General features: G+C 45.2%; 44 protein-coding genes, 1 tRNA gene and 1 pseudogene (2 of these 46 cut by a window edge). 11 read left to right on the top strand and 35 right to left on the bottom strand.

Features of this window, described 5'->3' with window-relative positions; genetic code table 11:
- From J2Z65_RS22215 to J2Z65_RS22185, 7 genes are all read right to left on the bottom strand, one after another.
- A protein-coding gene (locus tag J2Z65_RS22215) for an IclR family transcriptional regulator (protein WP_167058422.1) crosses the window boundary here: on the bottom strand, positions 1–8 show its start. Its footprint begins 742 nt before the window's first position; 8 of the gene's 750 nt are visible here — the first part of the coding sequence; its start codon is at positions 6–8; its stop codon lies beyond the left edge, outside the window.
- A 24-nt stretch (positions 9–32) separates the two neighbouring features.
- A complete protein-coding gene (locus tag J2Z65_RS22210) occupies positions 33–740 on the bottom strand; it encodes a FadR/GntR family transcriptional regulator (protein WP_167058419.1) in 708 nt (235 codons plus the stop codon).
- A 14-nt stretch (positions 741–754) separates the two neighbouring features.
- Complete coding sequence (locus J2Z65_RS22205; protein WP_167058416.1) at positions 755–1,480, bottom strand: LutC/YkgG family protein; 726 nt, start codon at positions 1,478–1,480, stop codon at positions 755–757.
- The gene (locus J2Z65_RS22200; RefSeq protein WP_167058413.1) at positions 1,477–2,991 is read right to left on the bottom strand and encodes a LutB/LldF family L-lactate oxidation iron-sulfur protein; all 1,515 of its coding nucleotides are present in this window, start codon (positions 2,989–2,991) and stop codon (positions 1,477–1,479) included. The genes J2Z65_RS22205 and J2Z65_RS22200 overlap by 4 nt, the downstream gene beginning before the upstream one ends.
- Complete coding sequence (locus J2Z65_RS22195; RefSeq protein WP_167058410.1) at positions 2,988–3,716, bottom strand: (Fe-S)-binding protein; 729 nt, start codon at positions 3,714–3,716, stop codon at positions 2,988–2,990. The genes J2Z65_RS22200 and J2Z65_RS22195 overlap by 4 nt, the downstream gene beginning before the upstream one ends.
- Before the next feature lie 218 nt (positions 3,717–3,934).
- Positions 3,935–7,108 (bottom strand): S-layer homology domain-containing protein, encoded by a 3,174-nt coding sequence (locus J2Z65_RS22190; protein WP_167058407.1) that lies wholly within the window; start codon positions 7,106–7,108, stop codon positions 3,935–3,937.
- Positions 7,109–7,445: 337 nt separating this feature from the next.
- Positions 7,446–8,246, bottom strand: a complete 801-nt coding sequence (locus J2Z65_RS22185; protein WP_167058404.1) for a helix-turn-helix transcriptional regulator — start codon at positions 8,244–8,246, stop codon at positions 7,446–7,448.
- A 550-nt stretch (positions 8,247–8,796) separates the two neighbouring features.
- Between J2Z65_RS22185 and J2Z65_RS22180 the strand changes: the two are divergent.
- A pseudogene (locus J2Z65_RS22180) lies at positions 8,797–8,988 on the top strand (RsiV family protein); the annotation flags it as partial.
- Positions 8,989–10,532: 1,544 nt separating this feature from the next.
- Positions 10,533–11,171: a hypothetical protein gene (locus J2Z65_RS22175; protein WP_167058402.1), complete on the top strand. Its 639-nt coding sequence runs from the start codon at positions 10,533–10,535 to the stop codon at positions 11,169–11,171.
- Between the two features lie 294 nt (positions 11,172–11,465).
- On the opposite strand, the gene J2Z65_RS22170 is transcribed toward J2Z65_RS22175, so the two are convergent.
- The 12 genes from J2Z65_RS22170 to J2Z65_RS22115 form a co-directional block, all read right to left on the bottom strand.
- Entirely contained in the window at positions 11,466–15,815 is a 4,350-nt protein-coding gene (locus tag J2Z65_RS22170; RefSeq protein WP_167058399.1) for a DUF7402 domain-containing protein, read from the bottom strand.
- A 960-nt stretch (positions 15,816–16,775) separates the two neighbouring features.
- Positions 16,776–20,702, bottom strand: coding sequence for a discoidin domain-containing protein (locus J2Z65_RS22165; protein WP_167058396.1), 3,927 nt, complete (start codon positions 20,700–20,702; stop codon positions 16,776–16,778).
- 154 nt (positions 20,703–20,856) lie between these two features.
- The gene (locus tag J2Z65_RS22160; protein ID WP_167058393.1) at positions 20,857–23,043 is read right to left on the bottom strand and encodes an alpha-galactosidase; all 2,187 of its coding nucleotides are present in this window, start codon (positions 23,041–23,043) and stop codon (positions 20,857–20,859) included.
- Between the two features lie 43 nt (positions 23,044–23,086).
- Complete coding sequence (locus J2Z65_RS22155) at positions 23,087–23,611, bottom strand: DUF4982 domain-containing protein (protein ID WP_338111682.1); 525 nt, start codon at positions 23,609–23,611, stop codon at positions 23,087–23,089.
- Between the two features lie 146 nt (positions 23,612–23,757).
- Positions 23,758–26,127 (bottom strand): beta-galactosidase GalA, encoded by a 2,370-nt coding sequence (galA, locus tag J2Z65_RS22150; RefSeq protein WP_167058389.1) that lies wholly within the window; start codon positions 26,125–26,127, stop codon positions 23,758–23,760.
- A 20-nt stretch (positions 26,128–26,147) separates the two neighbouring features.
- Positions 26,148–26,531: a hypothetical protein gene (locus J2Z65_RS22145; RefSeq protein WP_193580922.1), complete on the bottom strand. Its 384-nt coding sequence runs from the start codon at positions 26,529–26,531 to the stop codon at positions 26,148–26,150.
- A 27-nt stretch (positions 26,532–26,558) separates the two neighbouring features.
- Positions 26,559–28,109 carry an ABC transporter substrate-binding protein gene (locus J2Z65_RS22140; protein ID WP_167058385.1) on the bottom strand — a complete coding sequence of 517 codons (1,551 nt, stop codon included), beginning with the start codon at positions 28,107–28,109 and terminating at the stop codon, positions 26,559–26,561.
- 70 nt (positions 28,110–28,179) lie between these two features.
- A complete protein-coding gene (locus J2Z65_RS22135) occupies positions 28,180–29,073 on the bottom strand; it encodes a carbohydrate ABC transporter permease (protein ID WP_167058382.1) in 894 nt (297 codons plus the stop codon).
- Positions 29,074–29,084: 11 nt separating this feature from the next.
- A complete protein-coding gene (locus J2Z65_RS22130) occupies positions 29,085–29,996 on the bottom strand; it encodes an ABC transporter permease (RefSeq protein WP_167058626.1) in 912 nt (303 codons plus the stop codon).
- Between the two features lie 227 nt (positions 29,997–30,223).
- The gene (locus tag J2Z65_RS22125) at positions 30,224–32,581 is read right to left on the bottom strand and encodes an AraC family transcriptional regulator (protein WP_167058379.1); all 2,358 of its coding nucleotides are present in this window, start codon (positions 32,579–32,581) and stop codon (positions 30,224–30,226) included.
- Between the two features lie 725 nt (positions 32,582–33,306).
- Positions 33,307–33,465 (bottom strand): GH36 C-terminal domain-containing protein, encoded by a 159-nt coding sequence (locus J2Z65_RS35385; RefSeq protein ID WP_240159699.1) that lies wholly within the window; start codon positions 33,463–33,465, stop codon positions 33,307–33,309.
- Positions 33,466–34,224: 759 nt separating this feature from the next.
- Positions 34,225–36,870: an adenosylcobalamin-dependent ribonucleoside-diphosphate reductase gene (locus J2Z65_RS22115; RefSeq protein ID WP_167058376.1), complete on the bottom strand. Its 2,646-nt coding sequence runs from the start codon at positions 36,868–36,870 to the stop codon at positions 34,225–34,227.
- A 345-nt stretch (positions 36,871–37,215) separates the two neighbouring features.
- Here J2Z65_RS22115 and dat point away from each other — a divergent pair, with 345 nt between their 5' ends.
- Positions 37,216–38,043 (top strand): D-amino-acid transaminase, encoded by an 828-nt coding sequence (gene dat, locus J2Z65_RS22110; RefSeq protein ID WP_167058373.1) that lies wholly within the window; start codon positions 37,216–37,218, stop codon positions 38,041–38,043.
- 294 nt (positions 38,044–38,337) lie between these two features.
- Here dat and J2Z65_RS22105 read toward each other — a convergent pair whose 3' ends face one another.
- Entirely contained in the window at positions 38,338–39,177 is an 840-nt protein-coding gene (locus tag J2Z65_RS22105; protein ID WP_167058370.1) for a lipoate--protein ligase family protein, read from the bottom strand.
- Between the two features lie 264 nt (positions 39,178–39,441).
- Between J2Z65_RS22105 and J2Z65_RS22100 the strand changes: the two genes are divergently transcribed.
- From J2Z65_RS22100 to J2Z65_RS22090, 3 genes are all read left to right on the top strand, one after another.
- Positions 39,442–41,232 carry a DEAD/DEAH box helicase gene (locus tag J2Z65_RS22100; RefSeq protein ID WP_167058367.1) on the top strand — a complete coding sequence of 597 codons (1,791 nt, stop codon included), beginning with the start codon at positions 39,442–39,444 and terminating at the stop codon, positions 41,230–41,232.
- Positions 41,229–42,218, top strand: coding sequence for a YqhG family protein (locus tag J2Z65_RS22095; protein ID WP_167058364.1), 990 nt, complete (start codon positions 41,229–41,231; stop codon positions 42,216–42,218). Before J2Z65_RS22100 ends, J2Z65_RS22095 begins: the two co-directional genes overlap by 4 nt.
- 117 nt (positions 42,219–42,335) lie before the next feature.
- Positions 42,336–43,301 carry a hypothetical protein gene (locus tag J2Z65_RS22090; protein WP_167058361.1) on the top strand — a complete coding sequence of 322 codons (966 nt, stop codon included), beginning with the start codon at positions 42,336–42,338 and terminating at the stop codon, positions 43,299–43,301.
- Between the two features lie 81 nt (positions 43,302–43,382).
- Here J2Z65_RS22090 and J2Z65_RS22085 read toward each other — a convergent pair whose 3' ends face one another.
- Both J2Z65_RS22085 and J2Z65_RS22080 read right to left on the bottom strand, forming a co-directional pair.
- Positions 43,383–43,574 carry a YqzE family protein gene (locus J2Z65_RS22085; protein WP_167058358.1) on the bottom strand — a complete coding sequence of 64 codons (192 nt, stop codon included), beginning with the start codon at positions 43,572–43,574 and terminating at the stop codon, positions 43,383–43,385.
- A 79-nt stretch (positions 43,575–43,653) separates the two neighbouring features.
- Entirely contained in the window at positions 43,654–43,935 is a 282-nt protein-coding gene (locus J2Z65_RS22080) for a hypothetical protein (protein ID WP_167058355.1), read from the bottom strand.
- Positions 43,936–44,102: 167 nt separating this feature from the next.
- Between J2Z65_RS22080 and J2Z65_RS22075 the strand changes: the two genes are divergently transcribed.
- The gene (locus J2Z65_RS22075) at positions 44,103–44,309 is read left to right on the top strand and encodes a hypothetical protein (protein WP_167058352.1); all 207 of its coding nucleotides are present in this window, start codon (positions 44,103–44,105) and stop codon (positions 44,307–44,309) included.
- Between the two features lie 64 nt (positions 44,310–44,373).
- Here the strand turns inward: J2Z65_RS22075 and J2Z65_RS22070 are convergent, their stop codons facing one another.
- The 3 genes from J2Z65_RS22070 to J2Z65_RS22060 form a co-directional block, all read right to left on the bottom strand.
- Positions 44,374–45,027, bottom strand: a complete 654-nt coding sequence (locus tag J2Z65_RS22070) for a Bax inhibitor-1/YccA family protein (RefSeq protein WP_167058349.1) — start codon at positions 45,025–45,027, stop codon at positions 44,374–44,376.
- Positions 45,028–45,124: 97 nt separating this feature from the next.
- The gene (locus J2Z65_RS22065; RefSeq protein ID WP_167058346.1) at positions 45,125–45,943 is read right to left on the bottom strand and encodes a DUF695 domain-containing protein; all 819 of its coding nucleotides are present in this window, start codon (positions 45,941–45,943) and stop codon (positions 45,125–45,127) included.
- Positions 45,944–46,089: 146 nt separating this feature from the next.
- A tRNA-Leu gene (locus tag J2Z65_RS22060) sits at positions 46,090–46,173 on the bottom strand.
- A 122-nt stretch (positions 46,174–46,295) separates the two neighbouring features.
- On the opposite strand from J2Z65_RS22060, the gene J2Z65_RS22055 reads away from it, so the two are divergent.
- Entirely contained in the window at positions 46,296–46,475 is a 180-nt protein-coding gene (locus J2Z65_RS22055) for a hypothetical protein (RefSeq protein ID WP_167058343.1), read from the top strand.
- A 40-nt stretch (positions 46,476–46,515) separates the two neighbouring features.
- On the opposite strand, the gene J2Z65_RS22050 is transcribed toward J2Z65_RS22055, so the two are convergent.
- Together J2Z65_RS22050 and J2Z65_RS22045 are read right to left on the bottom strand one after the other, a co-directional pair.
- Positions 46,516–47,313: an adenosylcobinamide amidohydrolase gene (locus J2Z65_RS22050; protein ID WP_167058340.1), complete on the bottom strand. Its 798-nt coding sequence runs from the start codon at positions 47,311–47,313 to the stop codon at positions 46,516–46,518.
- The gene (locus J2Z65_RS22045) at positions 47,300–47,563 is read right to left on the bottom strand and encodes a hypothetical protein (RefSeq protein ID WP_167058337.1); all 264 of its coding nucleotides are present in this window, start codon (positions 47,561–47,563) and stop codon (positions 47,300–47,302) included. The genes J2Z65_RS22050 and J2Z65_RS22045 overlap by 14 nt, the downstream gene beginning before the upstream one ends.
- A gap of 144 nt (positions 47,564–47,707) precedes the next feature.
- Here J2Z65_RS22045 and J2Z65_RS22040 point away from each other — a divergent pair, with 144 nt between their 5' ends.
- On the top strand, positions 47,708–48,025 hold the full coding sequence (locus tag J2Z65_RS22040; protein ID WP_167058334.1) for a hypothetical protein: 318 nt from the start codon (positions 47,708–47,710) through the stop codon (positions 48,023–48,025).
- A gap of 90 nt (positions 48,026–48,115) precedes the next feature.
- Here the strand turns inward: J2Z65_RS22040 and J2Z65_RS22035 are convergent, their stop codons facing one another.
- Together J2Z65_RS22035 and J2Z65_RS22030 are read right to left on the bottom strand one after the other, a co-directional pair.
- A complete protein-coding gene (locus J2Z65_RS22035; protein ID WP_079413697.1) occupies positions 48,116–48,442 on the bottom strand; it encodes a hypothetical protein in 327 nt (108 codons plus the stop codon).
- A gap of 80 nt (positions 48,443–48,522) precedes the next feature.
- Complete coding sequence (locus J2Z65_RS22030) at positions 48,523–49,092, bottom strand: xanthine phosphoribosyltransferase (RefSeq protein ID WP_167058331.1); 570 nt, start codon at positions 49,090–49,092, stop codon at positions 48,523–48,525.
- Positions 49,093–49,355: 263 nt separating this feature from the next.
- Between J2Z65_RS22030 and J2Z65_RS22025 the strand changes: the two genes are divergently transcribed.
- Complete coding sequence (locus J2Z65_RS22025; RefSeq protein ID WP_167058328.1) at positions 49,356–50,078, top strand: hypothetical protein; 723 nt, start codon at positions 49,356–49,358, stop codon at positions 50,076–50,078.
- A gap of 56 nt (positions 50,079–50,134) precedes the next feature.
- Here J2Z65_RS22025 and J2Z65_RS22020 read toward each other — a convergent pair whose 3' ends face one another.
- A complete protein-coding gene (locus tag J2Z65_RS22020; RefSeq protein WP_338111679.1) occupies positions 50,135–50,740 on the bottom strand; it encodes a DedA family protein in 606 nt (201 codons plus the stop codon).
- A gap of 142 nt (positions 50,741–50,882) precedes the next feature.
- Here J2Z65_RS22020 and J2Z65_RS22015 point away from each other — a divergent pair, with 142 nt between their 5' ends.
- A complete protein-coding gene (locus tag J2Z65_RS22015; RefSeq protein ID WP_167058325.1) occupies positions 50,883–51,923 on the top strand; it encodes a YkvI family membrane protein in 1,041 nt (346 codons plus the stop codon).
- Here J2Z65_RS22015 and J2Z65_RS22010 read toward each other — a convergent pair.
- From J2Z65_RS22010 to J2Z65_RS21990, 5 genes are all read right to left on the bottom strand, one after another.
- Complete coding sequence (locus J2Z65_RS22010; RefSeq protein WP_167058322.1) at positions 51,864–52,292, bottom strand: hypothetical protein; 429 nt, start codon at positions 52,290–52,292, stop codon at positions 51,864–51,866. The two genes, J2Z65_RS22015 and J2Z65_RS22010, sit on opposite strands and share 60 nt — an antisense overlap.
- A gap of 30 nt (positions 52,293–52,322) precedes the next feature.
- Positions 52,323–52,607: a hypothetical protein gene (locus J2Z65_RS22005; protein WP_167058319.1), complete on the bottom strand. Its 285-nt coding sequence runs from the start codon at positions 52,605–52,607 to the stop codon at positions 52,323–52,325.
- 73 nt (positions 52,608–52,680) lie between these two features.
- The gene (locus tag J2Z65_RS22000; RefSeq protein WP_167058316.1) at positions 52,681–55,914 is read right to left on the bottom strand and encodes an AAA family ATPase; all 3,234 of its coding nucleotides are present in this window, start codon (positions 55,912–55,914) and stop codon (positions 52,681–52,683) included.
- A complete protein-coding gene (locus J2Z65_RS21995) occupies positions 55,911–57,188 on the bottom strand; it encodes a metallophosphoesterase family protein (RefSeq protein WP_167058313.1) in 1,278 nt (425 codons plus the stop codon). Before J2Z65_RS21995 ends, J2Z65_RS22000 begins: the two co-directional genes overlap by 4 nt.
- A gap of 20 nt (positions 57,189–57,208) precedes the next feature.
- Positions 57,209–57,671 carry the final stretch of a glycosyltransferase family 4 protein gene (locus tag J2Z65_RS21990; RefSeq protein WP_167058310.1) on the bottom strand. Its footprint extends 707 nt past the window's final position, so the window shows 463 of its 1,170 coding nt (coding positions 708–1,170); its start codon lies beyond the right edge, outside the window; its stop codon occupies positions 57,209–57,211.

The following is a 57,671-nucleotide window of genomic DNA, read 5'->3' as shown; positions in this document are numbered from 1 at the left end:
CTTTCCATGACTATCCCTCACAGTACTAAGTGTCAAATATATTTGACCAAGATGCTTTCCACATGTTCCAAATGCGATCTCATCGCTTGCGATGCCTGCTCTTGATCCCCACTGCGAATAGCCTCGTAAATCCGTGTATGTTCTTTCAAAAGCTGAATGGCCACATCCTGATTGGCGTACAATTCAGCTCGGCGAATATCCCGTATCATCACTTCCATCGGCTTTATGATGGATTGACAGGTTCGTTCCATAATGGCATTATGAGTGGCTTGAACCAGCATCACGTGGAAGGATACATCCGTTCTCTCGCCTTCAATATCATTACCTACAGCGCTTACCATTTCGTTCAGAACGAGATGAAGCTGATGCAAATCCTTCTCTGTTCTATTCTTGGCGGCAATCGCGGCAATCGACACCTCTAAGGATTGCCTGACTTCCATCAATTCAAGTAGCGTCGTTCGATTCATCCGCAAGGAAGCCATCTCCGGCAATAATACTTCGGTTGGCACTTGGCTGATCACTCTGCAGCCGCCTCCCTGTCGGATTTCGATAAGTCCCATGGCTTTTAACGCGCTGAGTGCTTCCCGCGCCGTGGAACGTCCAACTCCAAATCGCTCGGACAGTTCTTTCGTAGACGGGAGTTTATCTCCTGTTTGGAGTTGCCCTTGCAGAATCATTTGCTTGATTTGATCAGCCATTTCGTCATAATGATTGCGTTTGAGCAGCTTATTGACTTCCATGCTTATAACCTCTTTTACCCGATGATTAGCACATGCACGATACCAGGGCCGTGAACACCTATGGTCAAATCGTTCTCAATATCCGCCGAACGGCTGGGACCTGAAATAAAGTGAATGCCAGCGGGAAGATCCTTCCTTGCCGATTGATCGAAATGAGTCAGAATCTCCCCTAGTCGGGTCTTCAGCCGTTCCACAGGAAGAATCACGATCAAAGATGTAGGAAGAAGACTAACCGATCTCCCCTTTTCCTTTGATGATAACACAGTTAGCGATCCGGTGTAAGCCGCTGCAGCATCCGCAAGAACGATACCAAGGTCGGCCGCGGCAGCCGCGGCTTTCCAGCTTTCCCGTCTGTCCGTGTTCCACGCGGATATCTGCGCTTCCGATAACGCATCGCTAAGATGAAGGGCATGCAGCTCAGATTGATCCTGATGGATAATCTTGTTAACGCCTAATGATTGCACGATATCGATTATCGCTAATTTCGCTTTCCCCATCGAAGAAAGCCTAACAACATAGCCTCCTGCCGCTTGAAAATTCGTCGTAAACTGCTCAATTCTTTCTTCCAACGGCCATTCGAATTTATGCCAAAAATCTGGTGCTCCCCGATAGGGATGCACGGGCTTCTCTACGACTCTTGCTCGCCCCAGCTTACTGGCAATGCCGTTCATAAACCGCTCTTGTTCCTTAACTGACTGAGAGTCCAATTGTGCCAGCCATGCTTGACTGCGCTCACTCATCCTTGATGTCCTCCTTGTTTTTTTCTCTTCGTCAACGCATCTTGCATACGACTGTGCAAAACCGGGTCTATTCCTTTAAATTCTTGACGTATTTGGTGTTCAAGCGTACCCCAGCTGTCTCGGAAAGAAGCCTTAGGCAGACTAGGCGCAACTCGATACGTATTCCATCCTTTTAATGGCCCTACGCGCAGTCGAATACCTTGATCGCGAACGACCATCTTTTGGCCGATACGTGCTAGTTTCAATACGGTATTAAATCGCTTCGCGCTTCCCAGGATGGTTGCAAAGCCTTTCATCCCGACTTGTTCAAGTTTGTCGCCATGCCCCTGCTCCACTTTGCGACGACGCAGTGAGACAAGCATATCGTGGAGCGGTATTTTCACAGGACAAGCTTCGTAACACGCGCCGCATAGGCTGGAAGCGTTGGCAATGTCGTCCCAATCCGCTGTGTTCTTCTGGAGCGCAGGGGTTAACACCGCCCCAATCGGTCCGCTGTAGGTGCCGCCATATGCGTGACCGCCAATATGACGATAAACAGGGCATGCATTCAGGCAGGCCCCGCAGCGGATGCAGTTGAGCAGCTCCTGAAATTCCGGATCGCCAAGCTGCAAAGAACGCCCGTTGTCGACGATAATAATATGCATCTCCTCCGGACCGTCTGCATCGGGTCCACGCCGTGGGCCTGTAATTCCGGACATATAGACGGTCAGCTTTTGGCCGGTAGCCGAACGCGGCAGCAGTGTCGCCATGACCTCCAAATCCATCCAACTTGGTATAATCCGCTCCATGCCCATGAGTGTAATTTGTGTCTTGGGCACGGTGGAAACCATACGCGCGTTGCCTTCATTTTCAAACAGAACAATAGACCCACTTTCCGCAATAGCAAAGTTGCAGCCCGTGATGCCAATATCCGCCTCCAGAAATTTTTCCCGCAGCTTTCTGCGGACAAATCCTGCCAATATCGTCGTATCTGGCGGTAGAGTCTCCCCTGCTTCCTTAGATAATAAATCAGCAATCTGAAACCGGTTTTTGTGAATCGCTGGAATGATAATATGGGAGGGCGTTTCGTCGGCCAATTGAATAATATATTCGCCTAAATCCGTTTCAATGGCTTCAACGCCAATGGAGGCAAGTGCCTGATTCAAGTGCAGTTCCTCTGTAACCATGGATTTGGACTTAACGACGGTTCGGGCCGCTTTCTCTTTGGCAATGGTCAAGGATAGCTTCACAGCGTCAACAGCCGTCTCGGCAAAATGAACATGGACACCGTTCTCCCGAGCATTTTCAGCAAACGTATGTAAGTAATAATCCAGATGGGCTATGGTATGCAGCCGAATTTGCCTGCCTCTTTCACGCCATTCCTCCCAGTTCCCGTGTTCTTCCGCAGCTTTGAGTTTACCGCTCCGCAGCCGTTCTGTCGTAAACATAACCGCCTTGCGAAGGAACTCGTCGTGCAGTGCTTGATCTGCTCGCTCCTTGACTGTCTTCCCTGCTGCTTCTTTTTGACTCATGCTTTTTTCACCCCTTCATATAACAGTTCAGCCAGATGCATAACTTTGACTGGTTCATTTCGAAAGCGCAGATTGCCGGCAATGTTCATCAGACAGGCCATGTCCAGGCCGACAAGCACCTCCGCTTCCGTTTCTTTCACATGATCCACTTTTTCATTCACCATGGCCCCGGAGATATCCGCCATTTTCACAGCAAAAGTCCCTCCAAATCCACAGCAATCCTCGGCAAAAGGCAACGGCACTAATTCTAACTCCCTTACCTGCTGCAGCAATGCCAGCGGTTCTTCCTTCACACCAAGAAGCCTGCTGCCGTGGCAGGAGGGATGATACGTAACTTTATGCGGAAACCTCGCTCCAAGATCAGTTATACCAAGTACACCTACGAGAAACTGCGTGAACTCATATGTTTTGTTCTGTAATTGCAAGGCTTTGTCCCGCATTTCTGGATCATCCTTGAAGAGATTCGCATAGTGATGAATCATATACGTACAAGATCCTGAGGCCGAGATGACGAAGTCGCTATCTTCAAAAGCAGCAAATATTGTTTTCGCCGTTGCCCTTGCTTCCTCCCAGTAGCCGCTGTTGTAAGCAGGCTGCCCGCAGCAAGTTTGAATGGTCGGGAAGTGCAGCAAAATGCCGTGATCGCTCAAAATTCGAGATATCGCCTCTCCGACTTTCGGGTATAAAGCGTCACTTAAGCAGGTAATGAATAATGATATTTTCATAAAATGCACCACTTTCAAAAATATATCAGGTTGTCAGACAACATGATACTAACATAAAGCACAGCACTTTAAAAGGTTTATTCTTTCGCACTTTTATAAAGCGCCACGCTGCAAGCTTTGCAGCCGCAACCAAATAACAAATAGACGACCTTCTCACCAAAAAATGGAGAATGAAGGCCGTCAATTATTCGTGTTCCTTAGCAGTGCGATGAACTGAGTTACTGAACTTTTACAGGAGTCGTAGCTGATTTTCCGTTTGCCGAAGCCCCCGTTAAATCAAAGCCGGAAATGTTTGCATCAGAAACACTTGCTGCAGTCGAACCATCGGCTTTGCTAATCGTTATGTTGCCAAACTGGTCAATTTGAATCATTCCCGATGGTTTGGTACTATCTATCGGTTTGATATGATCCACTGAGAATACGACTCCGAATAAATAGTTGTACTTAAGTCCATCCATCTTTTCAAAATTGACCCCGTAATTATCATAAACTTGCAGATCCATCACGTTCCATGCATTGCTACCCGTTAATCCTATTGTTTGCACACCGGTATTTCCGGCTGTAACGTGATCGACGCCGAGAGAGTCATTCTTCACTGTTACTGTTGTTTTCAACGTTTTGGTTGAACCGTCGGCTACCCTGTAGCTTATATTAAGTGCCGCTGTTCCAGCGGCATTTCCGATTACAAATGCTTGCCCGTTACTATATACTACCCTAGCAACTGACATATTGGAGCTGGAAATGGCGGAAATCTGTTTAGCGACAAGCGCAACGGAATCCCCAGCAGCGGTGACAGCCGAGATTGTCACTTCACGGCCGAATTTACTGTCTTTTGCATCTTTTTGTGTCTCATCCGTCAAAGTATTGATTCCGTCATAGTTAGTCGTTTCGATAACACCGCTGTTGAGCGCATTAAATAACGTAGGGACTGCATTGATTGAATACGTCAAATTATCGCTGCCTGAAGTTACATTTACGGTGCGAGTTACTGTATGGATAACAGTCTCCCTTCCATCTGTCCCAACCTTCATCAGTTTAGCAGTAAAACCGAAGGAGCCGGTTGCCCCGAGATCTGTATATAATCGATATGTATTGTGCATCAAATCGAATTGATCATTTTTCAAACCATAACCATTGGAATCTGCAATGATATTTTTATAAGTCGCAATATTATTGACAGCATCATAATTCTCTGCCGTACCAATTAATCCACCTCCGTCTGCATCAGTAGATATCCACTTTTTCCCAGATACCAAGTTATTAGGCGTCCATGTTACATAATAATATACATTTCCCGTGACTCTGCTTGTATCCGTAACACCCAGGAGCAGATTTCCGTTTGCGTCAGTTACAAAAGAACTGTCCATATTAGAGCCATATTGGTCGATCGCTTGAATGGCGAAACTGCTGTAGGTTCCTGGATTAATATACTTAGTCGGTTCCGTAGCAACTTTCAAATGATCCGGGACCCGGACAGAGCCCACCATATACTGTTTCGTCTCAAAGCTGTTCGCTCCTGCCGTTGCGATGTTTACCGATACAGAAACAACTCCTCTAGCATTTACAGTAATATTTTTCAAATGAATCGTGCCTTTATGATCTCCATAATTTAGAATGTTAGATTCGAATGTTGCACCAGATACTATGACCTTAATACGGTTTATATTCGTGTCACTTATGAGATCCTCCACACTCAGTTGGTTCCCATTAGCATCAAATGCTATTACAGGAATATAAATATCCGTGTCTCCTGCAGCAATAACTCCGCTTAAGTCCCCAAGCTGAACTTTAGTTGCTAAAGCTGCCGATTTTACACTGATTTTCTTCTGAGCGGTAGCTCCCTGATACTGAACTAACAAGTTATAGTCAACGGATTGTTCGATATCATTCTTAAGCGAAACCCGAAGCTGCGGGGCATTCGAATTGCCCGAATCCCAATTTCCTATTTCCGTCATAAGGTTTTCCTCATATGGATTAAAAATGGCTTGTAGATTAGCATCTTTGTAAGCATCGCTGTCTCTGCCCAACATTCCGCCGTAATGGTCATACAAATTTAGACTTATTGTCGCCGTTTCACCTTTTTTATTAATAGCTGTGCCGCTACTATAGGTAACATCACCAATTTCCATTTTTGTTACGAATGGCACATTTCCGAGAGTAAAGGTTTTTGTAAGGGAGATATGTGTATCGTTGAACCAGACAGTGACTGGCAACCTGGATATATTTTCTTGTTTTCCGGTTAAGGAGCTTGTATCGAGCTTCAATTGCAATGTGCCATCGGCTGACTTGCTAAGACGCGGATTTACGTCATTGTTATTACCAGCAACAACGGAATAAGATCCTGCCGAGAATGAAGCATTTTCACCATATTGGTTCGTCGCCTTGATCTTTACTACAATATTCTTGGCATCGGCGAGTACATCGCTTGTCGAAACGAAATCCAGCTTTTGCATAGTTTCATCTTGAGCTGTGAATGAAGCCGTAGCCTGGTCGATAGCAGATGCATCCAATCCGCCAAGAGTAACCGTATAATCCCCGCTCGATAGCTTCGTATCATTCAGTGTCAGTGTTGCCGACTTGTTGTCGGCGGCCCATACAGCGGTTGCGCTAATTGTCAAAGTACCTTTCTCAACAGTAAAGGTAGCTTTCGAGGTATCGACATCGCGATTTAACGTCACATCAATCTTTTGTGCGCCACTAGCTTTAACTGCCGTCAAAGAAACTTTGGCCGGCTGATTAGCGCTAAGATAAGCTTTCTGTCCCTCATATGCGCCTAATACCAGATCTGCACGTGTAGCATACTTTGAGCCTTCAGCTCCTTCCGAAAGCAGCTTAGCAGCTATAGCTTGTCCGATAGCGTCTTTATACCACGGAGTTAAAGTTACATCGATCTTTTTGCCCAAGCCCTTAACTAGAGCGGTCGCGAACTCCCCCAGAGTAACATTAGCGCCCGGATCAAACGTTGTCTCAGATTTACCGTCGATAAAACCCGCCTTTTTTGCAGCTTCAATATACGGTACCGCCCAACCGTTTGCTTTGTCGTCAGCTTTAACATCGGGGAAGCTAGAAAGTTTCAATGTATCGTCAACTTTTGTCCCAAAAATAAGAACGAGAACCTTCGCAAATTGGGCGCGCGTCATGTTTTCGTTAATACCAAAAACATCTGCCTCTGTACCTTCAAATATGCCGGCTTTTAACAAGGCGTCGATCTTAACCTTCAAATCGGCTTCTACATTGACCAGATCCTTAAAATCGGATGAAGATTTTATTGCCGTTGCCACTTTCCCCTCAATACTGCTAGAAGGTGTTATTGCGTCATCGGCATTTGCTACCGACGTTTGCAGAGTACATGCCAATAAAATGCATGCTATTAGCTTAAATTTTTTTCTCATTTTCTATTTTTCCTCCCCAATTGTATTTTCCTCAGTTTAGCTGTATATGTAGAATTTTGTTATGTACATACTGAATCTGAAATGTGCGATAATGAAGATAAACGTCTTCATTTTTATCAAATTATGAATTTCTTATGAACATGTTTTTTTTCGATCATCCATTCTATACTAGAAATGTATCAACGAAGTGTTCTAATTGCCCGTAGCTTAAAAACGGTTTTTCAGCGCCTCCCTCCTTGGATCGCGTTTTTATATAGGTTCCCGAATAGGGGACCTTTTTTTTGTTTAAAGGAAAGAATCCGTAGACACATATATCCACGGATTTATAGCAGTGCGATTATATTATTCTTCTAGACGATTTGCGAAATTTTCCTGGAGGAATTTTATACATTTTATTAAATATTCGGTACAATGATCTAGATTCCATGCCCACTCTTTCAGCCACTTGCTCTACTGTCATTCCCCCGCTCTCTAGTAAATCCTTGGCCTGTTCCAATTGGACTTTCAGAATATATTGATAAATGGTGTGCCCTAATTGGCTTTTGAAAAGTTTATTAAGATGCTGCGGTGTATAGCCGAATTCCTTAGATATATCTTCAAGAGTGAGCTTTCGTGAATAGTGTAAGTGGATATAATCCACTACCTTTTGAGTCGTAAATTCCGAATAAGGCTCCTTCATATGCAAGTTAAATAGTTGGAGCTTAATTTCCGCTAACATCGAATAAACGATCTCAGAGGACTTCAACGTACCATCTACGTCTTCATTTTCATATTTGCAGAGCATCTCTACTAATTCGAGGATACGTTTCTTTGAATGCAACAGAAACGGTCTCTGCAATTGTAAACGGAATTGTAATAATGCAGAAAAATAACAATCAAACCGAACAATAGCAAATTCCCATTGGCTGTCCAACGCATCATAGGTAAACTGGACATTTGGCATTATGATAACAGCTTGGCTGGGACTAAGAACGAATTCCGGTTCATCTTTAATATGAATTCTTCCCCTACCAGCTACACCGACGAAAATATGGAAGCTATCGTTGCCAGTAACATTAATATTTCTCATTGAAGGAAGTCGTAGGTACTCTACGGATCTTAGCCGGAATGGAAGTGTAAAAGAATTAAATATTTGCATAATAGTAACTCCCCCTTTTAACTCTGACTGCACTATTTTCAATGCATCAATTACTCTATCTATTACTCGTATTAACAAATACCCGGAACCAAAGTTAGCGCTTTCATTTTTGGCGATCCTATGTTTCTTTTCAGCATTTTGGGAAGTCCCTCCCACTTGTAATCATAACTCTCTCTAATCCCATCATAATCAAATTGAATGAACAGAACGAACTACGAAAACAAGTCATTCCTTTGAAAATCTATATACAATGCCTCTATTTTTCATACAATTCTCTAATTTCTTATTCAATTTTGGGTTTTGTTGCAAATAATAAAACTGCCAAGTATAACAAAAGACCATAATCTAATGTATTTAAAGTGCCTATCCCGGATGAAAAACGGAGAGATCGTCTTTTTGGAAGATAATGAATCAATTTTCTGGTGTTCTGGGATTGTAAGATACCCAGATGAAGAGTCGCCACTCGAAGTTGGTATTATAAGACTGTTGTCAATATCGAGCGTAAAATACACAAACAATTAATATTAGGATCTGGGATGACTATATCAGAAGAAGAATTACTAATATCAGTGGAAATATTAGAGATCAGATGAAACAACAGATGAAAGAAGATCCAGATAAACATTATTGGGTCACTTCTATATCAATAATGAAGGGAAGCTCGTCATCTCTTTTAATAAATACGAGGTAGCGCCTGGTTATATGGGGGGGGATTGAGTTTATTATTCCAACACTTTTGTAGAACATCCGATTGAAAGGCAACGAAGATTTCGGAAAAGCTGTCCGTGTGAGTGCTTAGGGAAAGGGAGAACTACGATAACTCTGTGTGGTGTCATATTTATTGAGAATTTAGTTGCCAAAAACATTTTTATATCAAGATCCGGTTTCACAATTAGTGAGAATTCGTTCGTTCGCGGTACCTCAAAGATACCTTAGTTTTCATAATTGTTGAGACTATCCGCAAATGAAACTTTGTATGTTTATTCATAGTAATGCATATGCGGAATTAATCCTGTTTTGGATTAAGCTTCCTCTGTGTGTATTCTTTTCCTAAAACAAAAAAGGAACACGATAGCCCATTGGGTTCGTGCTTTGGAATCTATATTTATATTTAAGCAATCAGACTATAATGTATGCTTCTTCTATTAATGTTTGCTATATTTAGAGATTCTATACGCAATTGAAACGGTAGAGTCCCAATGTACAGAACTCTTATATTGGTTTGATCCACAACCCGAGACAATAATGAAAAATGCTTCTGCATCATTCTATTTGATATTAATAGATTTTGTGAGTCATCGATCACTAGAATCAAGTATCGAGATAATGTTAATAATAGCTGAGCTTCCAATTCTAATGTAGTATTTCGTAGCGGATTAAGATCCATCTGTCGTAATAGAGATAATAAACTCTTTCTCACTACCACTACTAGGAACGTTAGTTAGTACTGCTGAATTAACATTAGTTATTCTATTGATATCCAGAATATCCATCAACAAACATAAAATCTGCTGGGGAAGTGTAAAAATTCTCAATTTCTGATTTTAGATTATTAAACATTCTTCTCATACATATTTCGATCATTAAATTCCACCATTTTACCTTATTGATCCACAATCACCATGTCGTCTGAAGAAAGATTCATAAGTGCATGCATAAATTGAGCTCATGCCGGAATGTAAGCATGCATTATTTGTAACTGTCCCTTTTTCTTACTAATCTTATAAACTTATGTGACTGCCAGCATCCCGATTTCTTATAGAGGCGACTTAACATGTGGAACAACAAATAAAGGATTCGTTTAAACATAAGCCCCCCCCTAATATTGGAACCTAATCCCGAACAATAACTTGATCATACCTTCGCTCCAAGATACCCGGAACCTCATATAGTAAATAAGAGAGACCGTTAACTTCTCCTCGAAACGAATCTGGAAAAGACAAATACTCATCTTTCGACAGGATTGGAAGTACAGATATATCACTGGACATTCCGCATTTAGTCTTCTTCAAATTAAAAGCTGATAGTATATTGTTTTCTATAAGAACAACCCGTTTATCTCTTTTATCATATAAGCAAAATTTCAAATGATTAGCCCTCCTTTTTCTTCTATTAAGCCATTCGGAATTTACATTTCGTTGTAGACTCTAGCTTTCAGACTAGGGTCTCTTTATGTTTCATCCCCAAAATAAGGCAAGAACAAACTTTCCTCTTGGCATTTTCAAATCACCCCAACAATCGCTGAGAAGGCGATTTTTTACTGCCTATCTCTTTAGTGGGGGGGGTATGACCAGGATTCCATTTCCCCGTTCTAGTGAAGCGTATCTGCAGTTTGTCGTCGAACAACTCAACCTACATTACGGAAACTCGAAAGCTCTTCTCCAGCAGTTCTATGCGGATCTCATTCTCTGGATCACGCCCTTATTAGATACTTCCCTTACGGCCTCTATCATGAAGAATCAGTATTCATCCGATCCCAGAGGCAGGAAGCCTCACGATCCCGCTGATCTCCTTCGCAGTTTACTTCTCATGAATAAACTGCATATCACAAAGGTTGATGAATGGGTTGAAAAACTGGCTACCATTCCGATCTACGCAATTCTCAGCGGCTTGCCACCGAATGCGACGCCCGGTGTCGGTACCTTCTACGATTTCTTCCGAAGGATGTGGCTTGCCACTTCTGCCCATCTTACCGGAAGGAAAAAACGCAAGCTCAAGAAGCCGAAAAGAAAGGGAAAAAGAATCAAAAACAAGAACCTGACAACCCTAGCATCACTGAAAGACTTCTCAATCGTATCCAGCGACAAGGACGAATTCACTATACGCCCAAAGCCCATGATCTCATGCAGCAGTTATTTCAAACGATGTTTGTTCTGCCTTCCGCTGCGAAAGGGCTGCTTGGTAACACTCAGTCATTCAGCGTGATCGCCGATGGAATTGTGCTCACTCCTTCGTTGATCGTTATGTCCTGTCCCACCAGCAGGTTCCCTCTTCAATTTGAATCATAGATAAAATTTTTGCGAAAAAACACTGTTGAATTTAAAGAATCCGACAAATCAACGACTGTAAAATATGATTTTTCCTGCAATACTATCCTGCAATATCGCAAAATAACCAAAAAAACACCGCTTATTTCCAATAAAGGAACCAAGCGGTAATTCATTGAGATTTCATTATTGTATTTCTCAAGACATTTTCCTTTGGCGTTACACCATTGTTTTATTTCAAGATCGCCAAGGCTACAATTGCAAGGTCTTCGATGCCAACCTTGCCGTCTTTATTCACGTCTGCTCTCGCATTCCAGCCAGGCTGACCTTGTTCAGTGCCATAAGCTGCCGCAACAATGGCAAGGTCACCGACCGAGACACCATTTCCATTAATATCTGCCGTTATTCTCTTGCTATCAAACAATTGAATTGCCGTTTCCAATGCTACTATCGCACTATCCACCTGCTGTTGAGTCGCGTTCGAATTATTCGCTATTGCACTAGCCGTATCGATAGCCGACTGCAATTGCGCTTTGGAGCCCATCGCATACAGACCGTCTCCATTGCCTTCCACAGCAGCATTGTGCTTGGACTGAGCCGTTCCGATCATGGCATTCAACTGCGACTTATCTACTGGTATAGCAGGTACAGTTATTTGTATCTCGCTGGAGGAACCGCCGACCTTCAGCTCATTCCCCTGTGCATTGGCAATCATTACATTGTCTACAGAAATTGTCCTATTGGTTGCCTGGGTTACAGATTTGGCCGTAAATTTGATTGCGAGCAAGTCACCTTGGGCGGGCACGTTCGCGCCCACGCTTGCAGCCACGATCCGGAGTTGACCCGGTGCTTTCTCCGTTTGATCGATGACTTGGAACCCGTCTTTCAGGGATGTCACCTTCTCGAATTGCACACTTGCAGGATCATACCGTAGTGTGAAATCTTGGGCGTACACTTGCTGATATACGCTTTGCGTAACGTCGGCCAGTCCCATCGTCAGTGTGAAGGGTTGGCCAGAATGTACCTGCTGTTCACCTGTAAATGTAGACTGAGGCATTGCAACCGGAAGCACCGGCGTGTTAAATTCCATTTCCGACAAACCGACATTTGATCCGCTTCCACCGGATACCTGGAATTTGACCCATGTCACCGTCTTCTCAGGGAAAGTTACAGAATAAGGACTCCTGTCATTCGGGATTCCTGAAACCGCCAAAGTGCTGCCGTCGCTGAACGTAAGCGTTCCGCCGGGTGCCCAATCCGTTAAATTGTACCGATCATAGAAGGTAATCTTGTTGATCGTTTGATTCGTCGTCCAATCCAGCCTGATCCATGGATTCTTTTCTCCCTTGGACACCCATTCCGATTCTTTGCTGCCATCGAACGCTTTGTCGGGAGAATTACTGGCACTGCCAGTCGATGAAGCGGTAGCTGTGGCGGTCCGCGTTGGGATCTTATTTACAGTAACGCTGATACTAGTTGTCAATTGCACATGGTTAGGGTTATCGATTCCAGCAGGCAAAGTAACGGTTCCCGGTATCGTGAAGGTCTGCCCCTTCGGTGAAGTCGGATCGTAGCTTGTGCCGCTTAAATTCCATGTCACGCTGGCAAGCATACTTCTGACATCGGTTACCAGCGATACAGTTCCTGGCAATCCAAGAGCCTCTGCCGTCTTTGCTGTTCCGACTTCAAGCCCTACAATCGCTGCAGGTGATGTTACGCTTACAAGTGTGATTCTGCCCTTCGGTTTCAACTCGTACGAAGAATTCGCTTTAGTGGCGAACGTGTAGACATCGCCTAAAGAATTGGTACTTTTTGTTGCTCCAACCAGTACTCCATCCTCATATACTTCCATCTCTTGGCCTTGCCATGGATTAAGGACTGCACAATCTTTCCCTTTTTCACTTAAAATTTTGACATAACTGGTTTGACCAAGCTCATTTTGATTCGCATCTACCAGGAATGCCCCTTTTGCACGCAATCTTTTAAAGCTTGCTTTTTGATCTTTGTACCAGTTTGCAAAGATATTCAGAAAACCTTCATTACTTTGCAATAAAGAGTCTTGAATAACACCTAGAAAGTTGCTTGTGCCAATATCGCCAGTCGTATTATTGCCCCTTATCCCAGACCAATCACCTGGACTCGGATTAATAGAGCCATTTTTTATCCGAGTAATAATTTTATTGATGTCATAACCTAAACGAGTAGCACTATTTAATCGTCTTGCAGATCCATTATTATCCGTTACATTTAAATAGTTCATATATTTCTCTTTTTGATCTGCAGGAGTGCTCATGCCGGCCGCATCAAAATAATAAACGCTCATAATAGTAACCGGATTGCTGTCAAAAGTATTACCAGCATTTCCTTGGGTTCTGCCTTCTTTATCGCTAACAATCACTTTGCCATTATATAAGAAAGTCGGCTGCGGGCTCATATTGTCAACAATATTTTGCCATACCGGTATTTTATCTGAATCAATGCCAAGGTCTTTCGCTGCAGCTATGGCATTTTTAAGAATATATACACAGGCATCAATATCCAAAATCGTATTTCTTCCCGCTACCCCTTCATGAGTAGCGCCATAGACGACATATTTGCCATTCTCCAATGTCACGTAATTTTCCCAGAAAGTTGCCACTGATTTCAGCATTGGATATAAGTGATTGCTCAAATAGTCTCGATCTTGATTATATTGCCACATCTTGACCAGCGGCATTAATACATAACTTGCCTCCGACGGTTGATTCCAGTAATCAATCTTATTGTTATTCTGCTCTGTCGAAGAGCCCCAAGGACCGATATGGGTTGGAAATATTGCTCCGCCATTAATACCTTGCGTAAATTGAGGCCTGCCTGTCCCATCAATGAGCCAATTCAAATCTTGTACAGAATTTGAACGTCTTTGTGCATCAGGCCAATACTCGTCCAATACATTGGCAAAATTCTGAATACCTTCTAATCGGTTGGCTGCTACAAGCGGATGTATTTGGCGTTCCATATCCGCATTCGTGGTATAATCTCCATCCCAGGCCGGATAATTATTTGCTGTCCACGGAAATAAGCCTGGGGGAAGTCCAGCATTATTCTCACTTGAAGCAGAAACAGCACAGCCTAACCTATACAGTAAACCGTAGTACATTCTTTCCACTTGTGCATCTTGAATGCTAATATAAGATTTCAACCAATATTGCTTCCAGTAATCGCGATGCGCTTGATTAGAGGTTGCAAGCGAATCAGTCGTACTCCTGGAATCAACTTTTGCTTTTGCCTGAGCGATTGATGCAGCCATAGTATTGGTAGTGCCGTCTTGTTTGCCTCCTTCAACGGCCGAAACCATGGTAATTGTTTGATTGGCAGGCAATGTAAACATAGATTTATTCGTTTTTGTATCTATATTTTTTACAGTTACAGCGATATTATCAATAATCTTGGACGCCATGGATACATTCACGGTCCAACCGCTCCATGTTCCTGTGCCGAAAAGACGGCTCGATGGATTACTGATGCCGGCCTTGGATGCAATCATCGTATTACCGTCAACGCTCGCGTTAGTGTTTTCATTAGCTGTCCACGCCGAAACCTCCATTGGAATTGGAGAATTAGTCGTATTTGTGATTTCTGTTACAATCATATTTTCTTTTGCAGATAGCCATGTCCTGGTTTTAAAACCCTCCTCCGACTGTGCCAGTACCTCTGCATTTTTCATATCTTGTTCATAACGAAACTCTGAGGAAGCGGTAGAAACAGCTTTTGGTTGTTCATACAATCCCAAACCGTATAATCTTACTGTATTTCCAGTACCTTGCTCAGCTTTTGTAACTAACACTCGGACATATCTTGTATGAATGGAACTGGTCAGGTTTCGGTCCGTTATGGCAGCCGTGTTTCCTGTTACAGCATCTGCATCGATCCAATCTGAATCCGTCGCTCCCTGAGGATTAGCTTGAGTTGTATATTGCAGCTTAAAATCTTTCGTATTCATGGTAGCGCTTTCTCCGCCTGCCTGAGCATGCTTGACAACCCAACGGGAGATATCTTTTGCTTCTCCAAGATCGACCACTGCCCAATAGGTAGTGGAATTGTTATTCGTTGCCGGGGTTGAACACCATTTGGTATTATCCAATCCGTCAACAAGCTTAGGACCATCCTGACTACTATTCACAGAGCCAAATACAGTAACGTTCTTTTGAAGGGCCAGATTGTCCCCCTCACCCGTTTTGATGGTTAATCCACCGAACGTCGTGTACTGTTGACCATTATTTGTAGGGCGGTCTCTCCACATATCGCTTCTTGAAATATAAATATTTTGCGCTTTTCTGTCTCCCGCCATAAAAGCAAGTAGAGTGCCATTTCCCATTAAGGGACCATCCGGGCTATATTGGCTATCCCAAGGCGAACCCAGCTTCGTATCTCTCGTATAGATGCCTTTATAACCATCCAATTTCCCGGACAACTCTGTCCATTCATCCGTAGTTTGTGCAGCATAAGCCTTTGGTGATGCAAATGCACCACTCATGAATATGCTTGATGCAGCTATGCAGGTAACCATAAAACCCGAAATAACTTTTTTCGTTCTCAACATTTCGAATCTCTCCCTTCGTTTTTTAACCCCAATACAAATTTTCTGTTAATAGGGTATTTCTTACTAGTGCTTATGAAATGGACTGTGCCAAGCCATTCCCCCTTTCAAAGAGCAAATTAACCACACGAAAATTAACCGCTTACAATCTTTGTTGTTAAATTTCTTGAATTAGAGAAATGAACTCTTAATTCAAGAAACAAGTCATTAATCTTCAATACACAATCCGCACATGCAGCATATGCCCGTAAGTTGAAATTTATCCAGCCCGACCCCTGGGCTTTTCCAGAAGCCCAAATCAATTTGAATCATATATAAAATTTTCGCAAGTAACCACTGTCGAATTTAAAGAATCCGACAAATCAACGACTGTAAAATATGATTTTTCCTGCAATACTGTCCTGCAATATCACAAAATAACCCAAAAAAACACCGCTTATTTCCAATACAGGAACTAAGCGCAATTCATTAAGATTTCATTATTGTATTTTCAAGACATATTCCTTTGACGTTACCCCGTACTTTTTTTTGAAAAGCTTATAAAATAACTTTCATTCTCCATTCCGATCTTCTCAATGATCTGAACAGTAGTAAAGTTCGACTGCTCCAGCAGCTCTCTGGCTTTTTCCAATCGGACACCGTTAATATATCCGCAAGTGAGACCGACATATTTTCTGATGACCTTAGCTTGTAAAAGAGTAACAGCCACGAATGGAATTGAATGCCCATCGTGGCTGTTGCTTTATGTTATAAGGTGAAAAGTAACAGGTTACACTATTCTACTGGTAATTAAGTCTTCTGGAAAGTCAAAAGTTGGACAAAATTTGCTTAAATTCTGCATTCGAGACAAGCCATATAAACGACGAAAGGGGGAGCTTAGCTCCCCCTTTTCAATACCGATTAATCCTCAATTTCTCTAATGCGATAACATCAAGTTACCATTCAACATTGCATGTGGTTGTTCTATTGCAAGATTGCTTTGGCCACAATGGCAAGGTCTGTAATGTCAACTTTGCCGTCATGGTTGACATCCGCTTTCTCATTCCAGCCAGACTGACCTTGTTCAGTGCCATAAGCTGCCGCAACAATGGCCAGGTCACCGACCGAGACACCGTTTCCATTAATATCTGCCGTTATTCTCTTGCTTTCAAACAACTGAACTGCTTCTTCCAATGCGGCTTTCGCATTATCCACCTGCTGCTGAGTCGCGTTTGAATTATTCGCTATTGCACTGGCCATATCGATAGCCGACTGCAATTGCGCTTTGGAGCCCATCGCATACAGACCGTCTCCATTGCCTTCCACAGCAGCATTGTGCTTGGCCTGAGCCGTTCCGATCATGGCATTCAACTGCGACTTATCTACAGGTGTAGCAGGTACAGTTATTTGTATCTCCCGGGAGGCACCACCGACCTGCAGCTCATTCCCCTGTGCATTGGCAATCACAACATGATCAACAGAAATTGTCGTATTGGTTGCCTGGGTTACAGATTTGGCCGTAAATTTGATTGCGAGCAAGTCGCCTTGGGCGGGCACGTTCGCGCCCACGCTGGCAGCCACGATCCGAAGTTGACCTGGTGTTTTCTCCGTTTGATCGATGACTTGGAATCCGTCTTTCAGGGATGTCACCTTCTCGAATTGCACACTTGCAGGGTCATACCGTAGTGTGAAATCTTGGGCGTACACTTGCTGGTATACACTTTGCGTAACTCCGGTCAGTCCAACCGTTAGATCGATCGGTTGCCCCACATTAACATTTGTTGACCCGGTTATAACAGCTTGAGGCATTTCAACTGGTTGAAATACATTGATCTCCGCAGCACTTGCAAACCCACCAACTCCAGCAGTTGCTTCGAGCTTGACATAGGATGCATTTGTCGAAGTAAACGTTGCATATTTCAACGCACTGTTATTATCCCAACTTCCGCTTGCAACCTTGGTGAAGGTCACCCCATCCGTACTTACATACACGTTATAGGCTGTAATAATTCCGTTACTCCCTGATTGTCTTGGCAAGTACGCGACTTTATTGATATTGTAGGTTCCTCCAAGGTTTAAGGTAATCGATTGGGGGAGAACGTCGGATTTATTCCACTTTGTATGCCACAGCGTGCCTGGTTTTCCGTCAATCGCCATGGAGGCGGAGTCGTTTTCTCCAGCCGTTTCCTGACTTGTCGCTGTTGCCGTCATTTGGGATGAAGGGATCTTATTTACAGTCACGTTAATACTTGTTGTCAATGGCACGTTGTTGGGATTCAGAATTCCGGAAGGCAGAGTTACGATTCCTGGTACTGTGAAGGTCTGTCCCATCATGATAGTTGGATCATAGCTTACATTGGAAAGATCCCATACGACAGCTGCATTCACATTTTTCCGATCCGTAACTAGCTGCACATTGGCAGGCAAACCTAACGCTGCTGCCGTCTTTGCCGTGCCTATCTCTAGACCTGTGATGTTAGTCGGTGCGGTGATACTAACGAGCTGCAGCGGGGACAATCCTCCTGCTGGCTTCAACTCATAGGAAGAATTCGCTTTGGTCGGCACCGTGTAGAGAGCGCCTAGATTGTTCGTGCTCTTCGTTGCGTTAATCCGCACGCCATCTTCATAGACTTCTACCTCTTGTCCCGGCCATGGATTCAACACGGTGAGATCTCTTCCCTTTTCACTAAAAATATTAACATACGTTGTTTGCCCATACTCATTCTGTTTGGCATCCACCAAAAATGCACCTTTAGCTCTCAAACGCGTAAATTCAGCTTTCTGATCATCATGCCAGTTCGCAAACACATGGATGAAGTCTTGATTACTCTGTAACAAGGAGTGAGTGATTGTATTATAAAGATTGGAATTATTAACAGTACCACCTACTGTATTGTTATTACGGATACCAAGCCAATCCCCAACCGGTTGATCAATAAGCTTAGTCAAAAAATCTGTAATAAAATTGATGTCATAACCGATATTGGTTGCAATCATTGCGGAACGGTCTTCTTTATCATTGTTAGCATTCCAAGGAATCACATATTTAACGTAATTCTTCGTGTATTCTAACAACTCAGATTCTGTAGCCATTCCAACAAGATCATACATATAGGTTGTATGGATAATTGGAACGTTTTTTCCGTCAGGATTTTGTCCATCTGCCATCGTAAAGGTCATTTTACCGGCACCAGGTCTACCTGCTGGTATTTTAGCTGTAGGAAGTGGAGATAGCTTATCATGAAACTCCTGCCACTTAACACGCTTATCAGCATCTACACCAAGCTCTTTACTTGCTTTAATCGCTTTCTCTAATACATAATATACAGATGCCAGATCCATGAACGAGTTCTTATACAAAGTACTTCCTTCTACAGTAGACCCGCCAATAATGTACTTACCCGTATTCTTATCAAGTATCGCATAATCCTCAAAGAACTCTGTTAAATCAACAAGTTTAGAATACAAGCTGTCCTTTAAGTATTCATCATCGTAAGTATATTCCCAATATGTCACCATTGGAACTAACCCTAAAGTTGCACTAGCTACAGAGCTAAAAAAATGATTATTTTGAATTTTCGGGTCATAATCTCCTCTTCCCCAAGGCTGAATACCGACAGGCATCAGTACTCCCCTTATTCCCTTTGTAAATTTAGGATACCAATTGCTGTTACCTATAAGAACATTCAGCTGATAAGGATCCGATGCAAATTTCCGTCCGACTTCCCAGTACTGATCAATTAAATTAGTATAAGTCTCTATATACCCTAGTCGATTAGCCTCAACTGCAGCATCAGGTGCACGCTGAACATCTGCATTCAACATGTAATTATCCCAGATTGTTTTAAGAGAAGCTGACCAAGGAGCGTTACCTCCTGCAAATACGCCTGCACTGTTATCACTTTTAGCTTGCAAAGCCGCTCCAGTTATATACAGCTGTCCGTAATATACTCGTTCTAATGTAGAGGATTCGTCGGCCAGTTTAATGTACGATTTCAACCAGTAGTCTTTCCACCATTCTAAATGCTTTTGCTCGATATCTTGCAGTTTCTTCTCAGTACCGATGGATAGTACATGCTCTTTGGCATCCTCTAGTGAAGTCGTGGAGTCTTTGCCTCCCTCAATTGCAGCAATAACGGTTACTGTTTCACCAGCAGCCAAATCAAACTTGGCCATACTTGTTTTATCACCAACGATACTTAATTCCGGATTTTTCCCCATTACTTTCAATGCAGTGGAAATATCCACAAAATCATTGTATCTTTCATTAACGAAGTGTTTCGTTCCCGTAATCAGCTTATTATCTGAGTCCAATGCTACACTATAAGAAGTCTTAGGGAAGAACTTATCAGCCATAACAACAGAAGCACCTATCTCCATGTTTTTATCAGTCGTATTCGTGATTTCAGTAGAGATTAGATTTTCTGTAGCAGATAACCATGTTTTCGTTTCAAAGCCTTTTTCCGATACTGCCTTTACTATGCCATCCTTCATGCTTTGATCATATCTAAACGGATTACTTCCTCCTCCTTCATCTATTCTTTCATAAGTAATACTACCATATGCAGTAGGATGTGTTCCTCCGGATGTTTGATTAGTTTCAATTGCATCTGGTCTAGAAATATAAATTTGCTGCTTATTCTTATCTCCACCCATAAAGGCGAGCACGGTCCCATTGCCCATCAAAGGTCCATCTGGTGTAGCACTAGTGGTGTTGCTGATTTTCGGAAGCGCTGTATACGTTACAGGATATTTGTCCAAAATGTTACTTACTTCTGTCCATTCAGCATCAAGCTTTGTATTTGCATCCTGTGCAGGTACGCTAGCCTCAATTTTTGGAGGTAATAACATACTTGTTGCAACCATTGACATCACAATAAATGCGGATACATACTTTCGGATTTCAATCATTTTTGTTTCCCCTTTCAATCATTGTTTTTATCTTAACGACTTTGTATCTCCATTCATTCTCTTTATTTTTCTATCCATTGCGAAATAAAGAGAATGATGCTGGAAGTATACAAAGCCACTATGATAACTTTTCATAATTATTCTGCAGACTTATTCAATCTACACGTTTCAACCTAATTAACCAGCTTTGAAAGTCTCCTTGAAGTAACGGGATATCGATACCGTTATACATGAGCTCATCCCCACCAAGCTGTTCTTCCGTTTCAATTACTATATAATCTGCATTTGCATCAAGTCCTTTAAGCTGCAGCTTCTCAAATGGCTCATGCGGTACAGCTAAAACACGGCTGTATACAACCATCGCTTCTCTTTGATCTTCGCTTACAAACATCCATGCAGCCTCGTTGCCTTCAAACGGACTTAACAAACGATAGTAATTACCAAATTGAACTAATTTACGAATTTCCTTATATAGAGCAACCTGTTGTTTAGCAAGCTCCATTTCTTCATCGGTAAATTGAGACAAATCCAGCTCGTAACCGAAGTTGCCAGACATTGCAACGTCACCGCGCATTTTCAACGAGGTTGAGCGATCGATTTGATGGTTTGGTGATGCTGAAACATGCGCTCCCATGGAACTGATAGGATAGACAATACTTGTCCCATACTGAATTTTCAAACGTTCGACGGCATCAGTATTATCACTCGTCCATGTTTGCGGCATATAGTAAAGTATGCCTGGGTCGAAGCGGCCACCACCACCGGAACAACTTTCAAATAAAACATGTGGAAACTTAGTTGTGATCGTGTCCAGCACCCGATAAAGTCCAAGCATATAACGATGAGCAGTTTCCCGCTGACGATGCGGCGGTAATAATACCGATCCAATCTCGGACATATTGCGATTCATGTCCCATTTCACATATGAAATTGGTGCACTACTCAAAATGTTGGACACCATTTTGATAATTTCATCACAGACATCTTGACGAGTGAGGTCAAGGATCAGTTGGTTACGCCCAAGTGATCGCGCTCGCTCTGGTACATGAATACACCAATCTGGATGGTTACGGTACAAGTCACTGTCAGGCGAAATCATTTCAGGCTCAAACCATAATCCAAATTCCAAATCAAGCTTGCGAACTCGATTTGCCAAATCTTCCAAACCGTCAGGCAACTTCTCGCGATTGACAAACCAATCACCTAAGGAGCCGCGATCATTATTACGCTTACCGAACCAACCGTCATCTAAGACAAACAATTCAATCCCGAGCTCTTTACCGACTTTGGCAATCGCTTCAATCTTCTCTGCTGTGAAGTCAAAGTACGTGGCTTCCCAATTATTCACAAGAACAGGACGTGGCTCATCCCGAAATTTCCCCCGACAAATACGTGAGCGGTACAACTTGTGATACGTACGCGACATGCCACCAAGGCCTTGGGAAGAATAAACAAGCACCGCTTCAGGTGTTTGGAACGCTTCGCCAGAATCAAGATGCCAGCTAAAATCAAATGGATTAATACCAATCGATACACGAGTAGTGTCGAACTGATCAACCTCAGCCTGAGCGACGAAATTCCCGCTGTATACTAAATTAAATCCAAACACATCACCGTAATCTTCAGTGGCATCCTTTGCTAGTAGTGCAATGAAAGGATTGTGATGGTGTGAGCTAGAACCACGGCGACTTTCAACGGATTGCATTCCTCTCATCAACGGTCTGAGTTGCATGTGGCGTTCACGTGACCAAGAACCGGCCAAATCTAGCATATTAAATCGATTATGAGGAAAATCTACGCTGGCGCTAAGCACTCGTAGCAACTTGAGTGGTGCTATACCTTCGTTAATAAAACGGACTGAACGTGTAATGGCATCATACTGTGCAAACGCCGTATAAGAAAGGATTACCTTCAAACCAATTAATTCATCGCGAAGTGTGATTTCTAGTGTTTCCGCTTCACTGTCCTGCTCTACATAAGTTGCTGGCAGACCTTCAAGTTGTGGCTTGCCGGACACAATTTCATGTGATTCATATCGTAAATCACTAATTGTGGTCCCATTCTCCAATTGAACTTGGTATGCTGGCACTCGAAGATCTCCGTTTCCGTATGCAGGATATTCAGTTGGACATGAATCAAGACTAAATTTCCCGTCCATTCCTACTACAGTTGGAGAAAACACGGTGTGATCCAAATAACGAATTTCTTGAGCACGGCCGCGAAGCTTACGTCCCCAGTAAAAATGCGACAGATAACCACTATCTAAAATTTTAATCATATAGCTCGTTTGATTCGCTTGTAGATGAAACACACGAGTAGATGCATTATACGAAATACTCATGAAAGTGCCTCCGTAAAAAATATGACTTAAAAGAGCTTAGAAATTAAACGACTTCAATTGTTATGCTAGCCGCTTTAAGCGCAGTTGACGTGGGTGTAAGCTCGATTTCCCCATTCTCTTCACCTGCTTGAATAATTGCTAAGCAATGTCCATTAAATGCTCGTCTACTGCTTGCTTTATCTGGCTCGTGACTGCTTGAATCCCCATTTCCTACTCCTAATATTTGTCCAGAACCCTCGATCGTAAAGCGAATTTCATTATCCGCTGTCGGAACAACATTCCCTTTATTATCCACTACAGTAACACGCACCATGACAACATCCGTTCCGTTTGCATGAACAATTTGCTTATTCACTGTTAATTGAACTGCTGCAGCATGACCTACTGTAACAACTGTTTTACGTGTTACTTCCTTGCCTCCGATATTGCCAACTGCGACAAGTTCACCCGGCTCATATACGACATTCCAAACGGTACGATCATTGCGATCAACTATTTTCTCGCCCAAGCCTTGTCCATTCAGCAACAGCTCTAGCGATTCACAGTTGCTATAGGTCCAAACCTCGATCTCCTGTCCTTCGAATTGGTCTACACCATGCCATCTCCTTTCATTGAGTCCTTTAACCGCAAGTTCATTAAGCGCTTACAAATATTGTTAATTAAGCTTCTTGAATTAGAGAACTATACCCCAAATTCAAGAAACTAATCTTCAAATTAGAACGAAGTGATTGTGCAGACCGAATCAATAAGCCCATGGGAAGTTGATTTTATGACGATTTCTCCCGCTTCTTCTAAAGATTGAATGATCAGCAGACAACTGCCGTTGAAAGCTTTCCTTTGATTCGCTTTGTCAGGTTCGTGACTGCTTGGATTTCCATTTCCTACGCCCAAGATGTTCGCATTCCCTTCCATAGAGAAATGCAATTCGTTATCAACTGTAGGCACGACTCTTCCATGAGCATCCACCACATACGCTCTCATAACGGCTACATCACATCCATCGGCTTGAATTTGGGTTCGATCAGGCACCAATTTTACCGCATACGGTGCATCTGTAGTCGCGGCAACTTTTCGCGCCGCCTCCGTAGAACCGTTTCTGCCGATGGCTGTAAGCTCACCCGGTTCATAGCTTACTTTCCATTCCAAATGTGAAGCGCGCGGCATCTCTTGTTCGCCTAAGCTCTTTCCATTCAAAAACAATTCTATGCGTTCGCAATTGCTATATACCCATACATCAATGATCTGACCTTCCCTACCCGGCCAATTCCAATGAGGCATGATATGTACCATCGGCTCATCCGTCCATGCCGACTTTAAATAGTAATAGTTATCTTTGGGAAAGCCGCACGTATCCATCACGCCAAAGTGTGAGTTGATGTTTGGCCATTCATAAGGCGTTGGCTCGCCCCTGTAATCAAATCCTGTCCAAATGAATACACCTGAAAGGAATGGATTTTCGACTACATCACGCCATGCTTTCTCCACCGAACAGCTCCACTCAGGAATATGAATGCCGTATTCCGGACAATAACCTTGAATGTCGTCTCTTTCATAAATGCCTCGGGTTACCGTGCAGCTTGCGCTTTCACTTCCCAGCATGATTCGGTTAGGGTACTTTTCATGGTCGCGTATATCCTGATCTTCACGCTGACCGTAGTTATATCCTACGATATCGACGCCATCGCTGTATCCGCCGTCATTCCATCCATGATTCATAGCTGCTAGCGTCGGTCTTGTCGGATCTATACTGCGCGTAATCGAAGCCAAGGTTTTGACCATTCGTGCTCCCATAATGGTCCCTTCCAATATTTCCTCATTTTCCAAACTCCAAATGATGACTGAAGGGTGGTTGCGGTCCCGATAAAGCAAATGCTTCAATTCTTCAATCCCTGAAGGAGAAACATCCAGCTTCCTGTTCTCGTCCACAACCAGCATGCCCATCTGATCGCATAGATCCAGAAGCTCAGGCGTTGCCGGATGATGAGCGCTTCGATACGCGTTGCAGCCCATCTCTTTAAGCAATCTGAGCTTGTAGGCAATGAGCTGATCAGGCAGCGCCACACCGACGCCGGCAAAGTCCTGATGATTGCAGGTACCTTTAATAGGATAATGCTTCCCGTTCAGGAAAAAGCCTGCATCCGCTTTGAATTCGATTGTTCGAATACCGAAGATTGTCCGATACGTATCCCGAAGCTGATCTTCATCGTAGACTTCCGACATGACATAATATAAGGATGGCGACTCCGGCGACCAGAGCGCCGGTTTATCTATGCGTACAAAGTGCTCGAAAACTCCTTGCTGCTGGAATGAGATTTCCATGCTACTTGCGCTTTCGCCAACTATTTTTCCATGAATATCGTAAATTTTCGTTACGAGCCTGCAAGCTTTTGCGGCATCATATTCATTTCTCACGGTAGTGACAATAGCAATTCCCGCCTGCTCTTCGCTAACCTCTGGCGTCGTCACATAAGTTCCATAGCGCTCTACATGAAGCCGATCCGTTACGGTTAACCACGTATGACGGTAAATCCCGGCGCCCTCATACCACCAGCCTTCATAATCGCGCGCATCCACTTTGACAAAAACAACATTTTTCCCTTCGCTTCCATAACGCGCGATATCCGAAATATCATACGTAAAGCCTGTATAGCCGCTTGCATGGATGCCGAGCAGATGACCGTTCACCCACACCGTGCTGTTACGGAACACACCGTCAAACTCCAGCGAAATTTTCTTGCCTTCAAGCTCTTGTGGAATGTCGAATACTTTCCTGTAACACCCGACTCCCGCAGCCAGATAGCCATGACTTTTGTGGTGTTTGACTTTGCCTCCATCATTCAGATAGTCGCCCTCTACACACCAATCATGAGGCAGGACGACCTCCTTCCAGGCTGCTGGATCAATCTGCGAGCTTTCCCTTTCATCAAAGTATGCGATCTTTAGCCATTCGCCGTCTTCGATATCCTCGCAATCGGTCAAGCCCCCTGTCATACCTCCTTTAACGGCATGCATGATAGGCAAATCCCCTAGATGGAACTTCCAGCCTTTATCAAAATTTTCCTTCAGTCTATTAATGTCAGTCATAGTTTCTCTCCTTGTACTTCTTAACTTAAATGAATAGAGAATCTGAATTTGGCATTGTCTTCAAACCACATTGGAAAATTCGTTCCCCACACATTATTGTGCAAATTAAAGTGCATGCCTCCATCCAAAGGAGCAAAACTATTGTCGAATTGCAGCACCCTCTTCTCGCCAGGCGATAATAAAGGGGCATCCAACGTTTCCAAGCGAACTTCGCCATCACTTCCACGGTAATAAACGCCTGAATTGACAGCATGCAGATTGCGGTTTCCATTTTTTACAACCTCAAGCGGAGACATCAGTTGGCCCATCTTATCCATTTTCCACAAATTCGGATTATCGACGTTCAACCCCAATGAGAACCAGCTTGCTTCTGGTAAACGGTTAGCCTGCTTATTTCCCCTCAACCTTCAATCAGTGTATATTCATTGAACCTATTTACCGTTTGCGGCTTTCCAATCGTCAATTTGCTTTTGAGCATCTGTAATCATCGCGTCCAAACCGGCTGCTTTCAGTTTATTAACCAGCTCCGGAACTGTTTTTTCAGGATCCTGAGTACCTGTGTAGATAATCGGCAGATACTCATTCATAATCGCATTGATCTGTGCATTCTCTTTTTTCATGGCATCTGCATTGTACAGGAAACCAAGAAGCGGCGACGCTACAGAATCGTTATTTGCCTTTTTCATTTGCTCCCATGTATCCGCCGGCTGGCCTTTTTGTACATATGCATTGAACCAGCTGCCGAATTCCCATGCATTGCTCGGATTGTATGCGGAGTCTTTGACAATTTCAACAGTGTTAGCATCTACTTTGGTATAGTGAGTGCCTTCAATTCCATAAGTAAACAGATTATAAAGATCTTTATCCGAGAACAATAGATCCAACAGCATCATGGCTCTTTCTGGGTTTTTACTGTTTTTATTTATGCCCGTCATTGCGGCAATTACAGCGCCTGTATTTACGAATTGTGGAACGGGTTTTCCTTGAACGACCGGGTATCCTAATTCAGTGGCTGCGCCCGCTTCACTTCCTGGACCATATCCACCTGTCATTACTGCATATTTGCCAGTCTTACCTTCCGCCTTCGCATCTTTTAACGAAGCGGCATCTTTGCGGATGTAACCTTTTTGGTACCACTCTCTGAACATCTTGGCTTGTGCCATAAACTCTGGACTTTCCACCAAGTCGAATACCTTTAACGATTTATCGGCGAAATGAACGCCAAGCGGATTTACACTGTTTCCTTGTACCTGATCAAGCGTCATGCCTTTTTCATTATCGCTCAAATCATACATATTCGTAATATTGCCAGTTGCCAAAAAAGGTGTAACGCCCGACTCACCTTGTTTTACTTGATCCAGGAAAGGCGTAATATCGGCGTACTTCTTAATTTTTGATGTGTCCAGGGTGTACTTGTCAGCAAGATCCTTTTTAATGTTCAAACCTCTACCGATCGCATAGATCTGATAATTCAATACGCCATACGTTTTTCCGTTTACTTTTGCCGCTGGCCAATATTTCTCCGGAACCTGTTCCAAGATATGTTTGCCGTATTTTTGCAGCAAATCATCTAATGGGAGCAAAGCGCCTTTGGATACGTTTTGTGTATAGTTGTTTGCCCAAGATGATGTAAATGCCAGGTCATACGGCTCCCCGGAAGAGACGATGACATTCATTTTTTGATCGTACGCACCCCAATCAATCGTATTGATCGTTAAGGTCGTATTGATTTTTTCTTTTAAAATTTTATTGATCGCATCTGTAACGACTTGCTGATCTTTTTGAGGCGTCCCTACGACATACCAAGTCAAATTAACAGGTGCCAGAGTCTTATTATCCGTTGTAGGCGCTTGAGTCGACGTACCAGGTGTAGCCGTATCTGTTTTGGCAACATTAGAACCGCAACCGGATAATACAGCAGATGCCAGCAGCACAGTAACCATAAGAAAGCCTGCCGATCTTGTAATTTTTTTGTTTTTCATTCTTGAACCCTCCTGATTTTCTATTATTTATTATTGAATACTGTTTCCAGTATCACAACCTGATATGAACTCACCCTTTTACAGAACCTACGGAAATTCCCCGGATAAAAAATTTATTAATGAATGGGAAGACGAACATCATAGGACCTGCAGCTAGCACACATATAGCCATTCTAGCTGACTGATCCGGCATGACCACTCCCTTTAATAACCCCATTGAAGCTGCCACAGAGCTTCTGAGGTAATCCGCATTGGACATAATCCTCCACAACAAGAACTGAAGCGAAACAAATTTACTGTTCTGAATAAACATTAGACTTAAATAATAGTCATTCCAGTACATGAGCATAATAAATAGCGCCACGGTAACAATACCCGATATCGTCATAGGAACAATGATGCTGAAGAATATGCGGTATTCGCTGGCGCCATCCAGCTTGCACGATTCAATAATGGTTGGTGAGATGTCGGACATATACCCTTTCATAATCAATACATTCATGGGTACGATCAGATAAGGAACAATTAAAACAAATATGGTATCCGACATATGTAGAAATTTGGATATAATAATATACCAAGGAACTAATCCGCCGCTGACCAGCATGGTCAAAAACACATAAAACGAAGTTTTCTGCGCATACGCATAATCTTTTCGCGACATGACATAGGCTAACATTGCGGTCATGACTGTACTAATGATCGTGCCCACGATACAGACAAATATAGTAACTCCATAAGAGGTCAAAAGTTGATCCGGACTTGCAAAAATAAAGCGGTAAGCGGCAAAGTCGATTTTTTGCGGAAGCAAGCTGTACCCATATTGCATAATGTTTGCATCGCTGGATAAAGATACTGAAACCACAAGAATTAATGGAAATATACAGAGCACTGCAAAAGCAATCAAAATCAAATGCGATATCGATTGAAATATCGAAAATCCTCGATTAACGGAACTATTCATACAAACCCACCTTAAAATACAGAATTTTCAGAGTCGAATTTTCGAATGAGCCAATTCACAAATATAACCAGAACAAGACCGACGACCGATTGATACACCCCTGCAGCCGAAGCCATTCCGATATCACCCAGCGATTTTAATGATCTGAACACATAAGTATCGATAACGTCTGTCGTAGGATACAGCAGCGTAGTATCTCTTGGAATTTGATAAAACATATCAAAATTGCCTACAAAGATTTTCCCGACCTGCGTCATTACCATGATCACGATAAGCGGCTTTAATAACGGAATTGAAATATCTTTGATTTGATGCCACTTGTTAGCGCCATCAACTCTTGCCGCTTCGTAGTATTCATCATTAATCCCTAAAAGGCCTGTGTAATAGATGATTGTAAAATATCCAGCGTTCTTCCAAACATAGGTGAATACCAGCAGTGGAGGCCAATATTTCGCATCGTTATACCAAAGAACCGCTTCCTTCCCGAACATATGGAGAATGGCATTTACAAATCCGTTTTGCATATCGAACAGGGCCAAGAAAACGTAGCTGACTACGGTAAAAGAAAGAAAATAAGGCAGGAACAAAACCGTCTGATAAAATTTGACGGATGTTCGTCTCATTTCATTCAGCATTAATGCGAAGGCAACAGCCACGATCAGTAAGACAACAATAAAGGCCAGATTATATCCTACTGTATTTCTTGTAATACGGAATGCATCTTGCGTGAACAAATATTTAAAGTTATCGAGCCCTACCCAAGGGCTATCCCAGAAGCCCAAACCAATTTTATAATCCTTAAATGGCAGCAGCAGACCATATAAAGGCATATAACTGAATATGAATAAAAACAGCACGCCCGGTAAAGATAAAATAAATAATTGTTTGTTTCTCATAAATGTCTTAATAAAACTTGTTTGCATCAATTGTGCTCACTCCTTTGTTGATCGTTATGTCCTGTCCCACCAGCAGGTTCCCTCTTCAATTTGAATCATAGATAAAATTTTCACGAAAAAACACTGTCGAATTTAAAGAATCCGACAAATCAACGACTGTAAAATATGATTTTTCCTGCAATACTGTCCTGCAATATCGCAAAACAACAAAAAAACGCCGCTTATTTCCAACACAGGAACTAAGCGGCGTTTTTTTAAGATTTCATTACTGTATTTTTCAAGACATATTCCTTTGGCGTTACCCCGTACTTTTTTTTGAAAAGCTTATAAAAATAACTTTCATTCTCCATTCCGATCTTCTCAATGATCTGAACAGTCGTAAAGTTCGACTGCTCCAGCAGCTCTCTGGCTTTTTCCAATCGGACACCGTGAATATATTCCGCAAGTGAGACCGACATATTTTCTTTGAATATTTTCCCAAGATGTACAGATGACATTTTGAGAATTTCTGCGACAAGCTGCAAGCTCAAGCTCGGATCGGAATAGCTTTCCTCAATGATTCCCTTGGCCGTTTCTATAAGCAAGGCATGTTTCTCCAAATTTGAAGCTCTAGCATTCCCTACGCCGAGAGAAAGCAATCGGATAAGCTCCTCCGAAATTTCTTCCAACGTTTCATATTCCATAATCTTTAAATTATAAACATTGTAATCGATATTTATGGGCTGCAGCTTGGACTTGTTCATCTCATTGAGCATATTTAAAATAAAATTTGTTATATGCATGACAGACAGCGTCATATTGTTGTAATTTTGCTCTTTGATCTCCTCCAAAATATTCAAAACAATCATTTCGGCATTTTTTATTTGTCCCGTGTTCATCGCTTCAACCAGTTTTTTATTCAACTGTGCAGAATAATGAACTTGGCTATTCTCATTGTTCTGTTTGACTTTATCACAAGTAATAACAGACATTCTCCCGAATAGAGTTCGATAATTGGCATTATAAAGGGCAATACGATAGCTCCCTTCCAATGCAACAGCAGTATCTACAATTTCGCCAATGGAAACAGATACGGACAATTTAAAATACTTTAGTATCATTTTCTGGGCTTCTGCAAGGCATTCGGACAGTACACGGATCGCTTCGTTGTTCTCGGCCTGACCTGTATTTACAATAAGCACAATCTGGTCTTTTTTCATATCGACAGCTTCGTTATAAAATTTTGATGCCAACAAATCATTCATAATATTAACGATAGCAAACCTGAGTAACTCTTGATCTTTACTGCTTTTCAACACGAAATGATTGTATTGGTCAATTTTGATCACACATACTGTCAGTTTGCTCCGAGAGTCAAACAAAGCACTATTGCTTTGTGAGGCATTGGCAATATCGTCATTTGTCATAGAGTTGCTATCCACTAGAAGATTAGTAAGGTAGTAGTTATTCAAAAGCCTATCTTTTGAGCGGTTTTCTTTATAATACATCTCTCTATATTCATAGAATTTATTATACATTTGATTTAAAAAGCTGATCTCATCGTCTATCGGAGTTATTTCATTTTCATCAATATCCAAGGAATTAATCCGTTTCACAAGCTTGCCTATCGGAACATAGATCTTTTTGGATATCGCAAATGAAGCAATGACGGCAATAAAAATGAATACCAAGGTTATAAAAAGCATGATGAATTTAATATTTTCTACATTACGGAATACTTCTTTATAAGACTGAACCTTTACCAATACCCAATCGGTTTGTTTCAAGTAAATATATGAAACATAGCTTTTCTCACCGTTGAAATCAGTGGAAAAGGCATCGAACGAAGCTCCCGATTCTATGATTTTGTCTTTGATTAAGTCACTATAAATCACTTGCAAGGAAGACTTTGTAGTTTCATCCTTGATTTGATTCCCAATATTTTCGCCATTGTTTCCATTCAAGATATAAATATTACTCTTAGAATTCGGATTCGATGTATTGATCCTGTTAATATTCTCAAGCATCCAATCCGCCTTGATATTTACATAAACGCTGTTATCCGGCAAGTTTTCCTTCCCTAACCAATCGTACATCGCATATGTAAATACATCGTCCGTTGGCTTGGATGCAATTGGATAAAGGCTGTCCATCTGCCTATATATGGGCTTAAGCACAGGTAGAACATTGAAAGAGCGAATCGTTGTTTCAAGCTGCGGATCGCTGCTGAAAAGTCCTTTATTCGTAGACAAATAGACATTCGATTTCCCATGGTGGATAAAAATTGAATGAATAAATGGACCATTGCTCATATAAGATGTTCTTAAATTTTCCAATGCAGCGCTCGCTTCTCCAATATTGTCGCTAATGTTATTCAAATCAAAAATGGATTTGGTATCACTGCTCATATAAATGGAGTAACATAGATTCCTCACCATCTGATCGAAATTTTCTAAATTATTGGCAACTTGAGAAAGCAACTGCTTGTTTAAATCATAGTTATTTTGGAGAACTGATTTCTTGACACTCAAGTATATAATCGTTGAAAAAATAATCAGTAGACTCAAAAAGGCCAAGCCAATCCATAGATAAATCTTATGAAAGTATTTGCTTGATCCAAAAAACCTCAGCATGTCAATGTTACTCCTTCTGGTTGATATTGGACCTTAATCACATTGTGGTTCAGATCTATACATCTAAAAAGATTCAATGAGCTTAACAAGCCTATCGGATAACCTCGGCAGGGCATATATGATCCTGTGCAGAATCATCAATCTCTCCCCCCTCCTTACAATCATCGTATTGTAACACAAACAGCTTGTCTATCCGAGCTATTAACTTCGTTAATCGGATGATGAGATGTTGGCTATAGGCAGTCCCTTTTCAAAATACTATCATAATATAGAATTCATACAAATTAACACTGTCATATTTAAATAATCCAACAAAATATACATATACAATTTAATTTTTGTTGCATCCTGCAGGAATTTTCACCTCTCCAATTGTTCAAGCGGACCAATTCGTTCCAGCAGCAGGATCATAACTAATCGTCCTTCCAACTCGTAGACAAGGTCAATCGCTTCTTACTTGAGCTCTACCAATTCCTTTTGCACCGTTCCAAGTTCTTCCTGTAGGTTGGTTCTACGGCTTTTCGCAAGGCAAATTTCAAATACTGTTTATTCAGTACTTATTTAATGAACTACCATTGGATCCTTTACCATTCACAATAGTGGAGCAGTTTCCCAGTTGATATATCATAGCTTAAAACGTATGAAAAAGAATCATTCCATCGAGTTAAGAAAGTAAAAAAAACGTTCTTACACGAAAGAAGTATGCAAGGGATAGCTAGAATGGGCTATTGAAGCGCACGATCAAGCAGCCAGATTTTGCTTTGGAAGTCACCCCGCAGTCCTGTGATAGGTATTCCAGCGTATAACAAATGGTTACCAGGGAATACGCCTTCGGCACCTTCGATACGATAGTCGAAGTCGGGGTTAAGTCCTTTGAGACGCATAGTAGTAAGCGGAAAGAAAGAGAAGCGGTATCGTTACCCTCGAATGGGCTTAACAAACGGTAGAGATCGCCGAATTGAACAAGTAGACGAATCTGCTTATAAGTATAAGTCTCAAAAAAAAGAAAGTAGAGCAAAACTTTATTGAAACAAATCCTTTTGAACAAAACTTTATTGTAACTAATCAACAGCACCGGATAATAGGTATTTCGACATCTGCCATCAAGCTTTCTAGCACGCTGCGGTCATGGCATCAATTTGCACCTAATGGATGGCAGCAGTTTTTCATGTCCTTGTTGATCGGCAATGACCCTCTTAAATTTCAAATCACATATTTTCCCTTTAACTATCTCAATCAATGCATGTATATTGATGCATAATTATACATTTCTCAGTAATTCTGAAATAGTTCTCTCACAAATCAAATTTTGAAAATTTTCTCAGTATTTATGACACCACACAAAGCCGCTTGTAGGCTGCTTGTCGGCAGCAGTTAGTCCATTTTCTTCTGATATCACGCAACTTTGAAAAATGCCAAAACATGTTCCAAGAAAAATACAAGTATTTCTGATTAAACCACTGAGAATATTTTTTTAAAACAGTTAAGTGAGCGACGATCAAAATGAAGAAAAAGCCCGTCCCATCAAGGTACGAGCCTACGACATTTATGTTCCAACTCAGCGACATTTCATCTTCCAGTCACCGACATTTTAAGTTACAACTCACAAAAAAAAAGGAGGACAAAAAAGTCCTCCTTTCTCCCTACGAGCAGCGACTGTAGCCACAGTTCGCGCAGTTCTTACACCCTTCGCTGTTGATCAGCGAAGCGGAGCCGCACGACGGGCACAAGTCCTTCGGCGCGGCGCTAACTGCGCTGCCGCCATGTGCAGTGTGCCCGCTTGAAGCAGCCACCGGTGCCGGTGCTGGCGCATCCAGCACTTCACTCGTCGCGGTCACGTAGTTCCGCGCGTCGTCTTGCTCGTTCATCACTTCGTCGTGCTGCTCGAGCGCCTTGGCAACCGCGTCTGCGATGGACTCGACTCGGTTGGTGCCGAACCCAATGGCGCCGGAGCCACCAATGCCTTTCAAGTGCTTCACGAGCAGCTTCACTTTGTCCCCGTGGTCGCCATAGCGCAAGAATAACGAGCACACCCGGCCTAGTGCTTCGGACATCGCAAATACGTCGGAGCCAGCTTTCCCTACGTTAAGGAAGATTTCACTCGGCGTTCCGTTCATATCATTAATCGTAATATACGCCATGCCAAATGGTGTATTCACTTTATACGTAGCGCCCCGCAGAATTTGTGGACGGCGCTTATATTGCTTATCGAAGACTTGCTCTGTCTTCGCGTCAACATTGACAGCAAGCTTGCCAGAGAGATTCGTTAAGCTAGCTTCTTCTTTCACAGCCTCTGCTGCTACAGCAACAGGTGCTGCTTCTGCAGCCTTCTCTTCTTTCTTGTCTTCTTTCTTATCAGCGCTTGTACTCAGAACCTGCACATCACGGCTTCCATCACGATAAATGGTGACGCCTTTACAGCCCAGATCAAAAGCCAATTCATACAACCGTTTAGTCTCTTCCACTGTGAAATCGGACGGACAGTTCGCTGTTTTGGAGATGGAACTGTCTACCCACGTTTGGATCGCAGCTTGTGCACGGATATGATCTTCAGCTGTCAAGGACATCGAAGTTACAAAGTAATCCGGCAGCTCCTGGTTCGGGTTAGCGTCTTTCCATTCCTGTGCAATCGGCACATATTGCTTATCAAAGCCCAATCGGCTTTGGCGGTAATATTCAAATGCAAAGTACGGCTCAATGCCCGTCGATGTACCAACCATCGTTCCTGTGCTTCCGGTTGGAGCTTGCGTAATAACGGTTACGTTGCGCATGCCGTTCTTTTTGATGGCTTCGCCGACTTCAGGGAATGCTTTGGTCATATTTTTCATAAAGCCGCTCTCCAGGAACTTATCGGCGATGAACGCTTTAAAGGATCCTTTTTCAGCAGCAATCTCAGCCGATGCCAGATAGGCTTCTCTCGCCATAAAACCGTAGATTTTGTCCAAAAACACCAAAGATTCCGGACTTCCATAACGAATTTTCAATTTAATCATAAGTTCAGCTAAGCCCATAGAGCCTAGACCTACACGGCGTTCGCTTTGTTGATTCTCACGATTTTCTTCAAAATGATACGGCGTCTTATCGATGACATTATCAAGGAAACGAGTCGAGTAACGGACAACCGTGGCCAAATCCGCCCAATCCACGTCATGCTTCTCCGCATCATAAAACTTCGATAAATTAATCGCCGATAAATTGCATACGCCCCACGCCGGAAGGCCTTGCTCCCCGCACGGATTGGTACAAATAATCGGATTAAAGTACCAGCTGTTCGACATTTGGTTGTAGTATTCCATGAATACGACACCAGGCTCAGCCGATTTCCAGGCAGACTCAATAATGGTATGCCATACATCACGAGCTCTTACTGTGCGGTAAGGCTTGACGGCTTTGCCAAGCTTTTTCCAAGCTTCCAAGTTGCCGTCCCATTTCTCGTTATATTCAGGATCTGTGGTATCCGGGAATACGAGTTCCCATTCCAAGTCTTCCTTCACAGCTTTCATAAATCCATTGCTTACGCAAACGGACAGATTGGCATTTGTAATTTGTCCCATGGTCGACTTCACTGTAATGAAATCTTCCAGATCAGGATGCCAGTCATTAATCATCAGCATGAGAGCGCCCCGCCGGCTTCCCCCTTGCTCGATCAGGCCGGTTGTATAGCTGAACAAACCGCCCCATGAAACAGCTCCGCTCGATGAACCGTTCACTCCCTTAACAACGGAACGGCGTGGGCGAAGCGAGGATAGATTGATACCGACTCCTCCGCCGCGCGACATAATTTCCGTCATTTCAGATAATGTGCTCATAATGCCGCCACGACTATCGTGAGGAGACGGAATGACATAACAGTTAAAAAGCGTCAGTTCATCGCTCGCATCCGCGCCTGCCGCAATACGTCCGCCTGGAACAAGCTTCCAATCATCTAAAATATATCTGAATTTATCTGTCCATTCATTTCGTTTCTCCGGCGTCGCTTCGACGGAAGCCATTGCTCCAGCTAAGCGATTCCACATTTCTTCAGGTGTTTTTTCTATGTTTAGCGTAAGCTTTTCAACCGGAGACTTCACCGTCTCGCCGCTGCGTGTTCTTACTTGAACGATGTCGCCTTCACGGCTTATAATTTCGCCTACCTCTTTGGCTGGGAATTTGGGATCATCCTTCGTCAGAACGAGAACGGTATCCCCTACCTTAGCAAAGCTCGTATCTGCATTCTTGAGTGCATAGCGGTCCAAAAATATTTTCTCGCTTAACCCTTCCAGCTTCTTACCTGATTGCGAAATCCCCATCGACAAATGCCCTCCCAATAAGCTACAGATTCAGCTGCAACTAAATTAAAAATTACAATATATGGTGTGAGAAATTCATTATACAACACAAGATATTGACCTTCGAATGGCTAAAGGACCAATTTTGTTTATTAAGACAAGTTAATATCGCATTAGCTAGAATTTGCTCTGAATTTCTCGTTATTTCAAAGAAAGCTTGTAACCTCTCCGTTGCTTTTGACGATACCTGTTCACTCTGTTAACCTATATTAAGGATACCACAATTCCTTTATTTTTAGAACATCTGTTCGGAAAATTTCTTTTTATTTATCCTTCCCCAGAAAGTGCTAAGGAGATGTAAACGACATGTATTTTTATAAAAATGAATTCATCCCCAAAACGGATATCCATCTCTCGCCAGATGATCGCGGCTATTATTTCGGAGACGGCATCTATGAAGTATTCCGGGTCTATCAAGGCCAGCTGTATGAACAGGATGCACATATGCAAAGGCTTCAAAGAACCGCAGAAGAAGTGCGGCTAACACTACCTTTTACGAGCCGAAAAATAGGACAAATTCTCACAGAGCTGGTAGAGAAAAACAAGCTGGTCGAAGGCACCGTATATGTGCAAATTACCCGGGGCGAAGCTCCCCGCGCACACCCGTTCCCGCCCCAAACGGAACCGGTTATGCTCGCATACTGTACGGAAGTGCCAAGACCCGTTGCTACGATACATAACGGTATTAAAGCCATTACTTTTGCGGATATCCGCTGGTTGAGATGCGATCTCAAAACGCTCAATCTGCTGCCCAATGTCATGGCAAAGCAAGCCGCACTCGATCACGGCGTGCAAGAGGTTGTGCTGCACCGCGAAGGAACCGTGACCGAATGCAGCGCATCTAACCTGATGATCATTAAGGATGGAGTGCTATATACGCATCCTGCCAATCATTTGATTTTGCACGGTATCACCCGGGCCGTTGTTTTGCGACTAGCCCGCGCTTTGGAAATGCCGGTTAAAGAAGAGGCTTTTACGACGGAACAGCTCGCTGGGGCTGACGAAGCTTTTATCACAGGAACGACGGTAGAAATCACGCCAATCCTGGAAGTAGATGGCCACTCGATTGGCACCGGTATACCAGGTCCGCTCACTCGCAGGCTGCAAGACGAGTTCGTTCGCACTTTTGCGTAACCAAATATAAAAAACCTAAGGCAACTGCCTTAGGTTTAAAAGCTCAGTGTTCACACACTTCCTTGCGTGCTGATAAAGGAACACCAGGGCGCTATTTCAGCGGAATCAACCCTTTTAGCGCACGTAGCGAAACTGTGTGATGCTATTTCGGAGTTTTCGTCAGAAATGGGCACCATTTTGCTGAAATAAGACCCTGTAGTTCCTCTTCTGCACCCGAACGACCACTTTTAGCCTAAATAGTACCCCGTGGTTCCGCTAAAGAGAGACAGCCCGCTCGTCCTATCTGCACACCGACTACCGCCGCAAATTCCACTCATCCGCACCATACTTCTCTTTCACGAGACGATCGGTCAACTCCATCTCAAATGGCGTCAAAGGCGCCTCAACAAGCTCTACCCCTAAGCCCAGCTCAATTTCCCGACGGAATGCTTCTTCGACTTGTGCTAGCGTAACCGCCTCTTTTCCCTGCGCACGCAGCAGCTCGTTAATCGCCACAGCTTTCTTCAAAAAGCTCGACTTCATTCGCTCCGCAACCTTCTCGTTCGAGAATCTCAACATACGAAACAGTTGATCCGTATCCATATCCAGCAGGATCGAGCCATGCTGCAGCACGACGTTCTTTTGCCGAACCTGCGCACTGCCGGCGACTTTGCGTCCCTCAACAACAAGCTCGTACCAGGAAGGAGAATCGAAGCAAGCTGCGGAGCCTGCCGACGCATATTTCTCCTTCTCCTCATCGCTTGCAAGCTGCACCATCTCTGCGTTAAGTCCAAGCGCACGAAAGCCTTGTAGCAGCCCTTCGCTCAGGACGCGGTAAGCGTCGGTGACATTACGGGGAATGCCCGGGTAATCCTCGGCCACAATAATGCTGTACGTCAGCTCCTTATCGTGCAGAACGGCTCTGCCTCCTGTAGGACGGCGCACAAAGCCTATCCCCTCTTTCGCTACGGCTTCCTGATCGACTTCCGACGCTTTTTGGAAATAACCGATCGACAACGTTGCCGGATTCCATCCGTAAAAACGCACGGTAGGAGGGACGATCCCCTCACTGTGTGCGGTCAGAATCGCTTCATCTAAAGCCATATTTTCAGCAGGAGAACGATCTCCCGTATGTATAAATCGCCAAGCAGTCATGTCGAACACGTCACCCTTTCTTTCCCACATTGCTATACAAAGACAACTTCTATCATACCACAAAATCATCTGCTCTTACGATTCCGCCTCGGCCCCCGGCTCCTGACTGATTTCCTCATTTGTTTTGCGATGGAAAAGTTATGAAAGCGCCTCTTATGGACATACTAACACGTAATCGGCGTTTAGCCTCAGTTTTGCAGAGCAAAATTCAATTTATGCTTACGAGGTCAGTTTTCTTACGAAAACTCTTAGGAGGGCACATCCATGCGTCAACATGAACAGCAAGAGAACATTCGCCCCATTCATCATCGGTTGGATATGCACTTTGAGAGGGACTGGTTTACTGAGCTGGATCATCGTGTGCGCGGAGGAGGGCCATGGGACGATTGGACACTTTACCAGCTGGCCTATGAATCGGAAGAATCGGGGCTTATTTCTACGTTTGACGAAATGCAGTGCCTCGTTCATTTGGGGCAGCTGGAGCCTATGGCTCATCAAATTGATACGGCGAAAAGAGTGCTCAATGAGATGCGCGGTCGAGCGATTTTGGCTGATGAAGTTGGACTCGGGAAAACGATTGAGGCTGGTTTAATTTTAAAAGAATACATGATCCGCGGTTTGGTCCGCAAAACACTTATTTTGGTGCCGGCCTCCCTTGTATTGCAATGGGTACGTGAATTGAACTCCAAATTCGGCATTCCAGCCGTCGCTCATAAGAAAGCGTACATGTGGCAGCAAAGCGACATCATCGTCGCTTCGATGGATACCGCAAAACGCGATCCGCATCGGGAAATCGTGATGGGCTTGGAATATGACATGCTCATCGTGGATGAAGCCCACAAGCTGAAAAATAAAAAAACGACCAACTACACTTTCGTGAACGAGCTGCGCAAAAAATATTGCCTGCTGCTCACCGCCACACCGGTCCAAAACGATTTAAAAGAGCTCTATAATCTCATCACGCTGCTGAAACCCGGTCAACTTGGCATCCAAAGCTCCTTCAAGTCCAATTTCGTTGTTGGCAAAAGAATTCCCAAAAACGAGATCCAGCTTCAGCAGGAGCTCTCTAAGGTGATGATCCGAAATCGTCGAGGCGATGGAGGCGTTCATTACACCAAACGGGTGGTCAAAAACATCCCGCTCACGCTTTCCCCAGAGGAACAAGCCCTCTATGACGGCGTCACGAGATTCGTTCGCACACGGTATGAAGAAAGCGCAGGCGATCTCAGCAGTATGCTATCGCTCATTACTCTTCAACGGGAAGTTTGCTCCTCCAGGGATGCTGTCTTCATCACACTCGTGAATTTGTTCAAAAAAACAGCCGAGGATTCGCCGACTCGCGCCAAAATATGGGAGCTGGTTGAGCTGATCCGCAGTATTAAAGCGAACAGCAAAGCGGAAACGACCATGAAGCTAGTCCAGGAAATCAATGATAAAGTCATTATTTTCACGGAATATCGCGCTTCGCAAGAGTATCTGCTCAACTATTTAAAAGAGCATAAAATTACGGCAGTTCCTTATCGTGGCGGCATGAATCGCGGTAAAAAGGATTGGATGATGGATTTATTCCGCAACCGCGTACAAGTTCTTGTTGCAACTGAAGCCGGCGGTGAGGGCATTAATTTGCAGTTTTGCCACAACATGATTAATTTCGATTTGCCGTGGAACCCGATGCGCGTGGAACAACGGATAGGCCGGGTACATCGTCTTGGCCAAACGCATGATGTAAACATCTATAATCTATCTACAAATAATACAATTGAAGAGCATATTCTCTCTTTGCTGCACGAGAAGATCAATATGTTCGAAATGGTAATCGGGCAGCTCGATACGATTCTGGAGAAGATCGAAAAGAAAGGCTCCCTCGAAACTTCGTTATTCCGTATGGTGATGGAGGCGGGCTCGCAGGAAGATATCCGCAGGAAAATTGATGAGCTAGGCCATACTTTCACCGAAATCAAGGATGAAATCGAACAAAACCCGGTCTATGGCGCAGAATTTCAACACATCCTCGATGCCGTAGGCGGAGCGCAAAGCGGTGAGGTCAGACCATGAATAAACGCAATATACACACATTCGTCATGCGCTTTCTTGAAGCCTATGACTGCACCATTCTAGAGAAATCGCCAGCCTATGTCACAGCCAAGCTGTCCCCGGAAGCGGATCGGGAAATGACAGGCCGTCCTTATTATTGGAGCTTCGTGGAACGAACCGGCACTCCCGCTGAAACGATGACCTATAAATTCATCTTCGATCCGGAGCAAATGAAGCTGGAGGCAAAACCCAAGGCTGCGGCAACCGCAGTCAAGAGCACGCCGGCAGGCAGCGTACCTCCCGCTTCGGAGCAAGGCCAGGCAGCTGACGGATCCTCCGACAGCATTCTCGGACGCTATTTCGGCTTCGTCCCAACGACGATTACCGCCCGTGTACCACAGGATGAGGTTACCTTCGGCAGCAGGCGGCTGGAGCAAATGTTCAACATCGTCCGTGAACGCGGGAAATTCGTGCATCTCTTCGAGGAGCCTTTTCCCACGGGAGCTACTTATCATGCTGCGCTCGTGTATGACACTTGGTTTTGCGTCAATTACAAAGTGGAACTAGTGTGCGACCGCAAGCGAAGTGAAATCCACTCTCTCGCCATCCAATTGAACAGCGGCGAGATTCGCGAGCATTTTCATAAACATCTATTAACCAAGAGCCTTTCTCCAAAACTGCCTGCGAATAGTCATATTTTGCAAGATACGATTTCCCTGTCCAAAGCTGTGAATCATCTCGAAACGACGCTTGAGCGTAAAATCAGCACCTATGACCACAGCTGGGCGGATGAAGCAAATGCACAGCACCGCAGCGAGATCGACCGTGTAGAGTCTTACTACAATGGTCTTCTGCTGAATGCAGAACCAGACAAAAGAGACGAAATCGAAATGCAATGCCGAAATCGCCTCGAAGAAATCGACTGGCAGCATAAGCCTCGTATCGTCGTTTCTGTCATCAATTGCGGACTGTTTCATTTGAACGCCGGGCGTACACCCAGGAACTGACGATAGTCGCTAAAACATCGCAAAATTACCACTACAGGTTCTAACAATCTTTTTATAGCATAAGAATTACAATAGATTCATACAAATGAGAGGTTAGAGATAGGCAGGTGAACGCAAATGAAGTTGAGGACTGCATGGACAACAGCCTGTTTCATATGCATAGGCAGCTTATTATTCTTACCGGTGCAGAGCTCTGCGGGCGATAATTCGGATCGGACAAGCCTCGTGCAAAGGAGCGGACAATCCGCAGCCGACAGCCCACAAACGGCGGCAGCGAAGCCTGTGCCTGATCTGAGAAGCGAATCCACTTTGACGGCCACCGTCGACAAGTGGCGCGCAGCACTCGCACACGAAGCAGGGTTTGAAGGCTGGCAATCGGCATCTTGGAACAGCTACCCGCTTGGTCCAGGTACTCACGGTTGGGTCGTTATTCTCACTGATCATGGCGAAGATGTCGGCTATATGATTGTACATGCCACAGAAAACGGCACCTTCCGATTAACGGAGTATGGAACAGGCAAGCATCCTCTTTTCAGCTTAACCACGCTGTATCGCTCCTTGGTACAGCATGAACTCATCCCGACTACTATTTCTTATTCTGATTTTGCTGCCAATGAAACGATCGCCAAAGAACGATTATATACGGATGCCTTAACTTCTGTTTGGAAAATCAAGCTTCAGGACCAAACCTATTATTTAGATGCCAAATCAGGCGAGGTGCTTCCTTTAAAAGAGGACCCGACGCCGAAGCTAACGGATACGGAGGATACCCTTCCAGAAACCGACTTAGCCGGAGAAGCGATTACAACTCTGCACCCGGCTTTTGATCCTTACGACAGAATGCCTTGGATTGTAGGAGCGCCGCTCCCTGTCAATAGCCTCCCAGAACTCCAAAACGCTCTCGATACAAATGAAAATCTGACTTATGTCACCGAACTGTACGACGGCCAGGTTACACTGCCGCTCGCCATTCTAGGCTACCAATCTTGGCAGGAAGGTTCGCCCTACCTTATTCTGGATCATGAGGGACCGAGGTACGTACGGCTTTCGGCTGCGCTAGGAATGGGTCATGTTTATGAATAAAAGCTGCCAACTATACAAAAAAACAAAAGCTGTCTCACAGGTTTTTCAGACCTTTGGGGCAGCTTTTGTTCAATTGCGGAACTATTTTTTGGGTTTGATCTGATCAAACAACATCCGGGCAGCCATGGGCAGCATGCCAAACCAGCGTGTCTGCCAATGTTCGCGCTTCTCCTTGTTTATTGCTTTTGCCTGCTGACGAACATCTTTAGGTGTGTCTATATACGTCACAACCTGTTGCGTTATGTACTTGACCAGCTCATCACTTTTGGCCATACGCCCACCTGCCCTTTTCTCCCTATTGTAACCAGAGAGTTCCGGACTTAAACGGCACGGACAGGTGGAAGGCATGGGTTCAACCGACTTTACCGCCGCTCTCCGAAATAATTTTATCCGCAAATGTCTTAATTGTACCGCAGCCCAGCAGCATCGGTTTGTTATCGCACAACAAAAGCAAAGTCTGTGCATTCATATCCCAAGCGTATTGGAAACCGACATTCATCCCAACTACGGTTATCATGAACTTGCCCGATGCTGCATTAGGAATCGTGAATCCCTGTTTCTTTCCCACTTGTTGCAAAGATCGAAACACCGAAGACGAAATCCCTCTATACGTCCAAGTACTGCAAGCCGCCATAGGTCAATCTCCTCTCTCCCCTTATAGGATCACTAAATTGTATGAAGAGAGGGTTCAAATCGTGCTTGTTTCAAAAAAATCGGTCGGCGTTCTGAACCGCTAAGAACGCTTCTAACCTCGTCCCTGCTGCATATAGTAAAGTATTGAGAGGGAAAGGGGTGCATCGGATGTGGGAAGAGATGCTCCTAACTGAACAGCTTAGCATCCACATGGATAAATCCAGCCATAGGCTGGAGTTAAAGCTTCGTGAGCATGAGCGCGAAGATACGATCTCCGCAGTTCAGCTGAGCCAAGCTGAGCTCACTCAACTTCTTCATACCCTGCTTGAAATTAATCGGTGCTTTCGCGGGGATATTGCATATTTTCACAATTAAAAAGCACCTTCGATTCCCGTTAACGGGTTTCGAAAGTGCTTTTTTTACGAGAAGCTTCGCTGTCCTAATCTCTGCTGATGCCAGCAATAGAAGCTAAGAAACGCAAGATGTACAAGAACAGATTAATGAAATCCAGATAAATGTTGAGGGCAGCCAGCGGAACCTCTTCCGAGCCTACGCCATTTCGGTATTGCGCCACATCATACAGCACCCAGCCGCTGAAAATGAGGATGCCGATCATCGACCAAATCAGATTCGTTATCGAACCGAAGTTAACGAACATGCCGATTACGCTCATCAGCACAAGGCCAATCGTTCCTGCAAACAAGAAGCCTCCGAGGAAGCTGAAATCACGCTGCGAACGGTGCGCATAGAAGGCAAGTCCGCCGAAGATTGCTGCTGTCGCGAAGAATGCGCCAGATACTACATTAGCTCCAAGCATACCGCCGTAAGCCATAATAACCGGATACAGGGTAACACCTGAAATCGCTGTAAATGCATAAAGAAAACCGTACCCGATATTTTTACCGCGAATCCGAATAACGATTGCTGCAACCAGCATCACCACTTCAGCAATGACGAAAAGCATAATCATTGAAGGCGGAACAACCATTGCGCCGATCAGTGTCCCCAGAAAGGAAACCAAGAGGGAAATGGCAAAAGTTTGAAGCACATGAGCAAAACTGCCTGTGTGTGAAACCGTCACCGTTCTATCCATGAAACCGTCAACTCCTTTAATTAGAAACTTGTACGATCTATATTATGTATTATACCTAAACTTCATGAGAACCGCTATACGCCGGGAAGTTAGGCATTTATCTGAATGCAGAGAACAGTCTCACGAATATATGTTTCAAGTAGGCGCGCACTTTCGCAGGAAACTTAAGGATAAGACGCGTACCCCAACCGTCATAAGTCCCGCCGACTTCGGAGGCAAGCACGAACAATTCTTTGGTAATGGCATTGACCGTCGGAACATCCAACGTGTGCAATTTGCTCAAGTGCAGAACGTATGGCTCCACATTTCGCGTGGTATCCATTTCCGAGACAATGACGATGTAGCCAAGCTTGCCGACTTTGCTTTTCATCTCATCCATCCGCGCAGAGTCCGGAAAATGCAGCCAATGCTGAACCTCCCTGGCTCTTTCCAAATTATCCCCGCGACGCTTCAGCGCATAGGCGATCTTGGCATTGCGCATCCACTGTTCCTCCAATGGCGACGGTGCCATTTCTTCCAGATAGAAGCTCCAGTCTTGATCCTTCGTCATCAAAAAATAATAGCGGAAGTTTGGGAAATCCAGCATCATCCGCTTCATCTCCGGTTCCCATTCCCAGTCATCCTTGGCATAAAAGTACATTTCCATTTTATTATGTGAAGAAATCCGCCCTGCGTATATGGCGTATCCTTTATCTTTCATCCGTGAAATGAGCTTATCTTCAAGCTCGTAAAATAACTGCTGCGCCTTTTGCGTTGAGCTCCCTGAAAGGTCCCACAAACTGTACATGTTAAAGACGATCGTCATTCTTTGACCATAACCTATGAAAGGTGCTTTCGACTTCAAAGCAGTGTTCATAAAGATTAGAACCTGCTCCCGATCCCGGATGCGTTCAAACAAATTCCAATCTTCTTCCATAGGATGTTCCCCCTATTTCCCTTCAGATTATTTTTATTATATAGGGCTTAGACCTGACTGCCTACCCCATTTGCTTGTCCATTGTTGATAAAAGTAGGCGCGCACAAAAACAACCCCTTCAAAATGAAGGGGTTGTTACAATTGGATGCGATCAAGAGGACTCGAACCTCCACGGGGGTAAGCCCACACGGACCTGAACCGTGCGCGTCTTCCAATTCCGCCATGATCGCGTATAGCTGTGCTAACAAAAATAAATATAACATGGGACTTGAAAGCTCGTCAACGAAACTTTTACAAATCATGCATAAATCCAAAGCCTACTCCTAACCCTATAGCCAAAGGAGGAATGAACATGGATAAGGAAGAAATTAAAGCCCTTGAACCGAAATATACAGGCAATGAGCGGCATCTCACAGAAGGTGAAGCTGAAGGAATCGTACATGATCCTAATTTCAAAAATGAAGAAAACGATACGGATGGCGTTGATGCCGTTACAGCCGGGCTTGCCTTCGGCGTATTCCGCAGATCATAGAAAAGATTGACAAAAAGACGCCCTGCAGCATCCTTACGGATCAGTAGGGCGTTTTCTCATACAATTGTCCCGATGCCATTATGGCTTCGTATACGGTTCTTCCAATCATGTACCCCAGCGCTGTGGCAGTACCGGCATAGCTGTACACGGGGCCACGGCATGTGGCAGCGATAAGCACGGCATCCGTTGTCGTTCCAGTTGCCGGCTCCCCATCGACTTCAACGCCTAACTCCTGAAGCGCAGCTGTCTTCGCCTCTGTGGCCGTGATAACCGCGTTGACCATCGCAGCATCGGTTAATTGTCCATTAATGACGATGATTGTGTTAATCGTGCCGGGATAAAGCGATGCAGCGGGCAGCTCAGCGCCAGCTCTGGCCTTGTTCCCGAGACCTACCGTGACCCATGCGCAAACATGAAGCCGGTCCGGCCCGTTCTCTTCGCTCTGGACCGCGCTATTACAACTTAGATCCCGAACAGTATCTCCCAGCCAGGTTAAGGTGCTGTAACCGACATCTTTCACCTTAGCCGCGGTAAGCATACCGGCTGTTTCCCGCGGATTCAACCCTTCGCGAACAATGAAAGCGTCCATCTCAACAAGCGGATCAGCTTCATTGTAATGCTTGTCTACCTGCCGATTCATCAGCGCTTTATGTATCCCGAATCCTCCGCCCCATGGCGAAGAATTCAACGTCCGCAACGGACCGTCGCTGCGAATTCGTACATAACTGCCATGCGCGGAATTTACCAAATCCATCTGAACTCCGCTGATTGGAATCCCTCTCACCTTCTGACGGGCAGTAGGAGCAGGTTCACCTGCTCCTTGTTTATTCAGATTCATCGGAAGCATCGTCCGGCTCGATAGGTTCTTGCGGAAGCATATATTCCGGGGGCCTTTCAGCCTCGTAGGGCTGATATACATAACTGCGGGAAAGTTTGACGACCCTGCGATTTTTTTTGCGGATTAAAACGCTCGCATCATCCCAAGCAACAACAATCCCACGAACATCGTTCCTAGGACTGACATCTCGAATAACGCGGAGCAAAGTGCTCTCAACGCGATAAAGATCCAATTGATCTTCCGTTATCATTCATTTTACCTCCAAACATCCGATTTAACACCTTTAGCATACACCAATTCCTGACTAGTTGAAACTTACATAAATCCGCTAGACTCGGGTTAACTTAAACATGACGAAGCAAATAACGCCATCTTAGCCATGGGGGTTTTGATATTGGACAAAAAAACATACTACGTTAACGTCGGCACGGGCGAAGTTCTTGAAGATAGCACTGCTCTAAATTATGAATTTGAAATATCCGCGACGGACGAGGAATTTGATCAGCTGCAGGAGCTCTTTGAGGAAACCGACAACACTTCTCAAGGCAGCTATGCGACCTCCTGGCTTCCTTGGAAAGTTTATTATTCCAATGAGACCAATCAAGAATATGATTACTATTTAACCGAGGTTTACCGAACCTTGCATCGATTAGGCAATGAACAAACAAGAAGGCATATTGAAAGCATGAATATTCTTCAGAATGGCGTCTAATCCCCATTCCTTTGTGCACCCTATATGGAAAGTAAAAAGGCCAACGCATCCATCATGGATCCATTGGCCTCTTGATTATGGGACTGGCTTTTAGCTTACATGTTCCTTTGAATCATTCGTCTCAAACCAGAAATCAAGGACTTTGCTTGACATTACACGTTTCTGAATATATTCCACTTGCGCCGCGGAAAATTGCTGCTCCCATTCAATGGTCAACTCTGTGCAGAGCTTCACGATCGTTAACAACTCAGACCAGGCCACATAGCGTTTGTACCAGAAAAATTGAGGATGTTCGATCATATACGGATATAGATCATCAAATTCTGTATGCTTACAATCAAGTGCGCGTTCAAAATGTGTTTTGGCTTCCCCAAGCTTAGTCATGAAATATTCAATGGAACCATTTTCGATACCCATAGATGTCAGCCTCCTCTCTTACCTTGTAACCATTATAATGGATAATTGGGTTTCAGGGAAGTCATCAACCAGATGTAAAATCAGTCAAAAGTGATTTGACCGTTGGCTAGCGAGGAAATCCGAGCTAGCGATTCCACACGAATGCCGCGATCTCTAATCGAACTTCCGCCTGACTGGAACGATTTCTCCACGGCAATACCGACACCGACCAATTCAGCCTCCGCTTTCTCGATAATCCGAATTAAGCCGCGTGCCGCGTCTCCATTCGCAATAAAATCATCGATGAGCAAAACGCGCTCCCCTTTGTGCAGTAAATGCGAGGAAACCATAATGTCCGTTACAATTCCTTTGGTAAAGGACGGTACACGTTCGCTATACGTATCTTGATCCATCGTCAATGTCTTTTTGCGGCGTGCAAAAATCATCGGTATCTCAAGATGCAAAGCTGTTGTAAACGCGATTGGAATCCCGGACGATTCCACGGTTAAGACCTTATCCGGCTTCGTTTCTCTAAACAATCTTGCAAATTCCCGACCCATCTCCATGGTCAGAACCGGATCCACTTGATGATTAAGAATGGCATCCAGCTTAAGTACTTTATCCGATACAACGACACCGACCTCTTGGATCCGCTGTTTTAACAATTCCATGTAACTGGCCCCCTTAATCCTGTCTATTATGAGTAAGTTACCATATTGATGAAGTAGGTTTCAAGTCCCAATTTACGAATATCGCTCATTGAAGTGAAACTTTTATCGCCTAATAGGTGTCTATATTCATATAGGGTTCAACTTTTCATATTTGTTTATAAATGCTCACATTTAGGCTGCTAGATCCATTGAGATTGACAGCCAGAACGCAGTATGATTAGTAATGTTGTTTTTTTACGATAAATATTCGGCAGAAAGGATAGATGATGATGAACAATGCTATGAGACCGATTTGGCTTGGCTTTGTGCCCGTTGCATTTGCTTCGCTTATCGTAGCTGGATGCCAAGATTCATCTGCTCCTTCCGCTCAGCCTACTATAGATCCATCGGTGTATGTGCAGAATCACAGCACATCCCCGGTCAGCACACCTCCAGCGCTTGTTGTGGTAACTCCGACGGCTTCGCCAACACCGGAAGACACGATCGCCAAACACGAAGCGCAAGTTGCGAACACGAACAAAACGGATTTGTCGGATCTGCCTCAAACCTCTGCAAGCGCAAAACCGACGTCAAAACCGAAGGTTAAAGACGAGGATGCCTATCAGTTGGAGAATCCGACCCTTATGGGTTTGAAGCTGGGAACGAGCAAGAAATTGGTACTGGACCGATTCGGCAAAGCAAAGAAACAATTCGTCATGGATGAAGACGACGATGCCGTTCAAGTCTATGACTTCGGTGATTTTTCCGTTGGCTTCAACGCCAAGGATGCCCTTGAGTTCGTTGATGTGCACTCCACCGAGATTGATCCCGGACTTCGCGGACTCCACCTTGGCCAGAAAGCGGAAGATGCCGTTGCTATTCTTGGCAAACCGAATTCAAATACCAAATACGTGCTTTCATACAAGTCACAAGGTACACTGTTGAAGATCGATATAGATCCGAGCGAAAACACGATTCAGTCCATTAAGCTTTTCGCAGATCGTTAATAAACCAAAGACCATGCCGTCTCCGTAAGGATGACACGCATGGTCTTTATTTGTGATTAGACCACTCTTCTTTTCCGGAACCGGAAATAAATCGCGATCACGACCGCAGCTACAACGACGATAACGATGAGACTGACACCCAAATATTTATGTATCAACTGGAACAACCCGTCCAAATTACTGCCGATAAAATGCCCCAAGGTGAGAAAAGTCGTACACCACAGCAGTGCCCCTGTCCCTGCATAAAGCATGTATTTGTAAAACTTAACTCCGCTTACCCCAGACAAATAGCACGTAAAATGGCGAACCCCCGGCACAAAATACCCGAAGAACACAGTCCAAAGTCCATATTTATGAAACCAGCCTTCCGCTCTTTCAATCCGGCCAGGTGTCAATTTAATCCATTTCCCATAACGGTGCAGGAATGGCTTGCCCACCCGATGACCAATGAGATAACTCACAATCATTCCCGTCATTGTACCGGCATAGATCACCATCAATGTAGGCGCATACTCGAATGGACCGCCAGGTGCGGTCAGAGAGCCGACAAAAGCCATCAAGGTTTCATCAGGGATCGGTACGCCAACAATGCCGGCAGATAACAAAAGGTAGAGTGCGATATAACCATAATGCCCAATAAAATCATAAAGAGCTTCCTTCACAAAAGACCCACTCCCACATTCTTTCATCTTCCAATTCATGTCCATTTTACCAAAAACGATGGCTTACCCCAAGTTAAAGTCATGCTACGGTCTTCACGAACATACCTTGTACTATACCAAACGAAAGAAAGCGGGGCAATCCATGCGAACAGGGTCACAGATCGTCCGAATTGCCTTTACCTATATTGGAACTGTCGTTGGAGCAGGTTTTGCTTCCGGACAAGAGATTTTGCAATTTTTTACACGCTATGGGTGGATTGCTTCATTGACTATCGCTTTATCCAGCGTTCTGTTCATATGGATTGGCATAAAACTCATGCTGATGGCTCATGAATTGAAAGCCTCCTCTTACGAGGATTTGAACCGTGTTATTTTTGGCCCGAAAATAGGGAATTGGATCAGCTTGTTTACCATGCTCGTCCTGTTCGGAATTACAACTGTCATGCTTGCCGGCGGCGGCACTGTTTTTGAGGAACAGCTTCATCTATCGTATCAAACAGGTCTTTTGGTCACCTTAGTCCTTTCCTATATCGTACTATCCCGAGGAATCGGGGCCATTATGACGGTCAATTCGATCGTTGTTCCCATCATGCTGCTTTTTAGTGTGGTGATCGTCGTTTATACGTGGCATTCTCCGTCTTCGGGTAATTGGTTGCGGATCACATCCGATGATTCACTCGGTAAAATATGGTTCGCCCCATTCCTCTATACGGCCTTCAATTTGGCCATGGCGCAAGCCGTCCTTGTCCCTATGGGAGCTTCCATTAAGAAACGATCGGATCTTTACTGGGGCGGACTCATCGGCGGGGCAGGCATCGGACTTCTGCTCCTCTCGGCCCACTATGCGCTTTCGGCGCAAATGCCCGGCATTGCTCAGTATGAAATTCCTATGGGAAATATCATTAACCGGCTGGGCTCTGTACCGCAAATCGCATATTTGCTCGTTATTTACGGAGAGATATTCACGACGTTTATTGCTGACGCGTATGGCTTGTCATTGCAATTGCAGCAACGCACGAAACTTAACCCTAAGCTATTGCTGATCAGCATCCTAGGTTTTAGCTATTTGGTCAGTCAAATTGGTTTTAAAACGCTGCTTGCCGCCCTGTACCCGGTATTCGGCTTAATTAGCGTGGTCTGGCTTGTGCTGATGATCTGGCGCAATCGCAACCGTGCGGTGTAAAGCACCGGTTTGGGCAAAGCCAAGAACCACAACCAAACGGGCAATCAATAAAAGCATACCCATTGCGCATAAAATAAGGCCAGTGAGCAAGTAGGAAAAATGAAAATTGGCCGCCGCCGTTTGATCGCGCATGATCGCAGACAGCTCAGCCAACAGCAGCAAAAGTCCAATGATAAACAGTCCGATCACCGCATAATCCATCACCGTCCACCGTGAAAAATATTTCACCGCGATCTCCACTTGGCTTAAAGCTGTTGGTGCAGAAGCCTGCTGACGCCAAAGCTGATGAACCATCCAAGCCGTATAAAGCGCAGCACCGGTTACAAATAAGCCCAAAAGGCCGCCGATGATCGCTAATAGCATATTCATGCCTGAATCCTCCCTTTCCTAAACGGTCGGCTATCCGTGCCGCAGCCCATAAATGAGAATAAGCGTTAAACCGAAGCAAAGAACAGGAAGCGCATAAAGCAGAGGGAACAGCATCCAGTCTGGAAGCTTCATTGCCGGCCGCCAGAGAAGTTGAAGCTGTCTATCGCCATCATCTTCCAGACTTTCCACCTGCTTCAGAGATTTAACCGATAATGCTTCCGAAGCCCCTTCATTCCATTCGATCTTCCCTTTTTTCCAACCGACCTGGTAAGTAATTTCCCGATGCTCTTTCTTCTTCTCGCTTCCTGGCTCCACTTTGATTCCTCCAGCTTTTTTCTTCAACGTATATGATCATTTACCGCTTCCCATGCCTTAGAGGACAACGATTTCACAAGTTTATTAATCGATGATCGGGTAGGATGCGTGCCGCCGCATCCCGCACATGTCCATGACATGTGAACAACAACACTTGGTGCCTGCTGCTCAAGTCCGCTAGAACTCGCAAACAGCTCTCCATCCGTTCCTCGTCGAAATTAACGAGAATATCATCCATGACGAGCGGCAGCACAGCTCTACCTGCGTATTCTTCCACAAGCGCGAAGCGCATGGATAAATAGAGCTGCTCCGCAGTACCCCGACTAAGTTGCCCCGTGTCCATCGACTGCCCGTTTGATCTAATCGCAACAAGACGTTGCTCCCCGAACGGCGCTTTGACATTCGTGAAAGCTCCATTGGTCATCTTAGCCAAATAATCGGAGGCGCGCAAAAGCACACCGGGCTGACGCTCCTGCTCATAAACCTCACGGGCTTTCTTCAATAGGAGGGAAGCAAAGGAAGCTACCGCATATTGATCTGCTTGCCCCCGGATCGAAGCCCTGTAAGCTTCGGCCTGAAGCAGGCCATCGGCGTGCTCGGAGCCTTGCTCCATCTGCTCGATATGCGCTGTAAGCTTACCGGCCGCTTCGCGAAGCTCATTCGTTTGGCTTGCGGCATCCGCAAGCTCCCGCTCAAGCGTCTCCAAACGGTAAGCCACAGCCGCTTCTCCTTGTGTCTCCAATAGCTGCGTATAACTGGCAAGTGAAGAACGGCCTAACAGAGCCTCCAGTGACGACTCCAACAGCTTTTGTTCTTCAGTAAGCTTCTTGCGCTCTTCTTGTCCCCTCTCTTGAAGGCGCAGCGCTTCGCCATCCTGTGCAGAAGCTTCCTGCAGCAAACAGGCGAGTCGCTCACTTGTGCGCTGCTCGGCATCGACGAGAAGCTGCAGCTCTTGTTCAACTTCCGCATAAAGCGCTTGGCCATGCTTCTGCTCAGCAAGCAGCTTCAGCTGCTCCTGTTCCTGCTCTTTCCAACGTTTAAGCGCAAATAGAGGCTCTTGTCCCGTGGAAAGCTGCAGCCGCAAAACGACTGCTTCCTCGTACTGTTCCACGTTTGTTAATAATGACGACAGCTTCGCTTCTAATTTATGGAGTTGCCGAAGATTGTCCTGCCCCTGCTCGATCATTTGAATCGTTTCCATAGCAGCATCAGGTGATAATCGTCCGTTTAAGCCGAGCGATATTAGCCAATCGCTCCAATCGCCCTGCAGCTGCTCCAGCTCGGCTGCAAGCTGTTCATACACAGCCACTCGCTGTCCTTCTTGGTGCTGTAAGGACTGCCGCATCTCCTTAGCATCCTGCAGTTTCTCTACTTTCCGAAGCTGCTGGCTGAGCTGTTGTTTGTTTTGCTCCACTTCTCTCATCCACACATCCAACTGTGGCTGGAAATTGTGAAGTGGGAGCATATCAGCGGTACTCACCTGCTGCGAGGGGTTGAAGGCGGATGTAGCCGCAGCTTCGCTAAAGCCATTTTGTACCTGCATTGTTTTCATATATGCTTGGATTTGTTCTTGTAAGCGACGCTCCAGCTCTCTAAGCTCCCGAGCCGCAGCCGCTTGGCCAAGAGACGTCTCCTCAGCAGGTGACGAAACCATGGCGCGGGATGATCTGTTGTCCGAAGTTGCCCGCTCCCCAAACCGGACGTAGCATGCCGCCCCGGCAAAAAGCAGGAACGCACAAACCGCTAGCGTCCAGTTCCCTTGCCAGCCCAACAGAACGGAGACGATTACCGCAAGCCCTGCGATGAGAGCAGCCATACGCCCACGAAGCTTACGAGAGGCGGCTTTGCCTGCTTTGGCGGCCTCCTCCAAGCTAAGCTTGAACTGGCTTTGTACGGCTTCACGCTCTTTGTGATATTGCACTTCCTTCACCAGAAGCTGCCATCCCGCGTAATCTCTTGCGATTCTCTGCAGCGTCGCCGAGGGATCGAGCCCTCCCGGAAGCGAAGGAGCTAACCGGACATCGGCCTCCAGCATGCGAATGCCGTCTTCCGCGCGAATGAGCTGCTGCTCCAGACTTTCCAGCTCTGTTCGAACACGCAGTTCATCCCCACGTCGCTTCTGGAACTGTTCCTTGTACCATCGTACTTGCTCGCGAAGAGGGATCGACACCGCAAAAGCGCCGACATCCAACCCCGTCCCGTCGTGAGCATCTATTTGTTTAAGCAGCCTGTCGATCTGCGCGCGCTGATGCTCCTGTTCCACGCGCAGCCCGGCCAAACCGCGCTTCTGCTCTTCATAGGTGGCTGCTTGCTCCAGCCAATGATTCAACTCCGTCTGATGCGCTAGCACATCAGGCTGGATGCGGATGGCGCTCAGCTGATCCGCCAAATCTTGCTGCCGCAGCCGAAGCCTCGTGCGCTCTCCATGGAGGCGCTCCAGCTCCGCCTCAAGCGCGTCCAGCCTCGCCGAGGCGTGCTCGGGGAAGCTAGCTAGCTCCGGCAGCGCCGCCAGCTCCTGGCCGATCTGACGCAGCCGGATCCATCCGCTGCGCGCCTTGCCGGCCAGGCTGAGCCGAAGCTGCTCCGCGCGCAGCGCCTCCTGCTGCTCCTCCAGTGCAGCAATGCGCGCCTCCGCGGCGCGGCGCTCTCCCTGCAGCCGGTCATAATCGGCTGCCAAGTCACGGCTGCGGCGCAGCGACTGCTCCAGCCCCTCCAGCTCCTTCAGGAGACGGTTCATCTCCTGATTGCGTCCGCGGGGTCTATACAGGCTTTCGGCCTGCGCCGCCAGTTTGCGCTCGGCCTCCATAATGGCCGAGCCGCTTACCCCAAGCCCAGCGCTATATAAGTAGCCGCTGAGCTCATCCGTCTGCAGGGTGCGGAGCTCCTGCAGCTCGGTTAGCCCAAAAGCGAACAAGCTGCGGAAGAGGTCGGCCGACAGGCCGCCCAGCAGCGTGTTCAGCAGCTCCTCGCCCCCGGTGGTGCCATCACCGAGGGTAACCTTAACGAGCCCCGCAGAGGCTCGTCTGCCGCCTGCGGCGGGCGCGTCATAGCGCTCGACGCGAATCAATTGACCCTGCTCGTCCTGCAGGGTCAGGGCGCCTCCATGGGCGCCGCCGCCCAGCGGCTCGTAGCGTTCCGACCGGTTCTGACGGGTCGGAAAGCCGAACAGCACCGCGCGGATGAAGCCCATGAGCGTGCTCTTGCCCGCTTCATTGGCGCCATAGAAGAGCGCCAACGGGGTGTCGGTGTCGAGCTGCCGCTGGCGCAGGCTGCCGAAACCCTCCACCTGGATGGATACGATCTTCATCCAGGCCACCCCCCATCCGCGGACAGCAAGTCCGCGGCCAGCTCTTCTGCAGCGCGCAGCCATTCGCGCAGCCGCTCGGGATCAGCCGCAGCCGGGTTTCCCGCTGCCTGCGGCAAGCTTTGCAGCGCGGCGAGCGCTTCGCCGGCGAATTCTTGCAGCGCGGCCTCATCGGTGCGCAGCGCTGCCGAAATCCGCAGGAGATCGCCGAGGAAGCTCTTCTCCTGCTGCAGTGCCTCCAGATCGAGCATGCTTGCCGTTCGGTCCTCAATCGACTCCACCCAGACGAAGCGGCTTCTCTCCGCTTCGTCCAAACGCAGTTCAGCCGTCAGCTCTTGAAGCAGACGCCCTTTGCGGAGCAGGGCGGATACCGCGCCGCGTCCTTCCAGAATAATTCGGACAACTGCGTCACGCCCGTCTGCCTCAGTCCTCATCTTCTCCAGCAGTTCGTCTATCTTGTCTTTTAATTCCTGCTCCGTCAGAATGCCCGTAACGGAGAGCCGCTGTTGAAACCAACGAACTTGATCTAGTGAACGGAAGACGAGATCAGCTCGTCCATCTTCCGACATCTCTACGATATAACAACCTCGCGGCCCTGTTTCCCGGATATTCCTTCCTTGCAGGTTCCCCGGGTATACAATAGCAGGCTGCTCATGAAGCACATTTCTTGTATGTACATGGCCTAATGCCCAATAATGCATACCCGCCTTCAGCAAATCTTGCTTGCTGCATGGCGCATAATTATCATGAGCAGGGTCACCATCGACATTCGTATGTAAAAGCGCGATTTGAGCCGCATCTTCATAACCTGCCTTAAATTGCAGGGCTAAATTATCCGTAACCGCTGAGTTGCGATACGATATCCCATGAATTTGGGCAATGACGCCTCGATCCGGCTTTGCCACCGTCAGCGTCTCCACCTCATCGCACGCAAAAAAATGGACGTCTGCCGGCCAAACCAACTTTGCGGCGCGTCCATCCTCCGGGTCATGATTTCCATGAATAATAAATGTAGGGATCCCTTTCGCGGCTAACAGCTCCAGTGCTTTCTGAAAGCGAATTTGCGCGCGAAGGGAACGATCCGACAAATCGTAAACATCCCCGCTAATCAGAACAAAATCCACCTGCTCTTGTATTGCTGCCGCCACGAGCTCCTTGAGCGCGCCAAACGTCGATTCGCGCATTCGCTCACGAACTCGTTCAGGCAGCGCCGACATGCCCTTGAACGGGGAATCCAGATGCAAGTCGGCGGCATGCATAAACCGCAGTCGTTTCATGTCTCTAACGCCTTCCTGCTTTAGCTTTTTTCGTTCTGCTCTCCCTGAGCATCCGTTGTATTTTCCTCTGCTTGATAGCTCTCATACACACTTTTCAGCTGCCTAAGCACACGATTCAAAGAATAGGTCTTTTTAGCCTTCTCCCACGCCGTACGCGCCAGATTGTAGCGGAATGTCGGATCAATGACGACTTTCTCCAAGGCGTGGCTTAACGCCATAGCATCGCCAACAGGCACGAGCAAACCGTTATGCCCGTGTTCAATTTGCTCGGCTATCCCTCCGACATCGGTACCGATCAAAGCTAGCCAGCATAATGCGGCTTCAGCAAATACGGAACCGAATGCTTCCGCGCGAGACGGCAGTACGAAAACGTCAAAGAACGGCATGAATTCCTCTGGATGCAGCATGTAGCCATAAAATATCGTGTCTTCATAAATATTTTGTTCAATGGCCAATTTCTCCAGTTGTTCCCGGCTTGGTCCA

Origin of the sequence: Paenibacillus aceris, from assembly GCF_017874035.1 — a bacterium.
In the GTDB taxonomy this organism is placed as follows: Bacteria; Bacillota; Bacilli; order Paenibacillales; family NBRC-103111; genus Paenibacillus_E; species Paenibacillus_E aceris.
The sequence above is the reverse complement of the archived record's forward strand: the minus strand, read 5'-3'. Positions and strand labels throughout refer to the sequence as shown.

Coding starts and splice junctions, on each gene's coding strand:
- J2Z65_RS22175 (WP_167058402.1), top strand. CDS start 10,533: ATGACCAGGATTCCATTTCCCCGTTCTAGTGAAGCGTATCTGCAGTTT.
- J2Z65_RS22090 (WP_167058361.1), top strand. CDS start 42,336: ATGAAGTTGAGGACTGCATGGACAACAGCCTGTTTCATATGCATAGGC.
- J2Z65_RS22140 (WP_167058385.1), bottom strand. CDS start 28,109: ATGAAAAACAAAAAAATTACAAGATCGGCAGGCTTTCTTATGGTTACT.
- J2Z65_RS22210 (WP_167058419.1), bottom strand. CDS start 740: ATGGAAGTCAATAAGCTGCTCAAACGCAATCATTATGACGAAATGGCT.
- J2Z65_RS22065 (WP_167058346.1), bottom strand. CDS start 45,943: ATGGAAGAAGATTGGAATTTGTTTGAACGCATCCGGGATCGGGAGCAG.
- J2Z65_RS22010 (WP_167058322.1), bottom strand. CDS start 52,292: ATGAATATGCTATTAGCGATCATCGGCGGCCTTTTGGGCTTATTTGTA.
- galA (WP_167058389.1), bottom strand. CDS start 26,127: ATGACTGACATTAATAGACTGAAGGAAAATTTTGATAAAGGCTGGAAG.
- J2Z65_RS22075 (WP_167058352.1), top strand. CDS start 44,103: ATGTGGGAAGAGATGCTCCTAACTGAACAGCTTAGCATCCACATGGAT.
- J2Z65_RS22160 (WP_167058393.1), bottom strand. CDS start 23,043: ATGAGTATTTCGTATAATGCATCTACTCGTGTGTTTCATCTACAAGCG.
- J2Z65_RS22185 (WP_167058404.1), bottom strand. CDS start 8,246: ATGCAAATATTTAATTCTTTTACACTTCCATTCCGGCTAAGATCCGTA.
- J2Z65_RS22165 (WP_167058396.1), bottom strand. CDS start 20,702: ATGATTGAAATCCGAAAGTATGTATCCGCATTTATTGTGATGTCAATG.
- J2Z65_RS22025 (WP_167058328.1), top strand. CDS start 49,356: ATGATGATGAACAATGCTATGAGACCGATTTGGCTTGGCTTTGTGCCC.
- J2Z65_RS22095 (WP_167058364.1), top strand. CDS start 41,229: ATGAATAAACGCAATATACACACATTCGTCATGCGCTTTCTTGAAGCC.
- J2Z65_RS35385 (WP_240159699.1), bottom strand. CDS start 33,465: ATGCGTCTCAAAGGACTTAACCCCGACTTCGACTATCGTATCGAAGGT.
- J2Z65_RS22115 (WP_167058376.1), bottom strand. CDS start 36,870: ATGGGGATTTCGCAATCAGGTAAGAAGCTGGAAGGGTTAAGCGAGAAA.
- dat (WP_167058373.1), top strand. CDS start 37,216: ATGTATTTTTATAAAAATGAATTCATCCCCAAAACGGATATCCATCTC.
- J2Z65_RS22080 (WP_167058355.1), bottom strand. CDS start 43,935: ATGGCGGCTTGCAGTACTTGGACGTATAGAGGGATTTCGTCTTCGGTG.
- J2Z65_RS22190 (WP_167058407.1), bottom strand. CDS start 7,108: ATGAGAAAAAAATTTAAGCTAATAGCATGCATTTTATTGGCATGTACT.
- J2Z65_RS22205 (WP_167058416.1), bottom strand. CDS start 1,480: ATGAGTGAGCGCAGTCAAGCATGGCTGGCACAATTGGACTCTCAGTCA.
- J2Z65_RS22130 (WP_167058626.1), bottom strand. CDS start 29,996: ATGCAAACAAGTTTTATTAAGACATTTATGAGAAACAAACAATTATTT.
- J2Z65_RS22085 (WP_167058358.1), bottom strand. CDS start 43,574: ATGGCCAAAAGTGATGAGCTGGTCAAGTACATAACGCAACAGGTTGTG.
- J2Z65_RS22100 (WP_167058367.1), top strand. CDS start 39,442: ATGCGTCAACATGAACAGCAAGAGAACATTCGCCCCATTCATCATCGG.
- J2Z65_RS22200 (WP_167058413.1), bottom strand. CDS start 2,991: ATGAGTCAAAAAGAAGCAGCAGGGAAGACAGTCAAGGAGCGAGCAGAT.
- J2Z65_RS22015 (WP_167058325.1), top strand. CDS start 50,883: ATGCGAACAGGGTCACAGATCGTCCGAATTGCCTTTACCTATATTGGA.
- J2Z65_RS22195 (WP_167058410.1), bottom strand. CDS start 3,716: ATGAAAATATCATTATTCATTACCTGCTTAAGTGACGCTTTATACCCG.
- J2Z65_RS22105 (WP_167058370.1), bottom strand. CDS start 39,177: ATGACTGCTTGGCGATTTATACATACGGGAGATCGTTCTCCTGCTGAA.
- J2Z65_RS22125 (WP_167058379.1), bottom strand. CDS start 32,581: ATGCTGAGGTTTTTTGGATCAAGCAAATACTTTCATAAGATTTATCTA.
- J2Z65_RS22070 (WP_167058349.1), bottom strand. CDS start 45,027: ATGGATAGAACGGTGACGGTTTCACACACAGGCAGTTTTGCTCATGTG.
- J2Z65_RS22035 (WP_079413697.1), bottom strand. CDS start 48,442: ATGGGTATCGAAAATGGTTCCATTGAATATTTCATGACTAAGCTTGGG.
- J2Z65_RS22050 (WP_167058340.1), bottom strand. CDS start 47,313: ATGAATCTGAATAAACAAGGAGCAGGTGAACCTGCTCCTACTGCCCGT.
- J2Z65_RS22055 (WP_167058343.1), top strand. CDS start 46,296: ATGGATAAGGAAGAAATTAAAGCCCTTGAACCGAAATATACAGGCAAT.
- J2Z65_RS22135 (WP_167058382.1), bottom strand. CDS start 29,073: ATGAATAGTTCCGTTAATCGAGGATTTTCGATATTTCAATCGATATCG.
- J2Z65_RS21995 (WP_167058313.1), bottom strand. CDS start 57,188: ATGAAACGACTGCGGTTTATGCATGCCGCCGACTTGCATCTGGATTCC.
- J2Z65_RS22170 (WP_167058399.1), bottom strand. CDS start 15,815: ATGTTGAGAACGAAAAAAGTTATTTCGGGTTTTATGGTTACCTGCATA.
- J2Z65_RS22045 (WP_167058337.1), bottom strand. CDS start 47,563: ATGATAACGGAAGATCAATTGGATCTTTATCGCGTTGAGAGCACTTTG.
- J2Z65_RS22030 (WP_167058331.1), bottom strand. CDS start 49,092: ATGGAATTGTTAAAACAGCGGATCCAAGAGGTCGGTGTCGTTGTATCG.
- J2Z65_RS22000 (WP_167058316.1), bottom strand. CDS start 55,914: ATGAAGATCGTATCCATCCAGGTGGAGGGTTTCGGCAGCCTGCGCCAG.